Consider the following 57671-nt stretch of genomic DNA (forward strand, 5'->3'; position numbering starts at 1 on the left):
ACCGATTTCCCCTCTAACTTTTCACCTTTGACACAAAACTATTGACATACCCATTTAGGTAAAGGCAAATCTGACTTTATCAACCCTGTGTAATCACTTTTTCCTCTGACAAGGCCTTTGCTAAAACCGCTGCTGCTTCAAAGGAGTCATGTAAACCTTGGCTACCTGCTTTGCTTTGAGTGTCCAATGGGACTAAACTTGATTCCTTCAATAATTCAGTTACCAGGAAATGTAACAACAAGAGCTTATCAGAATGAGATAATTCCTTCAGCAGGGGCACAAGTTCGGGGAGAGACATAAGCTTTCCATTGATTTAGGTTGCATCTGTTGCATCTATCTTAGAGCGTTTGGTTTGCGTCGATCGCCTCATTGCTCAAGCAGAGTCAGCTATTGAAGATAATCGTATGAGAGATCTAGATGAAGTCCTTTGCAACGGCCGATTTCTAGAAAGCCCATACACGACAAATATCAGAATTTTTTGAACTAGGTTAAAGCGGGCTAGTACTTTATTGGGGTGGTGAAGAAAGTCGTTGGGCTTTGGTTCGATCGTGCTGTCGCTCAATTGTATTGTTGATCGCTTCATTCTCTAACAGAATCCATTTGCTTCAGTAGGCATTGTGCGATTCGTTTGGCGGCTCCCGGTTCTCCCATGCGGCGACGGCCGTTTTCGATCGTCAGTTGCAAACTATCTGGATTGTTCAACAGTGCTTTTAACCTGGCGGCGACTTGATTGGGCTGTTCGACCAGGGTAACGGAGGCTCCGAGGAGTCGAGTTTGAGCTTCTGCAAAGACGGGTGTAAACTGGGGCCCCTGTCCCGGAATGATGATTGCAGGTTTCCCCAGTCCGATGAATTGCTCGGTTGCGGTGCCTGCGAGTGCGATCGCCACATCCGATCGCTGCAAACATTCTGCAAATCGTTGGGGCATTAACTCTAGAGTTGCTTGTTTTTCACCAAAGCCGAGTGTGTAACGATTTAGATCTGAGGGTTGCCAGCGATATTCTAGAAGCATTTTGTGAAATCGTTCCAGTTCTAATCCAGGTGCGATCGCTGCTAACCCTAGTATTGGTCTTCCCATTTGCCCTAGCATTCCATTAATGGCTTGTAGAATAATCTCCCAATTGTTGTAAGCTTCGGGAATTCTGGAACCGGGGATGAGGGCGATCGTCAAAGGAAGCGCCGTTTGAATCTTAAATTTCGACGGTTGATGGGATGTATCTGACCACTCTAAGCCGTCCATCATCGGATTGCCCAAGTCAAAGGCGGGAACGTTGAACTGTTGCAAAATATTGGCGGTGATGCGATCGCGCGGAAAAACAGCTTTGCAGCGGGGATGACTCATTAGCCAACGTTCCCACGGGTGATAGACGCAGCCTGTCCACCGCTCTAGGCGATCGTCCCACCAGGATTTTCGAGGGAGCCAGCCGCTTTCGTCGCGCAGATAATACTCTGATTTTGCCGTTCCAACAAAGGCATAAGGAACACCACTCACCAGGGCAAACAGCAAGGGTACGATGTCGCCCACTGCGAGGATAAAGGAATTTTTGGGATCGGCTGCTGCCCAAGTGCGAATGGCTTTGATTTGAGCGATCGTTAACTGCACCAATCCCCCTTTCACGTCTCGCACCAGTTGCCGACTGTCCATGTGAATAAAGCCACCAGAAGGCATCGATTGAACAGTGCCGATCGTGGCGATTCCTAGCTTCTGGTAGGCGTGACCTTCCCCGACGATCGGGAGTGCTTGAATGTCAGGACAGCCCAACTGCTGTTGAAGTTCGGATAAAACGCGAGTGGCGATCGCATCTTCGCCGTGACCATTGCTGAGACAGAGAAGGCGCATGGCAACGAGGAGTAAGGGACTTGACTAGAATACTATGCTACTTGTTGGGCTGAAATGGGGAGCGATCGGGCAGGTGACTTTGGACGAAGCAGCATTGAAAGTTTAATGTCTACGTCTAATGGCTCTCTTTGCTGTTGTCACACTCATTTAGAGAACTGAGAACTACTCCACAAGCTCCACTACACACTTTAGTCGCAGGTTTGTTTCTTAAATGGTAACGGCAGGCTTGTTTTACTTTAAGGCGCAGCATAATGCAGCCATCCAACGAACTGCGGACACGCTGCCCCATGCTGTTGAACGATGCTCGAATCTATCAGATCTTTTTTCTGTCACTGTTTTTGCTAGTCGGACTGGCGACACGGGACTGGTCACTGCATCTAGAAATGGTGGGCATAACAATCGCCACCTGTTTGTTAACGCAATGGTTCATTATTCCAGGAGATGAGGACGATCCGCGTCTGACCTTTGGACTCAAGGTGTCAAAACTCAAAACATTGCCCAGTGCTTTAATTACAGCGTTGGGGTTGAGCCTATTGTTGCGGGCGGATCATTACAGCACGATCGTTCTGGCTAGTGTGGCAGCAATTTTGAGTAAGCGGCTGTTGCGAGTGGGTAAAAAGCACCTGTTTAATCCGGCTAACTTTGGAATCATTGTCGCGTTGTTGTTTACATCTGATGCGTGGGTGTCGCCGGGGCAGTGGGGCGAAGAAGGCTGGTATGCGCTGCTGTTTTTGGGGGCGGGCGGGCTGGTTCTCAGGCGAGTGGGCAGATGGGATACGACGATCGCGTTTCTCGCCACTTATCTGGGTTTAGAAGCTGTCCGTAATGCTTGGTTGGGCTGGACATGGGATGTTTGGGGTCATCGACTGATGAGTGGTTCGCTGCTGATGTTTGCGCTGTTTATGATCACCGATCCGCGCACCATTCCCAATTCTCGAACGGGTCGAATCATCTGGGCAATGGCGATCGCGTTTCTCACCTTTATTCTTCGCAATCAATTTTTTGTATCAACTGCCGTGTTTTGGGCGCTGTTTGCTTTAGCTCCTCTCAGCATTGTGTTAGACATGCTCTTTCCTGATGAGCGTTTTTCCTGGAATTCAGATGCATCTATTGCTAATCCACTCGATCGCTCAATCACTAATCCGTCACTTTGAGGAGGTTGCTATGAGATCTTTCCGAATTTCTTCAGCGTTTCTAATTGTCTGTCTAAGCTGCTTTATTTTTGTTCCCAAAGCCTGGGCATTTTGTGGATTTTATGTGGCTAAAGCTGATGCAAAACTTTATAATCAGGCATCTCAGGTGGCAATTGCTTGAAACGGCGATCGCACCATCTTAACAATGGCAAATGATTATCAGGGTGAGGTCAAAGACTTTGCGATCGTTGTTCCTGTTCCGGTTGTTTTACAAAAAGAGCAGGTGAAAATTAGCGATTCCAAAATCATCGAAAGATTGGATGCTTTTAGCGCTCCTCGACTGGTTGAATATTTTGATCCTGATCCTTGTACTCCACAGGAGTCGATGCTTGATCAAAGGCCGCTGTCTGCTCCGATGCCTTCAGCCGCTGTTTCCTCAAGGGCGCGAAATGAATCCCTCGGTGTGACTGTAGAAGCGAAGTTTACGGTAGGCGAATATGACATTCTAATTCTCAGCGCTAAAGAATCGGGCGGATTGGAAACTTGGCTCGTGCAAAATGGCTATCGAATGCCGCGTGGCGCAAAGCAATTATTGAAACCTTACATTCGGCAAAAGCTAAAATTCTTCGTCGCTAAAGTCAATTTAGAGGAGTACGACAAAGCGGGTTTTCAATCCTTGCGACCGCTGCAAATTAGCTACGATTCGCCTCGATTTATGTTGCCGATTCGATTGGGAATGATCAACGCTCAAAGCGCACAGGATTTAATCGTCTACATTCTGTCGCCCAAAGGACAAGCCGAAGTCACTAATTACCGAACAGTTAAAATTCCGTCTGACGCTGAAGTGCCACTCTTTGTGAAAGACGAATTTAGTCGCTTTTATAAGGCCATGTTTACTAAAACTTACGATCGCGAAGATCAAAAAGTCGCTTTTCTAGAATATGCCTGGAATATGAGCAACTGTGATCCTTGTTCGGCTGATCCGCTCAACCCAGAAGAACTTAAGCAGGCAGGGGTATTTTGGCTAGACGGGACAGATGAGAAGATGTCAATGCCGCGAGTGCGTCGTCCGGTGTTTAATTCTAATGTTTTCATGACTCGTCTGCACGTCCGCTACACCCGCGATAAATTTCCTGAAGATTTGATGTTTCAAGACACTAACAACCAAGAAACCTTTCAAGGCCGCTACATTTTGCGCCATCCATTTAAGGGTGAAACAAGCTGCTCAGAAGGCAGACGATATCAACGATCGCTCCGTCAACGCTTTGAAGAACAGTCCCAAACTCTAGCTCGTCTCACAGGCTGGAAGATTGATGACATTCGCAAAAAACAGCCGCAGCTACAAAGTCAGATCCCCTGGTGGAATGAGGTTTGGCTGTCTCTAATTGGACAGTGAGCGCGAGGGACGTTGGACATTGGACATTGGACTTTTTGAGGCTGAGAGAATGTTTGAGAAGTCGATCGCAACGTGACATTAGGTTCTGGCTTACCGCATTTATTTGCGATCGACTGATTCTCCAATATTCAATGTCTAATGTCTAATGTCTAACGTCCTGCTGTTCGACGTTTCACTAGCTGACGCGCTCCAAAACCTAATATAAATAGCACACTTGGAATGACCGTTTGTGGTTCGGGAACTGGTTCAGCCCGAAAGATGCCTGCACGACCGTCTGCTAGTTGGGAATAGAAAACAACTTGATCGAGATTATTTAACCCTCTTGTGGAAAACGACCCGATCGCACTCACCGTAGACCCAAACAACGGATCGCCCGTCGCAATGATCTTGTTGGCATCTGTATAATTTTCAAAAAACAAGCCTTGACTTGGGTAGACAGAACCAATAAACTCAGCCTGAAGAACAACTTTGCCCTGATCATTGATCGCAGGCTGACTAACCCTCACTGGAGAAGTGCCACTAAAACCAGACTGACCATAGATCACTCTTGCGGTGGAGCCGCCTTTGCTGTCCCCGATCAAAATTCCAGTGCCGCCACCTGCCCCTGCAAAAGCTGTTGCATAGGTTCCCTGGTTATTGAGAGAAACTGGGTAAACTCCGCCGTTTGCAAGCGTTGTCAGAGGAGCGTCACCCACTTGGGCAAACAGTCCCCCAAACCCCAGCGAACCGCCAAAACCTGATGAAAAGACAACCGTATTCGCATTATTAATCGCCACCGAATTTGGAACCGTTGGAATTGCGGAGGATTCATTACTTTTGAGTTCGATCGCGCTCAACTGACCGTTGCTGCTAATTAATACATTGGGAGTCGGTGCAAAATTTTGGTTGGGGTCAGACTCTGCATATTGGTAGGCAGCAAATGCAACCGTCCCGGCATCATTGATCGCAGGAGGAATTGGCGCATAGCTTCGATCAGATAGAGCGGCATTGTTTAAGGTGGCGATCGTCGTTAGCCCATTCCCCGAACCTGTGAAAACTCCTACATTTCTACGGCTGTCTGTAGTAGCTCCAAAGGCAACTGTCCCCGCATCGTTAATAGATGGATTACTCAATACAGACTGAAAATTGGAACGAGTCCCGCTAACCGCGATCGGCGTAATGGTGCCCCCGCTCCCCGTAAAAACGCCTGTGCTTCCGTTATTTAATGTGCCGCTAAAGGCGACGGTGCCGTTGTCATTGAGGGCTGGCGAATTCAAAAATCGACCAAACCCATCCGTCGTATCCGCAATCTTGGTAAAAGTAAAATTAGCCGCGATCGCCTTCTCCGCTAACAGGCTAAACGCGATCGCCGTGGAGCAGTTGATCAGGCGCAAGAATGGTTTCATAAACACCAATGTTTTAAGTTGGTACTTACGGTAAAAGTTACAGCGCCAGTTAACAACTTCTTAGGGAATAGATTCAGATTAGGGAATAGATTTAGGGGATGCCGTTTAACATGAATTCAATGAATTTCATTTGCTGCGTTATTTGCATCTTCTGCCCTCCAAGCTGTCAATTCTGAGGGACTTTAAGACAAGCAAATTGACCTTACAGCAAAGAGTCTCCTAACGTGACGCTCCCATCTTGAATGACCGTTGCCAAAACACCTGTGTCCCTATGATGGAAGGCTTGTTGAAGGAGAGAAAACAGAGGAAGATCACGCACTCCGGTATCAGGATCAACGTCAATGTTTAGACAGCGAGGTAGACGGGCTTCGATCGCAATTCGAGCCGTCCCGATGTTGAATTCTCGCCCGACCCAATTGAGTTCTTCCCAGGCTGAAACACCTTCTACAACAATGTTGGGACGAAATCGCCGCGAGTCAACAAACTGCCCCGTCAACTGACTCAAATTTTCTAAAGTCGCCGTACTAATTAGCGATAGATGAACGTGATTGCGATCGGGATAGCGAGTCGTCCCTTCTCCAGTCCCCACCAATCTCAAAGGACGCGGCTCAATCTTTTGGTCAGAAACCGTGGTGAGATAATGGCTAAAAAATTGGCTGATTTGAGTGCGCCCGATTGCCGTATTCGCCTCCGCCGTCAACAACTCAGCATCTTCTCGCCGCACGGTTAAAACGCCCGTAGAGGCCTCATATTCACAAGCCAAAGCCGCTAATTCGGGTCGATCACACTGCATCGCAAAGCTTTTCTTGTTTTTCCAGGGAACGATTGGATCAGTCGTTTCAGCATCGGCAGTATCGTACATCAAAGCAAAGGCGCGATCGCCCGGAATGCCATGTCCCGTCAGCAGATCGACATGAGTAGACAACTGAGGCGTAAGCCCTTTGATCGGATGAGTGAAGAGTTGTTTGACGCGAATAGTAGTCATATACACAAGTTTAATAACGAATTCGGGGATCGATGTAAGCGTTGATCACGTCGATCGCAATACTCGCGAGAGCTACGATCGCAGCAAAAAATACCACAATTCCTTGAACGGTTGGATAGTCACGCTGGTCGATCGCGAGTGCCAGTCGATTTCCCAGTCCTGGCCAGGAAAAGGTAATCTCGGTCAAAACGGCTCCCCCTAACAGAGAGGCTAACGTCAATCCCAAAATGGTGATCACGGGGATCATGGCATTCTTAAGCGCATGGCTAAAGAGAATTTTGGATTCTGAAATGCCTCTGGCTCTGGCGGCTTCGACGTAATCAGCTTGCAGGGTTTGTTTTAGATTAACTCGGACAATGCGTTCAAAAATACTGCTAATCGAAATTCCCAACGTCAGGCAGGGTAGAGCGAGGTAATAGAGGGCGATCAAAAATTGATTGAGGTTGCCCCGAAGGAGACTGTCGATCGTATAGATTCCTGTCACACTTTCAGGTGCAGGCACCGTCACCGGAAAGCGAGTTCCTAATGGAAAAATTCCTAACTGCACCGAGAAAACAAGCTGGAGCAACATTCCTAACCAGAATAGCGGAATCGAGTAAGTGACAATGCCAAACAGCCGTCCGCCCGTATCGAATGCAGTATTAGGACGAGAAGCCGACACCGTACCAACGAGAATGCCCACGATGAACGCGATCGCCAGACTAAAAAGCGCCAATTCCACCGTCGCCGGAAAAAACTCCTGAATGGTAGCCCAAACCGATTGCCCCTGCCCTACAAACGATTCACCCAGATTGAGGCGCAATAGCTGCCCCATGTATTTGAGGTATTGCATCCACAGCGGCTTGTCCAAGTCTAAGGCGGCTCTGCGTTCTGCTTTCACCGCTTCGGGCGCATGGGGGCCCAAAATGGCATCGATCGGATCTCCCGGTGTGGCTCTCAGCAGCAAAAACACAACCGACGTGATCAGCCACAGCATCAAAGGGGCCAGCAAAATCCGCGCAAAAATGTAGTAACGGAGAGAACTCGATCGAGACATAAGCGACGAGGTAAAGAAAGATCAAGGTTGCCATTCCTGTGAGTTACTTTACCGCAAGTTTGCTAACTGTTTGGTAGATGCTGTAAGCGATTTCACAAACTCGTCTTAGAGAATCGTCAGATAAGTTTGTGTTGGACTAATGGGCAACAGTTTCAGTTGTTGGTTTTGCAAATCGAGTTCGATTCCCAACGCTTCTAAAGGAATCACACCTAGCAAAGGGGACTGCCCGCCTGGAAGTTCTAAACACTCAAATGTGCCCTCACGACCCATGAGAGAAATTTTGGCATCCTGAAAAATTCGTGCCTTACCAATACCCGTAGCGGTCTCAACATCAACCTCTCTGAGAACGGGTAACCCCAATTGAGCGATCGTGCTTGCAGGTAAACAAAGCGTCGTTGCGCCAGTGTCCACCAAAACGTTTTTGAGAACAATAGAGCGCACTTGCTCAACTGGCAGAAGTTCTCTTTCTGAGAGGGCTTGATCAACGCGGTTGACGATCGTCAGGGTAGTTGTAATTTTGCCCATTTCTATGTTTATTTGCATAACTTTGATCTCAGCAATACCCCTTCAATATGGCAGATTTTTTGCTAAATAATTTTTGTTGTTGCTCAAGATTTACGCAGCATCCAAAGCGGAACTTTTTGCGTGGCTTGTAAGCTGGCTCCCTGGACGTTTTTTTGAGCAAATAAGAAGTCTTTGTTTTGCCAAAGAGGGACAAAGGGAACGTCTTTTGCCAGAATATCTTGAAGTTGACCAAAGAGCTTTTTACGAGATGTGAAATTGAGTTCTTGACGGCTACGATCGATTAGCTCATTCGCTTCTTGACTGTAATAAAACGACCCTTGAGAAAAGCTTTGTCCTTCTTCGCATCCCTTCTCAGCACTGCCTTTTGTGCATTCTAAAAACGGATAAATATAGTTGTCTGAGTCGAGAAAGTCGGGAGTCCAGTCTAATAAAAAAATTGGGTAAACGCCTTTGTCTAAATTCTTGTAGGCCATCGTTGATTCAATACTATTCAAATCAATTTGCATGATCTTTCCTAAGTACTTTTGAACAATCGCCCTCATCGTCATGGCAGCGAGTTGATCATTGGGCAAATTGGAGCGATACCAAAACTCAACCTTTAAGGGATTTGATTCTGAGTAGCCTGCTTTTTGCAACAGTTCACTTGCTTTTTGAACGTTGCGATCGCCGTACTGTTCAAATACGGGCTTCTGTTCTGCAAGCGTTGCCGGAATTAAGCTATAAAGCGGATCAATTTGTCCTTGAAAGACTCGACTTTGTAATAAAGGACGATCGACAATGGCAGCGATCGCTTGTCTGACTTCTAGTTTATCCAACGGAGGAGACTGCATATTCAACGACAGATAATCAATCCCGCTTCCGGCTTCTTCTACAATTTGCCAACCCTTGTCGGCCTTGCTTTCTCTGAGGTTGCGGATTTGTTCGAGGGCTAATCCTTGATAGGCAACATCAACGGCACCTGTGCGAAATGCATTAAACAAATTAGCAGGACTGGAGAAGAATTGAATATCAATCCCACGATTTTTTGGCTTGCCGCCCCAATAGCGATCGAACGCCTCAAGCTGCATTGAATCTGTTCCATATCTAACTAGTTTGTAAGCGCCCGTTCCTACAAATTCTTTGGGTTTGAACTTGTTTTCGCCAATCTCATACGCTTTGGGTGAAACAGCACACGCCCCCGAAAATGCCAGCAGCGAAGGGAATGCTGCAAATGGTTTTTTTAATTTAATCGTTAGCTCATACGTTCCTGTCGGCTGAATCGAATCAACTGTACCCGACAACAAAAACGCAGGCGATCCCCCATTTTTCATGAATCGCTCTAATGAAAACGTCATCGCTTTGGCATCAAATGCAGCGCCATCATGAAAGACCACGCCTTGCCTCAACGGAATTTTGTAAGTCAAGCCATCTTTGCTAACGGTGGGTAGGGCTGTAGCAAGCTGTAGCTCTAATTTTGTGGTGCCTAACTGATAGCTGTAGAGACGATCGCCCAGGTTATAAAGCAAGTTCCCAGAAAAAATATTGTAGGCATCTGCGGGGTCGATCGTGCTAACTTTCGCCGTCGTTCCTAATGTAATGCGTCCGGTGTCGGATCTGTTTTGGGGAGTCGATCGACTACAACTCACCGCCAAAACACAGCACAACCCAACCAGCATCAACCCTCTCAACCATTCACCCAGAGAGAAGCGCCACAACTTTTTCACCATAACTTTTTCACGATAAGACCTGCGATCGCAGAAGGTATGGCTAGTCTACATCAGTTGCGTGAAGCGCAGGATTGAGGAAGCGTCTCATTCTAAAAGTACAAAACAGTTCTTGAAAAATTTCTTGAGTCGTCAGTCGCAGCCCTTGAAGCATTTCAAGTTGGGATTGAACCACATCGCCGCCTCGGAATTGACCCATCTCGATGTATTGCTCACCTTGCAGCTTTAGTACTGTGATCACCTGATATTCGGGGTCGAGCAGCCAATATTCAGCAATGCCTCGTTTGGCATACTGGGCGCGTTTGCGGTTGCTATCTCGCTCTCGGTTGGTTCTGCCAGGGCTAACAACTTCAGCCACTAAGAGAGGCGGTGGCATGTCTATTTTGATTGTGAGTCGCTTTTGGGTCAAAGTCAGATGCACCTCATCTAAAATCACCAGATCTGGGTAACGATTTGCAGCATCTTGCTTGTGTAAGACGGGGACTTGAATCTCACATTTTCCGGGGCGAATCAGCCGAAACGGAATGCCCAAAGCAGCAAATTTGAGAAATAAGAAGTTGGCAATGCTGTCGTTTAGCTCTGATTCGGGAGGCAATTTGATCAACGCTCCATCGACTAATTCATAGCGGTTGTCGCTGCCGTCGTCATAGGCTAAGTATTCTTCAAATGTTGAAAACCGAGGCTTTGCTACTGTCATAGCGTAATCTCCTGACTGACCTAGATGAGTGCAACCCGTTTACTCTTCGCTCACGTCGTCTTTTTCAATATTATCGATCGTTCCATTCAAAATCTTCTCAAACAACTCATCTGAAGACATTCCACGCTTTTTGGCGACGTACTCTAGAATTTTCTCAATCTCAGTTTTCTTCTCGTTGATGCCGTTACTGACGAGCGATCCTGCTTGGGCCGATTTGCTTCGATTTGCCAGCCAAGCCCAAACGGTTAACCAGTCGTCATCATGTTCGCTGAGTGGGCCTACAGGAAAGCGTTTCGGCATGTTTGTTTCAGAGTGTCTCAGTTAGAGCTACAAAATCGAAAAAAATGTTTCAGTTTTGATGAACTTTCTTTTTTGAATCTGATATGATTTGACCAAAGCGAAAGGCCAGTGCGTCCCGTGGAAAGTTCTGCACTGGCCAAGCTCCAAACTCAATGGAGATATAAATATTATGCACGATCGAGACTTCTTGAATCGATGGTTTGTGGTGCGGCTATTGCCCAAAATGCAGCGCATCGTCGTGGCTCGATTTTGCACCCAATCTGAAGCAGAAGCGTCTGTGAAAATCGTGCGGCAACTTATTCCAGAAGGCGAGTTTTTGGTGCTGTTTGACGATTTTAGGAATTGAACGCCGGGAAAAAGTTGGCACCCACCGATCGCTTCAATCGTCGCAGCGCCCGATCTTTCATATTGGTAAACAACAGTTCTCCACACAAAAGCTGAGTCGCAATCCGAGTCGCCCGCTCATACTTCACGCCGTATTTGTAGCAAACGCCCGTCCATTGATAAAAGACCTTTGCCAGATTCAAAGCGGCATCAAAATTGGCAGCAAACTCATCGTGAATGCGATCGGTGTACTGATCCGCCGCGTCTTCTGACAAACACTGAGCCGCAATGATGCCACTCTTAACTGCGTGAAAAATGCCGTCGCCAAACAGGGGATTGATCAGCCCTGCTGCATCACCAACTAAGAGAATTCGCCCTTCGTGTAAGGTTTCTTTGCCGCTCCAGGTCGGTAACGGGTGAGCATGAAACTTGAGCGCGTCGCGATCGTACTTCACCCCCAGCGCATCCATATAATCAAAAATCGTCTTTTGCAACTGAAGGCGAATCTCTCGCCCGCCCCGCGCATCTTTTTGATCGGGCCGAAACAGTCCCGCCCCCACATTCAAATGATCGGCTTTGGGAAAAATCCAGCCGTAGCCTCGTTTTACCGCTCCATATTCCAGATGAGCAACATCAGGTCTAAGGTCAAGATGACCGTCGCCCCAGGTGTGTGGATGCTCAACTTCCATTGCGATGGCGATCGCGCGATCTTTTCTCAGATTTGTCGATTTGACGGTAATTCCATTCGCCCCATCCGCGCCGATCACATACCGAGCCTTCGCGAGAAACTCACTGCCTGTCTTCACGCCCTCCGCCCGAATTCTTACGCCATCTGGTTCCACGTCGAGCGATCGCACCGCCAATCCATCCCGCAACTCTGCCCCTGCTCGCATCGCCCTTTGAGCCAGAGCGTTGTCAAAAATCGATCGCTGCACCATCCACAGAGACAGTCGATCGCTCGACCCCGGCGGATTCATCGGCGCAAGGTAAGAATCTGCAAAATTCCAGGTATGCCGCATGTGGGTGACATCCGATTCGACAAATGCTTCGGGTGCCAGATCGTGTAAAACCGTCTGCATCACCATCGGCATTCCGCCCCCACAGGTCTTGTGCCGAGGCAAAAACTGCTTTTCGAGTAAGGCAACCTTTAGCCCCGATCGGGCCGCCTCTGCTGCCGCCATCGCCCCAGACGGCCCCGCCCCACACACTACCACATCGTAATTCTGCATATCTCGATCGTTTCCTAAACCGCACTCATTAGCCTAATCCACAGACTAGAAAAATAGGAACGTCTCTCCTTTCTTAAGGTGACTTCGACGAAAGTTTTTCGCTTCGTTGTTTGAATCTTCTGCCGCCCCAACTCCTACCGTGTACACACAAGTCGTTGTCGCTTCGTTTCAGGGGGCTTCAGCCCCCTAAATCCCCCAGTCTGGGGGACTTTGACCAAGGAAAGATTTCCAAAGTTCAAAGCCATGACGACGGCTCAAAGTCCCCCATTTTTGGGGGATTTAGGGGGCGAAGGATCTCAGCAATGACAGATCGATCGACTTGTGTGTACACGGTAGCAACTCTGGGGGACTTTAAGACAAGGTTTTCGGTTTAAAGTCCCTCACGCGGAAGAAATTTAGAGGACGCTCTCAGATTTGCAAACGAACTGACATTTTCATCTCTCCTCACGGAACAAAGTTATCCTTATTCCTCCTCGCGAAGCGGATTACCCCCAAAGGGGGAACAGATCATCGAAGTTCTCCCTCATCCCTCATCCCTCATCCCTCATCCCTCCCAACCTCCTTCATCTCCTCCAAAAGCTGCTCCATCGATCCCTCTCGCCACCAGTCGCCTCGCAGATTGACTCCCAAAACATACTGCTTTTTGGAACAAGAAATAATCACAGAAACGCCTCGTTCGAGCAGTTTAGACCCCAGTTCGTAAGCCTGATCTCGACGCTGGGCACTGAAGGTTTGAAACTGCAAAAACAGTTCGCCCTGGTAATTGATACCATCACAGATGCGATCGTTAAACCAAAACTTAAAAAAGCGACAATCAGCCTCATTGGACAGCAGCAACTTCATGTTGAATAATCTTTAGATTGCACAGCCATGCACGGATTTGCTTATTGTATTCAGTGAACTTGTGTTTGGGAGAATTGATCTGCGCGATCGTCTGACAGTGGGCGGCGCAAGTTGAGCCATTATGCAGATTACGGTGTAGGCCATATTGGAATCATTTGCTCGTCTTGAGTAGCTTTCAACCCACTTCGCACGGTTAGTCCAAACTTCTAGTTCAGGGCGAGAGGCAACCACAGCGAACAACCTGTCATCTCCAAGTTAATTCCACCTACCTACTTAGCGACAAAGTGATGGTGAGTTCTTCGGTTGTGTTTTTCCTAGAAATTGATGACTAAAAAGCTTCAAAGCCTTGTTCTGCAAATCTTTGAGGCAAAAAATGATTGTGATATTTATTTCTTCGCTCTACCGCTCAATGTAGAGTAGGATGATAACGATTATCATTCTTGTAATCACCTCAGATTTATGTCTATCATTTCTGCCCCGCTTCCCCCATCTCTAGAGCGAATCGTGCAGCGTTTCCAACAAATTTCTGAGCCAAAGCGTCGCTATGAGTATTTGCTCTGGTTTGCTAAACGGCTAAAAGCGTTTCCAGAGGCAGAAAAAGTGCCGGAAAACAAAGTATCAGGCTGTACCTCTCAAGTTTATATTACGGCTGAGTTGCAGGATAAAAGGGTCGTGTTTCAGGGTGATTCTGATTCTCAGATAACTAAAGGACTGGTGGGCCTTTTGATTGAAGGATTAGCAGGATTGACCCCAGAAGAAATTGTGCAACTAGCTCCTGATTTCATTCAAACGACTGGATTAACCGTCAGCCTAACGCCCTCTCGCGCTAACGGGTTCTACAATATTTTTCAAACCATCCAGAGAAAAGCGCTGCAATTAGAAATTGATTCAAAACATGCGATGAATTAGACAAATTGGCGTTGCTGATTGGAGGGATGAATGCGTGGGAAGTGTCCATCTTTTCGCCCCCTAAATCCCCCAAAATTGGAGGACTTTGAACCTTGGGTTTCCCTCCGCTTTGGGGCAATTCATCCCACGATTCAGCAATACCGACAAATTAATCGCTAAAGGTGTTGTTGCTTACCCGATCGCAGGAGAGTTTTTATGACCAATCTCACTCTACAAACCACTCATTCAGCGTTAGACATTCCCAAACGAGGAATGCCCATCACTATCATCACAGGCTTCTTAGGCAGTGGTAAAACGACTCTGCTCAATCAGATTCTCAAGAATCGTCAAGATCTGAAAGTTGCAGTGCTGGTTAATGAATTTGGCGATATCAATATTGATAGCCAGATGTTGGTAGCGATCGACCAGGACATGATGGAGTTGAGCAACGGCTGCATTTGTTGCACTATTAATGATGGTTTAGTTGATGCAGTCTATCGCGTGTTAGAGCGTGAGGAACCTGTCGATTATTTAGTGATCGAAACGACTGGCGTTGCTGATCCGTTACCAATCATTTTGACGTTTCTAGGAACAGAGCTTCGCGATCTGACTCGCGTTGATTCAATTATTACCGTGGTTGATTCTGAAGCGTTTACTCCAGACCATTTTGACAGTGATGCAGCATTCAATCAAATCGCTTACGCAGATATTACGCTACTCAACAAAACGGATCTGGTTTCACAAGCAAAGTTAGATGAGCTAGAGACTTATATCCAAACCATAAAAGTAGGCGCTCGATTGATTCATAGTCGCTACGGTGAAGTGCCATTGCCTCTGATTTTAGATGTCAATTTGACGCAAGGTGAAGACTACGATCGCCACCTCAACCCCAAACCCGATCATCATGATCATCCTGCTGAGTCTAGTCACGACCATCACAAACACAACCATTCTCATGAACACGATCATCACTCCGATCACCTGGCAATTGATGGGTTTATGTCGATTTCCTTTGAAAGCGATCGACCGTTTGACGTGAAGAAACTGGAAACCTTTCTCGTTGAGCAACTCCCCCAAAACGTCTTTCGAGCAAAAGGGATTCTCTGGTTTAGCAGCAGCGCCAACCGTCACGTGTTTCAACTCAGCGGCCCTCGATACGACATCAACGCTGACCAATGGCGCACTCCGCCTAAAAACCAACTCGTCTTCATCGGGCGCGATCTGGATGCGCTGCAACTTCGGCAGCAATTAACTAACTGCTTGAGCCGATGATCTCCGTTTAGTCGCCCCTTAGTTGTCTCTAATACCAAATTCACTAGTTACTGATACAGATCCTCGCTCCCTAAATCCCCCATTTTGGGGGACTTTGAAACGGCTTCCCTGATAGGTTCTTTTCAAATCTGAGAGATAGAAATCGGTCAATTAACTGATTTTTATGAGTATCATTTGTTGGTTGATTTGGTATGAGAACTGATCTCAAAAGGTTTGGATGCGGCTCTCAACGTCTTGCGCCAAATGCACGATCTAGCTGCTGTTATTCAATTGCCTGGCTAAGACTTGCCCTTTGAGAAAGAACCTCTATGATAGTGATAACGATTATCGTTTTAGAAAGATAGAGGAACCTACCTTATGGTCACTGACTTGCTAGTGGATTCCGTTCCTGTAACCGTCTTGACTGGCTATCTGGGCGCAGGCAAAACCACTCTACTCAATCGCATTCTCACACACGAACATGGTAAGAAGATCGCCGTTATCGTCAACGAATTTGGTGAGGTCGGTATTGACAACCAACTAATCATTGATGCTGACGAAGAGATCTTTGAAATGAACAACGGCTGCATCTGCTGTACTGTTCGCGGTGATTTAATTCGGATTATTGGCAACTTGATGCGGCGACGCGACAAATTCGATCATCTCGTGATTGAGACGACGGGATTGGCTGACCCGGCCCCGGTGATTCAGACTTTCTTTATGGATGAAGATGTCAAAGCGCAGGCCCAGCTTGATGCTGTTGTGACAGTCGTTGATGCAAAACACATCGGGCAACATTGGGATGCAGAGGAAGCACAGGAGCAAATCGCCTTTGCAGATGTCATTTTACTCAACAAATCAGATTTAGTTGAACCTCAGCAGTTAGACGAGCTAGAGCAGCAAATTCGAGGGATGAACGCACTTGCCAAAATTTATCGTACCCAAAACGCCGAACTAGAAATGGATGCCCTGCTGGGAGTTGGAGCGTTTGATCTGACCCGCGCTTTAGAAATTGACCCCGACTTTTTAGGCGAAGATACCCACCAGCATGATGAATCTGTCTACTCTGTGGCGCTGGTTGAGTCGGGCGCGTTAGACGGACAAAGATTGAATCAGTGGATTAGCGAATTGCTGCGCTTTCAAGGGCAAGACATTTTTCGCATGAAAGGTATCCTCAACATTGATGGAGAAGACCGTCGATTTGTGTTTCAAGGCGTGCATATGCTGTTTGATGGCAGCGCCGATCGCCTCTGGAGACCTGATGAAACTCGCAAAAATGAGTTAGTCTTCATCGGTCGCAATCTGGACGAAGCTGTTTTAAGAGAAGGATTCAAAGCGTGTTTCGTGTAAAGGCAAAAACTTCGGGGAGTGACTTTCAACCACACTGGCAGGGAGCGCTTTCTGACTATGTAACGGCGATCGCGTGGTCGCCCAATGGTCAACTCCTGGCTGCGAGTTCTGCGGCCGGTGAGGTGACGATATTGACGGTCAAAACATTACAAACAACCCTGCTCCAAACTGCAACGGGACGATCCGCAGACTGTCTGAGTTTTTCTCACGATGGGCAGTTTCTTGCAGTTGGCGGACAAAACGGACAAGTCAAAATTTGGCACCTTTCAGCCGAAACGCCACAACTGATCGCCACCCTGGGGAACGGACGCGATTGGATCGATCGCATGGCGTGGAGTCCAGAGCGCAATCAACTGGCATTCAGCCTGGGTCGTTATGTGCAAGTGTGGGACAGCGCAATGAACGACATTGCGACCACGTTAAATTTTGAGACTTCCTCTGTCTTGGATATGGGTTGGCATCCTGACGGGAAGCGTTTAACGATCGCAGGGTATCAAGGCATCAAGATTTGGACAGCAGACGATTGGGATGATGATCCCTATTTGCTGAGTCTGGATTCTGCAAGTGTGGCAGTTGCCTGGTCACCCGATGGTAAATATATTGCGTCTGGAAATCTCGATCGAACCATTACCGTTTTGGAGTGGGAAAATCCTCATCCGTGGGTGATGCGTGGCTTTCCGGGTAAAGTGCGTCAACTGGCTTGGTCAAATTACTTTACTAAGACAAGTGCGCCATTGTTAGCAGCGGCCAGTGCTGAGAGCATTGTGATTTGGGAGAAGCAGGCAGATGAGTTGGTCGGCTGGGAAGGGAGCGTGCTGGAGCATCATGAAGATATAGTGCAATCAATTCAGTTTCAACCTGACACTGTGCTGTTTGCTTCTGCTGCCGCAGACGGCTGTATTTGTTTGTGGCACAAGGCAAAGCAGTTAGCCCAGATTCTTGAGGGTGCGCCTGACGGATTTTCTTGCCTTTCCTGGCATTCTCAGGGTCAGTCTCTGGCTGCGGGTGGGCAGAATGGAGAGCTGATTATCTGGTCAAAAGAACAGCGCGGTCAAGGGTTTGGAAGGCGTTAGCGGCGGTTGTTAATCCAGGAGAGCAAGCTAAATCTCCCACGAGTGAGGGGTTTAGGGGGCGTTCCTGGATCTAAAAGCAAAGCTAATAGCAGTCGGAGGGTATCTATGATTCGTGAAGAAAGTCTAATCATGACACTTCCGATTCATTACCCTCCAAAGAACCATTGAGTTCCCGTAATCAAGTAGTACAAACCTGTCAAAATTAAGGCAACACTGCCAAAGTGAATAATTCCTTCTGAATGTTTCAACAATTGCTTACTTTGCTTTGCTAACCCTGTGAATAGGCTGGCTAGAAAAATGAGGCTAGTATAGCCCAGCGCATAGCTGACCATTGTTAGCGTCCCTAGAATCTGAGAGCCTGTTGCTGCTGCTGCCGCTAGAACTGCAAACAGAACTGGACTGGCGCAGGGAGAACTAACTAAGGCAAACGTCAACCCTACGCCATAGGGGCCAGCGTGAGGAAAATTAACTGCCAATTGCGGAAGTGGCAATTTAACAACGCCGAGCAACCACAGCCCCATGACTGCCATAATGAATCCGACAATCACATTGATATAGCCTCGATATTCGACCATCACGGCTCCTGCAAAGGAGGAGACTAAACCAAACGAACTCAAAATTGTGATGGCTCCCAAAACAAATAAGCCCGCCTTCACAAATGCATCCCAACGAGACTGAATCTCAAGCGTACCAATGTAGCTGAGATTAACAGGCAATAATGCTAAAATGCAAGGTGAGATACTTGCAAGAACGCCACCAGCAAATGCTAAGGGCAATAACAGGAAAGGATTGGCGGTATCTTGCTGGTCAAACCATTGTTGGTAGCGGTTTTCAACCATTGAAATCATCTGTTCGATCGGATGACTAATTGCAGATCCCAATGTTAAAACTAGAATTAGGCAAAGCAATCCCAATCCGCCGTAAATAAGCCACTTCTTTTGCATAAAACTTTCCTTGAAGCATCCAGAAGAAGCTCATCGTAAAACTTCTCCTGGCTAGGGTTATTAAATGGGAGCAGAATCCAGCACTTTCTTGTAGTCTGCTAGATTCGGATTATTGCGCTGTTGGCTCAAGATTTTGCCTGTTGCAGGATCAATAATGGCAATCATGCCTGTCTGTGATTTATTGACAGCCAGAAACTCACTCAGCCCAAGTTGTTTGGCTTTCGCCTCTGCTTCCGCAGTCGTCGCCTGATTGCTGACATCTAAAACAACAAAGGTGACTTTACCTTCATAGTCTTTCTTCAGTTGTGCCACAGTGGGTGCAATATTCTTACAAGCTGAACACCAAGTTGCAAAGACATCTACGACAACAGGTTTTCCCTGTAGTTCTTGTGCTAGAGGAGTCTCCACTGATTTAGCTTTGGCAGCACAGGGATTCGCTTTACTTGCACAGGGATTCGCTTTACTTGCACAGGGATTCGCTTGAACTTCAGTGCTTGTATTTGTAGGAGATTTTGTTTTTGCGGCACAAGGGTTTGAACAACCTGCTACTACTCCCAGACTCAGGAATGAAGCAACTGCAAGGGCAGAAAAATATTGGATCTTCACGGTGTGATTTCCTCAAAAAACGATCGACGGACGCTCAGTTAATCTTCTATTACCGACGGGAAAGCGCAGCATTCAGTACCGTGGTGTAATCAGACTTATTCGCGTTGTTACGATACTGTGTCAAAATGTTTCCGGTTTTAGGATCAATGATGGCAACCATGCCAGTTTGCGACTTGTTGGCTGAGAAAAACTGCCCCAGTCCCAGTGCTCTAGCTTGCTGTTCTGCTTGCCTTGCTTTTGTGCGATCGCTGACATCCAGCACCACAAAATGCACATTGTTACCATACTGTCGCTTGAGTTGAGAGAGCGTTGGCGCAATATTCTTACAGGCAGGACACCAGCTTGCATAGATATCGACCACAACGGGCTTCCCTTGTAGTTGTTTCGCTAAAGCTCCACCAACATTTCCAGACCGCTTTGCTTGTGCAAGAAGCTGGACAGGAGCGGCCGAGACTCGTGTAGACGTTGTATTGAGGAATGAGAGGGAGACGACTAAGCCACTCAAACTCAAACCTGCTAATAAAACTAGATGATGACGCATACAGAACCTATGATTGCGGTGGTGATTAGCATTAAATTCCAGAAAAATGAGGATGAGATGAGGATGAGATGGATCAATGCTAAAAATTTGCGCCTCTGTTTTTTCAGCAAAAATTCATCTTGATACTGAGGTTTGCTTGTACAGTAAAAACAAAACGATACGCTGTAGAGCAATCCGCGATTATGAGAGGACAAAACTGGTTTGTGACCAATGCGGGAGAGTGCCAAGATGGGGACGCGATCTGCTCCAGCACAGATCTCTCTAAGATCGCTCAAGCTGAGGAATTGTCTCAACCGTATCGGCTCTATCGGTTTTTAACCGAGTTAGAAGATGTGTTAAATCAAATCACGGATGATCGACTCCGACTTCAAGCGATTTGTCCGTTAGTCCGTAAACTTCTAAATCATGCTGATTGGCTGCAACTGCCCTTTCTTCAGCCCGACTCAGAAACAGGTTGGGCCGTGTCTATGTTGTATGATGAGCCATTTTTTCCATTAACTGTGCAACTCGTTGCCTGGGCACCCGGAGTCACTTCCCCCATTCACAATCATGCGAGTTGGGGACTTGTCGCATTGTTAAGTGGACAAGAGAACAATACATTTTGGCAGCGATCGCCCACGTCCGAACACCCTGACCAGATTGAATTAAGCAGCGATCGCTTACTTGATCCTGGCGACATTCTCTGTTTGATGCCTGATACCATTCATCAGATTCAAGCGATGGGAGATCAGCCAACTCTAAGCTTCAATCTCTATGGCGAAACAAACTATGATCAACGATTCGAGTTTGACCCCATTCAAGGCACCGCCAAGCCCTTCTGATTTTTACTGAGCATTCCTCTATGCCATTGAGCCGCCTGATTCGAGCCAGAATCAACTCTTTCACAAACAAGCGAATTTCGACTTCCTCGCTTCAGTTTCGCTTGACTCTAGAATTGGTCGCACTATCGATTCTAGGGTTGGGCAGTGTGGCAATTTGGGCAGGTTGGCAAATGGAGCAAAATCTAGTTGCAGCCCACAAACAGACGCTAGAATACATTGCGATGCGCTTTCCCGATCAAATCCAGCTTTATAGCGAGATGGGACAACTGGACACTGGATTAGAGAGAACCATCCGTAAAGTTTCAACCTCCAAATTAATCGTATGGGTCAAAAGTCCAGAGGGTAAACTGCTAGCACAATCGGTCGGAGTGGAGTCGGTTGCGTCCACAGTCCAGCAAGTTGATACTCTCGCCCAAGTTCCAAAAACGCCGCAGATTGTTCGGTTTGGGAATCGAGATATTGTGTTGTGTGGTAGCCCTCTCGCAATTGATGGGAAAGCCTTCGGGCAGCTATATCTGGCTCAAGATATTACAGAAGATCAGCACAAATTGAACACCGGACTCTGGCGATTGCTACTTGTTAGTTTGGTGGCGATCGCACTCTTGATCACAGCTATCTCAAAACGAATTCATAAAGCAATGCAGCCGCTAGAACAGATGAGCCACCTTGCCAGTGCTGTTTCTGCGGATGATTTATCAGATAACCTAAACAAAGCTAAGTTACAACTAAATCGAGCACCGGATGAAGTTCTAGGATTAGCTCAGGCGTTCAATGAAATGCTACTTCGATTGTCTGGGGCATGGGAACAGCAACGGCAATTTGTCGGTAATGTTTCCCATGAGTTACGCACGCCCTTAACAGTTGTACTCGGTTATTTGCAGAGCTTACTTCGACGAAGTACAAACTTAAATCCTTATCAACAACAAGCACTAGAAACGGCTGCGGCAGAGACAGAGCGCACCATTCGGATGTTGCAAGATTTGCTGGATCTGGCGCGAGCAGATAGCGGAAATTTGCACTTTCGACTGAATCCGATCATGCTCAATACGCTGGTTACAGAAGTTGCAGCGATGAGTCAAAAGGTTAGTAATCGACCCGTCAAGGTTCTCTTTCCTGATGAAGATGTGGTTATTTGTGCCGATCAAGACCGATTACAGCAAGTGTTGATTAATCTAGTCGATAATGCGATCAAATATTCTGCTGCGGATCAGCCTGTTGAGTTAGTGTTAGCACAAACGGAGCAGTATGCCATGATTCAGGTGCGCGATCGCGGCATCGGCATTCCCTTAGCGCATCAAAATCGAATTTTTGAACGATTCTACCGAGTCGATGAAGCGATGACTCGTTCTAGAGATGGCACGGGACTGGGATTAGCGATCGCAAAAAGTTTAACCGAAGGCATGAAAGGTCGAATTACAGTACGGTCTAGCCCAAACGAAGGCAGTACGTTTACAATAACTCTACCCCTTTGGAAACCTGACCGATGACTAATCACATCCTCTTAGTCGAAGATGACCCCAGATTAGCAGAGTTTGTCAAAACAGAACTGTGCTTGGAAGGATATCAAGTCACAGTTGCCATCGATGGCATCCAAGGGTTAGCGATCGCCCGTGAAGCACACCCTGATTTGCTCATTTTAGATTGGATGCTGCCAGGGATTTCTGGCTTAGATTTATGTTTGCGATTGCGGAAAACAGGTATTCAAACGCCGATTATTTTGTTGACTGCAAGAGATGAAATTCCCGATCGCGTGACCGGACTAAATGCGGGAGCCGATGACTATGTAACAAAGCCCTTTAGCATTGAAGAACTATTAGCAAGAGTCAAAGCACGCCTACGCTGTGTGAATCCGACTGAACCCGATACGCTAGAGTTTGAAGACATGAGCCTCAATCCTCTCACACGAGAAGTCTATCGAGGCAGTCAGTTAATTGAACTCACAACTAAAGAATTTGATCTACTGGAGCTGATGATGCGTCATCCGCGCCAAGTACTCACTCGCGATCAAATTCTAGAAAAGGTCTGGGGCTATGATTTTATGGGCGAGTCGAACATTATTGAAGTCTATATTCGAGCATTACGACTCAAGCTAGAAGCAAACCATCCCAAGCGTTTAGTGCATACTGTTCGCGGCGTGGGTTATGTTGTGCGTGAGCACTAATTTCTAGTTGCTGGATGCTCAATAGCTTCACTGGCTCGAACGAGAGATAGCTCCCAAAACTCAGGTTAAAATGTGAGGATTCATGCAGCATACCCGCAGATCTGATGAATGAGAGAGTGCAATATCGATTGTGGGAAGGTGCAACCTGATTCACCAATCGCAGTTTCTACAGCGCTTCTCCTATCAATGTGAAGGCTGCCCAATCTCGCGGCTGGGGATGGGTTTTCATCGTCGTTAACATTGCCTGCCGGAGTGCCTGTGCTTTATCTGGGTTCTTTTGCAAGTTCTGATAAAATGCTTGCATTAGATCCGCAGTAGGTGCATCAGGAATTGCCCAGAGCGAAACAATCACACTCGGCACCCCTGCTGCAATCAGCGATCGCGATAAGCCAATCATTCCATCTCCAGTTGTTCTGCCCTGTGCTGTATTACAAGCACTTAAAACAACCAGATCTGTTTGCAGTCTCATGTTCAAGATTTCTTCTGCGGTCAATAGTCCATTGTCGTTACCAGAAGGAGCTAGAGCGATCGCACTTCCCAATCCGCGAATATCATCCAACAATCCATGTGTGGCGAGGTGAATGATTGAGGCTTGGGGCATTTTTGCAACGATCGCTGCTTTAGTTCCTCGTGCGCCAATAATGGGTTGGATGTTGAGGAGGGGAGCGATCGCTTTGGCTTCGATTTCGGCTCCGGGTAGAGGTGATAATTGCTGCTTCGGTTCTCCGGGCGACAGAGAAACTTGGGGCATGGTGGGATTGCCCAATACGAGAGCTTTTCTGTTGTTAGATCGCTGAGTAACTAACTTTTGTCGTTGTTGTCGGGTGAGTGCCAAAACTTGAATCGAGGGAGCAGTGCGAATCGTATGTTTCTGGATTAGGTAAGTCCCGTTACTATCTTGGAGCGCGGGAAAGGGGACTTGAAAGAGTGAGCCTTGCGGAATGAAAATGACGTGGGCGTTGGGGTCTTTGGGGAGGAGAGTGGCGATCGGATCAATCAACAGTTGGTACAGTGTCGGTAAGTCAGGTTGAGGTTTGACAAATTCAGGACTACGACTGCGAACCGCGAGAAATTCTTGATTGCCAATGATTAAGTTAGTAAGAGAGATCTTATGCTGTTGCCAAAGAGGTTTAAGGTCAACCTGATGAAAAGTAATGTCGCCTGTGGGCTGAATCACCCAAATGTAGAGCGCTGATTCACGCGGTTCGCTTTTTCCTTGGATCTGGAAGTTGTCGTGGATGATGGAATACTGCACCAAAGTTGCGTTTTGCGCTCTGGCGATTTGGCGAATTTGTTCTTGATTGGGAGCAGTCGCGGCTGGACTAGCAGAACCAGATGATAAGCGCTCTATTAGAAGATCGACAAATGCCCTGGCACGTCCCCGTTCGGCAATTTCTAATGCGGCAATGGGGTTATTCTGCACCACTCGGACTTGTTGTAACGTTTGATAAGTACGAGCTTGTCCCTCAAAGATAGAGATCTTATTTGCATCGTTAGTGCCGAGCATTTGCCGCATTGATTCCCAAACTTGGATGCCATTGATGAGCATTTTTTCAGCTTTAGTAGGATTGCCAGCTTTTAAGAACGCTATGCCAAGATTGTTGAGGGATGCTCCTTCGCCCTGTCGGTCTTTGATCTCACGGGCAATGGCTAAACTCTGTTCGTAATAGTTGATCGCTTTTGCAGAGTTGCCGAGCAAATAGTAAGCACCTCCCAGACTACCGAGGGATTGTCCTTCGCCCAGTCGGTCTTTGATCTCACGGGCAATGGCTAAATGCTGCTCGTGATACTTGATCGCTTTTGCATAATTGCCGAGATCTTGGTAAGCATTTCCCAGACTGTTGAGGGATTGTCCTTCGCCCAGTCGGTCTTTGATCTCACGGGCAATGGCTAAATGCTGCTCGTGATACTTAATCGCTTTTGCATAATTGCCGAGATCTTGGTAAGCATTTCCCAGATTGCCGAGGGCTGCTCCTTCGCCCAGTCGGTCTTTGATCTCACGATACATCGCCAATGCTTGTTGCCAAGACTGAAGGGCGGCTTCAAATTGACTCACCCGGTATTGTCGAATGCCTTGCCGCATGAGCCGATCGGCTTCTGTTTTACGGGCATCGATCGTTTGCGCGATAGCGGGCAGTAAGAAATCAGATGTCTGGAATAGGGGAGCAACTAAAAACAAGGAAATGGACGCAAGGAAAGCAGAAGTAAGTCTAGCGTTTGATTTGAGTCGTCGATGTGGACAAAGCATAGGATTCTAAAGTTTGAATTGTACGATCGTCCTCTTGATCGCTCCGCTTTGCTTCCAGCGATCGCCCCTGATAAAAGCTTACTCTGCTTTCTTAAATATGCTGGACTAGACGAGTTGAGCGATCGCGCGATCGACTTGAACCAACCCATATCCACTCGCGTTATCAAACCCAACATCAAAGCCTGGAGTGATTGGATCATCCATATCCAGAGCCGTCTGTTCTAAGACTTGATTAATTTGTGCTGGACTTAAGGAGCGATTTGCTTGGAGCATCAAAGCTGCCACTGCTGCAAGATGAGGAGCCGCTGCCGACGTGCCTCGAAAGTTGGGAAAAAGGTCAGCATCCTCCACAATATCTGTGCCAAAAAATGTCGTATTGGTGTCGTCAGGCCCAACAAACCTCGGCTGTCGGCGAAACTCAGGTCTAGAGAGACGATCGCCCTTCTGATCAAACAAAATCGGAGTACCCCCCGCCGAAGAAAAGTTTTGTAATCTTGCAGGGTTTACACCGTAGGCAGGCGTGTTAAAGTAAGCGGCGGCTCCGACTGCTGCAACGCCTCTGGCATTTCCGTTACCATAGATCGTTGAACTGTTGGTGTTGTAGTCGTTGATTGTGAAGGTATTGGCGGCATCATTCACCACATACTTCATCAAACCAGGAGCAGCCCCCGATCGCTTGGCAATCAACAGATTGAACTGATCCGAGCCAAACGAGCCATCATTGCGGAATGTCAGCGCCTCGATCGGGTCTCCTCCCACATTTGATAGTCTGCTACTAGCTAGTACTTTTTGTTTTGCATTGTCAAGCAGGTAGATATCAAGGTCATTGGTAGAACGACCGAGTGGCGAATCCCATTGAAATGACAGATCAAAAGAATCGTTCTTCGCCAGCGTAATGCTCTGATAGAAATCGACCCCACTTCCTGGATCAAAGTCATGAACTTCTCCATAGCCTGCAAAGAACTCAGCCGACCTGAAAGCACTTTGATAGCTGTCACGAGCATTGTTCCTCGCAGCCGCAAAGTAAGGAATGCCCTGTTTGACAACCTCCTCGATCGCCTGAGCCACAATCCCATCCTGGAACATTGGTTCAGCCAAAGTTATGTCATCTACAATGATTTGCGCTCCCTGGGCTGCTAGTGCCCGAATGCCATCCGCGAAGACTTTTTGACTAGCCACCCCAGTGTGGAACATCAAACTTGCACCGGGAGCAACATCATGAATGAGTTGCATCATGGCTCTACCTTCGTCTGTCACACGCGAAATCTCACTGCTCAAATCATCTGCCAGCACAGTCACCCTTGTAGGCAAGTCACCACTCGCAATATCTCCGACTGCCCCACCTAGCCTGTTAAAATTGTTCGACAACACTCCAATTTTGATACCTGTGCCATCTACTCCAAAGCGACTTCTGGCAACATCGGCTTGCATGGCTCGATCGCCCTGACTAGTCACTAATCCAAAATTCCCCAAAGTAAGAAAAGCGGCATTGCTGAGGGTACTTGCAGAGATGTTGTTTAAGGTTGCTAGTAGTCCGCTTGTCTGAGTGCTGATCAGCGTATTGTTGGCATTGTTTCCTGTCCCCTGAGTGATGATTAACTGATCAAACGTTAAGCCTCCCGCTAATCCAATACGATCGCGCTCACTGAGTTTGAAGTCTATAATGGTGTCTTCCCCTTTGTTAGGCTCTAGCACAAAGATATCGCGACCACTGCCGCCCACTAGAGCGTCTCGCCCCAATCCTCCCCAGAGGGTATCGTTGCCCACATCGCCCCAGAGCAGGTCGTTGCCCGCGTCGCCGCGCAAAACGTCATCGCCACCTAGTCCATAAATAATGTCACTTCCGCCTTGACCATTGATGGTGTCATTGAAGCGATCGAACCCTGCGATACGGTTATCCAGATCATTGAGAAAAGTCACCCGGCTTGATTGCTGACCTTCGAGAATTTGGCTGCGCTGCCAGTTTGCATCAAAGAGATCAAAGCTATCCTGAATGGTACTATCACCCTCAAATAGAATGTTGCCCAAGAGCGCCGAGCCAACAGGTAGATTATCTAGATTTTCTAGCTGAAAGTTCTTTAGAGTCACCTGAGTATTTGAAACTCGCTCAAATGAAACTATCAGATCTTTACCCTGTTGAGTCAAAACCATGTTCTTTGCAGTCAGTCCCGCTCCCTCAAACTTCAGGGTATCCAGGTTAGCAATGATTGCGTCTGTCTGCTTGCCTCTCGCTCCAATCCCACCGAAGTTGTCGATCGTTGTGTTTCCATTGCCACGGGGAATTTTGAAAAGTTTCCGACCGCCAGACCCATCAAAATCAGCACTGTTAGTTGCTTGTGAACTGCTCTGAGAAGCGACCGCACGCTGTAAACTAGATTGAAGAGGAGATTGTTCAAGTAAAGAAAGGTTGCTATCTACAAGATCAGTAGATAAGGTGCTACTTGCAAAATTACGGTTCATAGATACTGCTCCAGAATTTATTTGCTGAAACTGGTTGCCACGGCTGCACTTCTAAATACTTGTGACGCGATCAGACCGTGAGTTCTTGAGTGGTTCTTACTTGAGATTGTAAGCAAACCAGGCTAGAGTTCCATGCGTTTGATCCACAGATTCAATGAGTCAAAAAGTGCAGGGTTGATTGCGGAAAAGTGCAAAAAGCTTTGTCGATCGCCCCTTCCAACAACCTAATTCGCTTCTCCGATCAGCGTAAATGCTGCCCAATTTTTGGGTTTGGGATGGGTTTTCATTGTCGTTAACATTGCTTGCCGAAGTGCTTGCGCTTTATCTGGGTTCTTCTCAAGGTTTTGATAAAATGCCTGCATCAATTCGGCGGTCGGTGCATCGGGAACTGCCCACAGGGAGACGATCACACTGGGTACACCTGCTGAAATGAGCGATCGCGACAAGCCAATCACGCCATCCCCCGTAATTCTGCCTTCTCCAGTGTTGCAGGCACTCAAAACAACTAGGTTAGCTTGCAGTCTCATGTCTAGGATTTCTTCTGCGGTTAGCCAGCCATTGTCTTTGCCAGAAGGAGCCAAGGCGATCGCACTACCCAACCCCCTTACATCATCCAGTAGTCCATGTGTCGCGAGGTGAATGATTGAGGCTTGGGGCATTTTTTGGACGATCGCTGCTTTGGTTGCTTGTGCGCCAATAATCGGTTGAGTGGTGAGGAGGGAAGCGATCGCTTTTGCTTCGATTTCGGCTCCGGGTAGGGGTGACAATCGTTGTTTGGGCGCTCCAGGATAGACAGACACACTCGGCATGGTGGGATTGCCCAATACGAGAGCTTTCCTGTTGTTAGATTGCTGAGTAACTAACCTTTGTTGTTGTTGTCGGGTTAGTGCTAGTACTTGAATCGAGGGGGCAGTGCGAATCGTGTGTTTTCGGATTAAGTAAGTCCCGTTACTATCTTGGAGGGCGGGAAAGGGGACTTGAAAGAGTAAGCCTTGCGGAATGAAAATGACGTGGGCGTTGGGGTCTTTGGGGAGGAGAGTGGCGATCGGCTCTATCAGCAATTGATGTAGTGTAGGTAAATTGGGTTGGGAATGGGTAGAGAAAGCGCTGCGACTCCGAACCGCAAAAAATTCTTGATTGCCAACGATCAGGTCAGCTAGAGAAATTTTGTGTTGTTGCCAGAGAGGTTTTAGATCAACTTGACGGAAGGTGATTTCACCCGTGGGTTGAATCACCCAAATATAAAGCGCTGATTCTCGCCATGCGTCTTTGCTCTCAATTTGAAAATTATCATAGATAATCGAGTACTGAACTAAGGCAGCGTTTTGTGCTTTCGCGATTTGACGAATTTGGGATTGGTTGGGAGCAGTCGCGATCGCTCTGTTGCCAGAACTAGGAGATAATCGCTGGGTCAGAAGATCGACAAAAGCACGGGCACGCCCCCGCTCGGCAATTTCTAACGCGGCGCTCGGTTGATTCTGTGCGACTCGGACTTGTTGTAGAGTTCGATAAGTGCGGGCTTGTCCTTCAAAAAGCAGGACTTTATTAGTATCGTTAGCGTCGAATGTCTGCCGCATTGATTCCCAAACTTGAATGCCATTCAGGAGCATTTTTTCAGCTTCGGGTAAATTGTCAACTTCTAGCAAAGCCGCTCCGAGGTTGTTGAGCGCCATACCCTCTCCTTGACGATCGTGAATTTCCCGTGCAAGCGCTAAACTTTGTTGCATATACTCGATTGTCTTGGTGTAGTTGCCTGAGGAAAAGTAAGCATCTCCCAGACTCCTCAGTGCTATCGCTTCACCTTGACGATCTTGAATTTCGCGGGCGATCGCTAACCACTGCTGTGTATACTGAATCACCTGAGCGTATTTGCCTAAACCTTTATAAGCAACTCCTAAATTGCCCAATGCTCTGCTTTCAGTTCGACGGTTTTTAAGTTCGCGGGCGATCGCTAAGCTTTGCTGTAGGTATTCAATTGCTTGGCTATATCTACCTGCAAACGAGTAAAGGACTCCCACATGACTCAATGCTGCCCCTTCACCTTCGCGGTCTTGAAGTTTCTGTGCGATCTTCAATCCTTGCTGTGCATACTCAAATGCTCGGTCATAGTCGCCAATATACGTATAAGCAATGCTCAAATTACCCAATACGACACCTTCTTTGTGACGGTCTTTCCTTTCCCGCACAATTGCCAAACCCTGCTGTGTATACTCAATCGCTTTAGCATAGTTGCCTAGCAGGCGGTATGTGATACCTAGATGAAGCAGTGCGTTGGCTTCATTTTCTGGGTCTTGTGTTTCCCGTGCGATCGCTAACGCCTGCTGTGTGTACTCAATTGATTGGTCATAGTTGCTTAATTCAAGATGAACCAGTCCCAAATAACCCAGTGTGGCGAGTTCATCTCGACGGCTCCTGATAGCGCGATAGATTGCTAGTGCCTGATTGTAAGACTGAATTGCTGCTTGATACTGATGGGATTGCTGCTGCTGTCTGCCTCGATCGTACAGTTGATTGGCTTCTACCCTTTGAGAATCGATCGTTTGAGCGATCGCTAAACGTGGGGCGTGGGGAGGAATGTAAAAGGCAGCAGACAACAGGCAAAAGGCGAGGGGAAAGAGGAAGCGCAGGTGCTTCGCAGTTGCCAAGGGCAATCGCACCTGACGATCGTTGGATTTGAGCAGCTTTAATAAGGGATTCATCAAATTTTAGAGTTTGGGGCGAAGGAATCAGCGAGGTTGTGGTTTTTGATCGCGCTGCTCCACAGATACTGCAAGGGTTGCTTCAATTTGTTTGAGGCGATCGCTCTCCTCTCACTCGCAGCTCACCGTTGATTTGATTGGTATAGCAGCCTGACAGAATCTCTTAGGAGGATATTAATCGTTACGATTCCCAAGATGGTTCCCAAGGGAATGGAAATGCATTGAAGACAAGCGATCGTAAAGCTAAATCCATAGCCTTTTCGTCTTGCCAAACATCGTCCTGAAGCAATCGTCAACAAAGAATAGGTGAGTCCAACAAACAGAAGAGTAAGTCCGTAACTCAAAAGAAGACCTCCGGACAAAAAAGGTACAGCGTGGCGAACCTGTGAATCATACAGGGAGATAAAGCGCCAAGTCTGGAAAAAGAATGAAAGCGACACAATTGTTAGAGATAGATGAATGCCTCCCAATACATAGTTAAAAAGCGATAGCAAAGACAAGTATTGGCGATCGGTGTTATTCATTAATTTTATTTCTTGCAACGCTGTAAAGGTGTTGTTCTGTTATCTAAAGAATGGAGCAGCTAGGAACTATAGTAGATGACCATTGATCAAATTAATGACGCTTGCGATCTCGTTTATTCTCTTCATCATAAGTTCGACGACATTCTGCATCTTTATCGCCAGACGAAGAAGCCATCGTTTCGTCGCGCGTGATTGCTTTGGTTTGGCGCTGAATCGTCGCCGTGAATGAACCCGATTCAATCACGCTGTTAGCACGTTTGATTTCATAGGAGAAATCGTTTTTACCTTCTCAAACAGCGAGATATCTGCCACTATGAGCAACTCCAACATTGACTTTGAATCCTTCAGATGTGGGTGCTTTGTCATACTCTCGATCGGTATAGGGAGATGGATTCTGGTCGATGCCCGGTGTGATATTTCGGATGACAACACGCAAACCTGGAGCAGGCATCGTTTTTGAGATAAAGACAGCGCGACTTGCTGGTTCGTCGGTGTAGTTGCGGGTGTAGGTCTGAGGCTTAGATAAGTAGACTGGCCCGTGACACTGGCCCGAATCAACTTGGTAAGTTGCTGTAACCCTTAGAGAATAGAGTACCCCCACGTTTAATCCTGGAGAGTCTCTAAATTTAAGTCCGGTTTGAGTGGGCTGTGCATTAATAGAATTAGCAGTGAAAGTGTTTAACAGTAGCAATCCAATAATCTGAAACCCCCAAGCTTTGGCTTTGTAGAATTGCATTGATTTCGTCCCTTGCAGGTTAGCGATCGTTTCACTTGTTGATGAACCTTTTAAGTCTATGTTGAGCGTTTTGTAAATTAGACTTCTGCATGTCCGGCAATTGATGTTAGCTTCGCAAGTGCTTTTGGTCACGTGGTTATCAGAACAAAGCACAGGGAGGTGAACTAACCGACAAAATTGCTTCTTTACCTTTAAGTAAGTGGAGATAAGTAAGTGGAGAAACGGGAGTGGCTCTTAATGGCTCTTAATCAAGATGGTAAGCAAATTATGTTGAGTATTCACGCAGCACACCCGCAAATCTGATGAATGAGAGAGTGCAATATCGATTGCGGGAAGATGCAACTTGATTCACCAATCGCAGTTTCTACAACGCTACTCCGCTTCTCCTATCAATGTGAAGGCTGCCCAATCTCGCGGCTGGGGATGGGTTTTCATCGTCGTTAACATTGCCTGCCGGAGTGCCTGGGCTTTATCTGGGTTCTTTTGCAAGTTTTGGTAAAACGACTGCATTAGTTCCGCAGTGGGGGCATCGGGAACTGACCACAAGGAAACAATCACACTGGGCACCCCGGCTGAGATAAAGGCACGCGATAGCCCAATGATGCCGTCCCCTGTGGTTCTTCCTTGTGCAGTGTTGCAGGCACTCAAAACAACCAGGTTCGCTTTTAGTCTCATGTCCAAGATTTCTTCTGCGCTCAATAAGCCATTATCTTTGCCAGAGGGAGCTAGAGCGATTGCACTTTCTAATCCCCTTACATCATCCAGTAGCCCATGTGTCGCGAAGTGAATGATTGAGGCTTGAGGCATTTTTGCAACGATCGCTGCTTTTGTGCCTTGAGCACCGAGGATGGCTTGGGTGTTGAGGAGGGGAGCGATCGCTTTCGCTTCAATTTCGGCTCCGGGTAAGGGAGATAATGATCGCTCAGGTGCTCCGGGCGCAGGAGAAACACTGGGCATGGTCGGATTGCCCAACACTATGGCTCTACCTGGTTTTTGATTGCTTAATTTCTGTCGCTGTTGTCGGGTGAGTGCCAGCACTTGAATGGAAGGAGCCGTGAGAATCGTATGTTTTTGAATCAGGTAGTTTCCTTGATCATCTTGCAGGGCGGGGAAGGGTACTTGAAACAGCGCACCCTGGGGAATGAAGATGACGTGATCGGTCGGGTTTTTGGGGAGGAGCGGAGCGATCGGCTCAATGAGTAATTGATGTAGCGTGGGTAGATTAGCTTGAGGTCTAGTAGAGTTAGAACCACGACTGCGGACAGCGAGAAACTCTTGCTTCTCAATGGTTAGTTTAGCTAAAGAGTTGTTGTGCCGTTGCCATAAGGGTTTAAGGTCAACTTGTCGGAAAGTGATATCGCCTGTCGGTTGAATCACCCAGATATAGAGCGCAGATTCTCGTGTTGATGGCTTTCCTTGAATCTTGATGGTCTCATAGATGATGGAGTACTGCACTAGAGTCGCGTTCTGCATTTTGGCGATCTGCCTGATTTGGCTTTGGGTAGGAGCCGCGGCAAGGGTCAAGCCACCAGAGGACACATTGCTAGAACCTGTCGATAAGCGCTGTGCTAGGAGTTCGACAAAGGCGCGTCCCCGCCCACGTTCAGCAATTTCTAGCGCAGGAGTGATTTTGTTTTGCCGAATCAACACTTCTTGGAGCGCGCGATAACTCGTAGCCTGTTGCTCAAAAATAGAGATCTTGTTGTTATCGTTGTTGCCCAGATCGCCCCGGATCGATTCCCTCACTTGGATAGCAGAGAGCAACGCCTTCTCAGCAGAGGGCAGATTCCCAAGTTTCAAGAAAGAGTCGCCGAGGCTGTTGAGAACATAGCCCTCAAGTCGCCGATCTTTTATTTTGTGGGCGATCGCTAAACTTTGCTGATGGTATTCAATCGCTTTTGCATAGTCACCCAGAAAGTAGTAAACAGTTCCCAGAGCGGTTAGTGTGGTACTCTCACTCCGCCGGTTTTTGACTTTGCGGGCGATCACTAAACCTTGCTGAAGGTACTCAATGCTTCTAGAATAGTTGCCCAGCATAGAGTAAGCATTTCCCAGACTGCCCAGCGCGATGCCCTCATCTCGTCGGTTTTTAATTTCGCGGGTGATCGCTAACCATTGCTGACGGTATTCAATCGCTTTGGTATAGTTGCCTAGCATAGAGTAAGTACTTCCCAGATTGCCCAGCGCGATGCCCTCACTTCGACGGTTTTTGACTTCGCGTGTGATTACTAACCATTGCTGATAATGCTCAATCGCTTTGGAATAGTCGCCTAGTAAACTGTAAGTATTTGCCAGAATGCCTAATGCGTCGCCCTCACCTCGACGGTCTTTAATTTCCCTTGCGATCGCTAACCTTTTTTGAGCGTATTCAATCGCTTTGGAGTAGTTAGCTAGAGAATTGTAAGCAACTCCCAAATTGCTTAGTGCATTGCCCTCACTTTCACGATCGTTGAATTCGCGGGCGATTGCTAAACTTTGTTGAGCATACTCAATCACTTTGTCAGGGTTGTCTAGAGAACGGTAAGCAGTGCCCAACCTGTCCAAGTTAAAGCCCTGACCTTGCCGACTTCTGAGTTTACGTGTGATCGCTAACCATTGCCGATAGGTCTCAACGGCTTTGAAATAGTTGTTTGAAGGACGGTAATGAGTTCTCAAATCTTCCAGTATCTTGCCCGCAACTTGCTGGTCTTTGAGTTCGTCCGCAATCGCTAACCGTTGCTGAGAATACTCAATAGCGTTGGTATGATCGCCTAGAGATCTGTAAGCATTTCTCAAATTGCCCAGTGCTCTACCCTCACCTTGTCGGTCTTTGATTTCCCGTGCGATCGCTAACCGTTGCTGAGAATACTCAATCGCTTTGGCATAATTGCCTATTAGATTGTAAGCAGTTCCCAAATTGTCCAGTGCTCTCCCCTCACCTTGGCGGTCTTTGATTTCGCGTGCGATCGCTAAACTTTGCTGATAGTACTCGATGGCTTTGGTATAGTTACCTAAAGAATAGTAAGCAGATCCCAGATTGACTAGTGCTTTGCCCTCACCTTGCTGATTTTTAATTGCACGATACATCTGAAGGGCCTGTTGCCAAGAGATGATTGCTGCCTCAAATTGACTAGTCTGATACTGTTGAACTCCCTGATTGAGCAGTCGATCGGTCTCGGTTTTGCGGACATCAGTGATTTGGGCAACCGCAGGAAGAGGGGCGTAGGAAGAAATGAAAAATGAAGCATGAGAAATGAAGAACGCGAGGGGAAGGAGAAATTTCACCTTACGATTGCTAAATTTAGGTTGTTTTAGAGAGGAAAGCTTCATTGGCTTTTAGCGGTTGGAGTGAGAGAGGTTAGCGTCGTCGTTCACAATTCTGAATTTGGGTTAAGCGTTTAACGCGCGGCGAAACTCTGAAGGAACCGCGAGTACAAACATAGCACTGCTGCCCCCCCAGCGCGTTGCGTGAATCATCACGGATGGAAATCACTGCATAAGCTCCCAATCTCAATCCTATAAATCATTAGACAACGAAGCAACACCACTTCACATCAAGGCATTAGGAGACTGAATCATGTTGCACCTTACTCCCAAACCATTCATCGCTTCCCTTCTTCAACCCATTGCTCAAAAACTCGACGTAATCGAAATCCGCAGCGCTAAGACAGCTCATTTTTTCTGTCGCCTTATTCCTTCCCAATGTCCGTTTGAGCGCGATATTCACTGCTTTGGTCGGCTGCTAATTCACATTCCCCCAATGTGCAAATTGAATCCGTTTTATGAGCAACTGGTTGGGTTACGGTTCAGAGCGCTCTGCTACTTGGCGGATGTGTGCGGTGAGGATATTGCAGCATATTGTTAATTCATCTCGATCGCTCACCCAAAGAATTGAGGAACCAATCTACATCGGCAGGTGCTTAGTCATCATCAGCACTTACCCACCTGGATACTATTTCAGCACCCTCTTATCTAATCGTCCATCCTGATCGCTGCTATGACACCCACCGCCTGGATTCAAGATTGTTCTACATTAGGAGTTGGCTTGCTAGTCGATGGTCGTTCAATCTCTCCCTCGCTGTAGCCTAGATCATAAAAACTAGCAGCTTGAGGATCATGCTCTGGAGGCTGTTTTGATTTACCAGCCCAAGCATCCTCTTTCCCACGATCGAACCACTCCTGATCAGATTGTGAGGAATCATTGCTACTCATCATTCGTGTGCCCTCTAAACGTTCTGACGACACTCTAAGTCCTTGTGGAAGTTTAATGTATCGCTCTAATGGCTCAAACCTCTAACGATCAATAATTAAGGCTGCCTCAACCCTATAGAAACTGCCAACCAGCAATACTTTCCACGCGCTTACTCCCACAGACACAAACCTCTGGTTTAGAAGCGAGGTCGATAGCAGGTGAGAGCGATCGACAATCGAGTATGGCGATCGCACTGACCAACCAAACTCAAGAGAGGAGAAAGCTTTTCGCAATTTTCCCAATTACTTAAAAATGTGAAGAAAGATGCAATGAGAGAGTAATGAAAACAGTCTGAACTATTGAACAAAGCGATACCTCTTATATATTACATTTCTACAATGTATATGTCAGATTTGCGTAGTAGTGTGATATGGTAAACAAATCTGTGTGATAAGAGCGGTTCTGATAATTTTCTCTTGTCCCAATTTTTGCATCAGTGGTGAATTAGACCGACAGTGCATCGCTAGAAAATATAAGTAAGATGCCTTCTAATGATCTGACAGAGATTACGTCTACTTCATCCCATAAGGCAGATAAGTCTACATAAAGCTGTCGCAAAGCTTATTTCCCGTATTTACTTTACAGGGTGTGAACTACAAGATATTTTATTTACAAATTTTTCGTTTTTGAAATTCAAATGACTCAGGGTGTGACCAAAAGCGGGTGTAATTTTTAAGGAAAACTACCCTACTTAACGTCAGGTCGATGAACTCTTCGCTTTTAGATCCAGAAACGCCCCCTAAATCCCCCACGAGTGAGAGACTTTGAACCAGAATTCTTCTCTTAAAGTCCCCCAAAATTGGCAGCTTGGGGGGCAGCCGTGAACAATGAAGCAAAAAAACTCTCATCAAATTCACGTCTACTTGACTTGATCTGCGCGATTTGTGCGATTAAGACAAAGCAATAGAGCCATCATTCTTCCTACCTTATCCAGAGATCAGGAACTTATTCTCTTAAACATTGCAGTTCTTGTAAATCTCAGGCGTGTCGCTCAACATAAAATTTTGACCATATTTAATGGATCTGTACTGATTCCGTAGCCTTTCTAAAGAGGTTTTAGCAGAACTGCTAGGTCTTCTACAGCTTGCTAACAAATTATTTACGCAGAGAAATATGTTACTTGACGTTAGTTGCGAAAGTGAGTTTTCCCGATCCGATGGAGGTTTACCGCTTTGAAAAATACTCAAACTCTCAAAAATCTTCACCTGTCTCAGTTCAGTGGGCAACTTGTGCAGATGGATGCCAGTGGACAACAATGGATTTTTTATTTATCTCAAGGGGCAATTATCTATGCAACGGGTGGGAATCACTTAGTAAGACGGTGGAATAGAAACGTAGTCACTTACTTTCCCAAGGTGCCTAATTACAGACTAGCGTGGCACTCTGATTTGGCTAGTATTAACGCGCTAACTTTTCCAGTTGGTTGGGAGTATGCGCTGGTACAGCTATGGCTAACTCAAAAGAAAATCACCGAGCAGCAAGCCGCAAAAATGATTGACTGTACTACTGCTGAAGTGATGTTTGATGTCGCTCAAGCAGTAGATGTGGTGGATCAAGTTATACAGGACGATGCATTGTCTCAACAACGCTCTTGGACTGAGGTAGAAAGCGCGATCGCGGACGCTGAAGCACTCTGGATAGCTTGGCAAGATGCTAAACTTGTGGACTATTCTCCCAACTGGGCCCCTATCCTTAAGCAACCCAAGCAACTTCGCAAAAATAGTTCAGAACAGTTTTACCAAACCCTGGTTGTCCTCTTAAATGGACAGAACACATTGCGTGATCTCGCTGTAAAAACGCAACGTAGTGTTGTGGAGGTTACTTCTTCGCTCTTGCTTTGTTTTCAACTGGAATGGGTGGTACTCATGACGGTTGCTGACTTGCCAGGGCCATTTTTTCGACAAGGAGAGGCTGGAATACTGCCGATGTCAGTGGCTCCTGTCACAGCGATCGGGCAAGCTAAGTCAGAACCGAAAAGCAGGTCTGGTCTACGATCGCTGTCTGTGACCTCTCGAAAACCGCTGATTGCTTGTGTGGATGACAGTTTTTTAGTCCTCCAGACTTTAGAAAAGCTGCTTACCTCCGCAAACTATCAGTTTGTCGGGGTAGATAATCCCCTTAGAGCGATCGGGGTTCTATTAATTCGCAAGCCAGATTTAATCTTTTTGGACTTGGTAATGCCCCAAATCAACGGATATGAAATTTGTGAACAATTACGCAAGACTTCCGGTTTTTGCGATACACCTATTGTAATTTTGACTAGCAGCAGCAGTGCTGTTAACCGTCTTCAGTCAAATTTTGCTGGAGCATCAGACTTTCTCAGTAAACCACTGGATACCTTTGCAGTGCTAAGTATAGTTCGCAAGTACTTGTAATAGAGCACAACGAGCTTCACCCACTCCATTAGGGTTTTATCGATCAGTCCTTTATCGCTTGCACGAGTGAAACTATGAGTACTGTCCTAGTTGTTGAAGATTCTTTGACGGATATGCAGATTTTCATCCATTGCTTACAGCAGGGTGGGATCAATGTCCTGGTTGCCCAAAGTGGGGAAGAAGCGATCGCTGCCGTCAATCGGCAAAGGCCTGACGTGGTTGTTCTTGATGTGGTATTACCAGGGTGCAGTGGATTTGAAGTCTGTCGTGAACTCAAATCAAAAGCTGATACCAGCAATATTCCCATTGTTATCTGCTCTACTAAAGGAGGAGAGATGGATAGATTTTGGGGGATGAAGCAAGGAGCAGATGCCTATTTGGCGAAGCCGATTGATCAAGAAGAGTTTGTACGTACCGTTAAACAGATGATTAAAAGTTCAGTCTAAAAGCAAATCAATGTCTGACGCTTTATCTATTTTTGATTCGATGTCACCCTCTGCATTGATGCAGGATTCTACACTTGCGGACTCCTCAGAACGTAAGGAACAATTTTTGCGGCTTGATATTGTGCCTGAGACAACAGCCCTTTTGCCTATTCAGCAGATCGCTGAGGTGTTGAGCATTCCGATCGCCCAGATTATTCCGATTCCTCATATGCCTGCTTGGGTGATGGGGGTTCACAATTGGCGGGGCGAGATTCTCTGGATGGTTGACTTAGGGCACCTGTGCGGACTCACACCCTGGTATCAGCAAGCAACTTATCCCTCAGTCTATGAAGTGGTTGTGTTACAGATTCACACGGGTAAAGGAACCTTTCCTCATCCTAAAGGGCAGACTCTAGGGCTAGTGGTCGATCGAATAGACGACAGTGAATGGTGTACCCCAGGGGTCATTCAGTCTTTGCCAAAATCCACTGTCAATTCTGAGTTTGAGCGATTTTTGCACGGGTTTTGGTGGAAGTCCAATGATGATATGTTAGCCGTTCTTAATGGAGAAGCGATTATGAGAGCAATGCCCAAACAGCAGGTGTAGTAGCAATTAGAGCCAGAAATATAGCTATCCCATTTGAGTGGTGAGGATTCGGTGGTTAGTAAGCCACCACTCAGATAGGATTGCTATCTAACAATTACAAGTTGGAAGGGCAAAATGTTGCGTTGAGAGCAGCAGCAACTTGCATGAACACCTGGCTTACCGGAGACTCAGGGGACGCGATCGTAATCGGTTGACCCTGATCACCCCCCGCGCAGATCTGCGAATCAATGGGAACTTGACCCAGCAACGTTGCGTTGAGTTCTGCTGCTAACTGCTGCCCTCCGCCGCTACCAAAGATGGAAGTAGGCTTGCCGCAATGCTCACAGATCAGATAGCTCATATTCTCGACAATGCCAAGAACTGGTATTCCTACTTGTCGAAACAGATGAATACTTCGCCGCACATCTGATACGGCAACCTGCTGAGGGGTCGTCACGAGAATCACGCCGCAAATTGGGCTTTCTTGTACGATCGTAATCTGGGCATCTCCAGTTCCGGGAGGCAGGTCAATTAGCAAATAATCTAAGTCTCCCCAGACGACTTCGTGAATGAATTGAGTCACGATTTTATGAAGGACAGGGCCGCGCCAAGCAAGCGGATGGTCAGGTTCAGCGAGTAAGCCCACTGAGATGACTTTGATGCCGTGAGCTTCTAATGGCAAAAATCTCTGACCCTCTGGCGTGTCTACGATCGCAACGTCTGTCTGTCCCAAGCCGAGCATCTGAGGCACATTCGGGCCGTAGACATCCGCATCTAGTAATCCGACCCTGGCACCCTGTAAGCTGAGAGCAGCCGCTAAGTTAACCGCAGTGGTTGATTTTCCTACGCCACCTTTTCCACTAGAAATTGCCAGCGTGGTTCTTACGCCAGGAATTGTACAGAGTTGGATGTAGGTTTTCTTACACCACAGTAAAGCAGATAAACTCGACTGTACCTGGTCTTTTAAGGAATGCTGATGCTTTCCAATGTAGAGGCGCAGATAGATGTAGTCGTCTACAACCCTCAGATTTCGCACCATTCCTAAGCTGACGACATCGCTGTTTAGAATGGGTTCAAGAACTTGCTTGAGACATCGAACAACTTCTTGTTGACGAGCTTCAGTCAAGGGATCAGGGTCGCTCGGCTCAGAGGATGCGTTGGACTGTTGGAAAGGTGACGAATGACTAGGCATTGGAAGCCTCTTGCCTCGATTCCTGGATTTTCTGGATAGCTCGTTGTGAGTAGATACACACATCTCTATCCGGGTCATCCAAGGCTTGCTGGAGCGCATTTAAGGCAGCCTTGTTGTTCAAAACGCCCAGCGCGATCGCGGCATCCCGCCGAACATCGGAAGACTCATCGGCTAAGGCTTTGATCAAGGCAGGCAAGGTGCGATCGTCGGGTATTTTTTGCAAAGCTTGCAGCGTGAATTTTCTGACTTGCCAATGTTCATCCGACAATGCCGACTCTAAAGCAGGCACCGCTGCTGCATCCGCATGGAGTGCCAGTGATTTTGCAGCATTCCGTCGCACTTGCCAGTCTGAGTCAGATGTTAAGGCTTGACAGAGGGTTGGAACCACTTCAGAATCTGCCAGGTGTCCTAATGTGAGTGCAGCAGCACAGCGAACTGCATTGATTGGATCAGACATTAAAGCGATCGCAGGTTGACAGCGGGCTACCTGGTTGAGGTATCGGAGCGTCGTAACAGCGGCCTCTCGCAGTTCAGCATTTTCAGATTCAAAGAAAGGCAGAACAGACGGCAACGATTGAGCATCATGAATCTTTCTCAACAGAATTAGAAGACTCAATTGCAGGGTTGCATTGTCCCGGTGCAAGGCATCTAGCAACAGCATTAAGTGATCCGTTGAAATAAGTTCACCGAGTGCTGATAAGGCTTCTTCGCGGATTTCTGCATCACTAGAAACAAGGCACTCTACCAGGGCTGGAACCGCTTTGGGATTTGCAAGCTCCCACAAAGCAGTCACGGCTAACTTTTGCACCCCAAAGTTTTCATCCTGAAGTGCAGTAATCAGCGGCTCTAAGGCCTCTTCATCGCCCAAATGCTGAAGCGTTTTGACCGCCACTAACCGATCGCTGACTTCTGGCGATCGCAGCATTTCTAACCACGGGTCAAGTTCAGAATTCATCAATGCTTGCACTCCTCTACCGCAACAAGAATGGGATTTTTACCGTGATGGCGTTTGTCGGACATTCTTTCTCGCAGGGCAAACAGAACCAGCATTCGTCGTATTTCATGTAGGCTTTGCCCGTTTCGGGGTTTTTTACCAACACGTCTAAGGGACAGACTTCAATGCAGGCAGTGCATTTTTCTAAGCATTTGGATTCATCAACAATCACCGGAACATCCACACGCTGCATTGCTAAAGCCATAATTCTTTGATCCTTTTGATTCACTATTCACTAATTGATCACTAATTAACCGTTGCGACTTGTCTGTTTAGCTTAGCGAACTGCGACATCGTACACTTCGGTCTCTACGTCTACATCCACAATGTAGGGTTCGATCGATCGCTTAAACAGCGTCATTTCACCGTCGGCTTTTTTGAGATTGACGTGACAGAACCACTCCTCGTTGTTTTTCTCTGGATAGTCCAGCCGATAGTGATACAGTCCCCAACGGCTCTCTCGACGATATAAAGAGGAACGGGCTGCCATCTCTGCACAGTCGCGAATAAAGTGAACTTCCATACAGCGCATCAACTCGTGGGGATCACGCGCCCCCATCAGATCCAGGGTATCGTGATAGCGCACAAAGTTACTTAAGCCAAGCTCCATTTTGTTGGCTGATTTGGGCGGTTGTAAGTAATCATTCACCAAGCGGCGCAGTTTGTATTCGACCTGAGTATGGGGGACTCCGTTGGGGCGATCGAGCGGGGCATAGATTCTGGCTTTTTCAGCTTCTAGAAACTCGGAATCAGGCTGAACTTGATCTAAATTCTGGCTATATTCCACCGCATTTTGACCCGCCAACCGTCCAAACACAAATGCACCAATCATGTAATTGTGCGGCACACTTGCCATATCGCCAGCCGCATACAGTCCGGGTACAGTGGTTTCTGCCTTTTCGTTAACCCACACTCCAGATGCACTGTGACCACTACACAATCCAATTTCTGAAATGTTCATCTCAACGCCGTGAGTTCGGTAATTTTCGCCCCGCCCTTCGTGAAAGCGACCTCGGCTCGGACGCTCGTTTGACCAGAGGATAGACTCAATCTCAGAGATAGTGGTTTCGTCTAGATGGGTCATCTTGAGTTGAACGGGCCCTTTACCAGAGTTTAGCTCTTTCCAGACTTCCAACATCATTTGACCGCTCCAGTAGTCGCAGCTAATAAAGCGATGTCCTTCTGCGTTGGCGGTATAGGCCCCAAACGGACTGGCAACATAGGCACAAGCTGGCCCGTTGTAATCCTTCATCAGGGGATTAATTTGAAAACACTCAATGTTACTTAGTTCCGCGCCAGCGTGGTAGGCCATTGAGTAGCCATCTCCCGCATTGGTTGGGTTTTCGTAAGTCCCATACAGGTATCCAGAAGCGGGTAAGCCAAGTCGCCCACAAGCACCTGTGCAAAGAATCACAGCCTTCGCTTGAATCACAACAAAGTCGCCACTTCGCACATCAAAGCCGACTGCCCCGATCGCTCGTCCGTCTTGCACCAAAACACGAGTTGCCATGACTCGATTTGTAACGTTGACTTTGTGCCGTTTGACCTGACGCGCCAAAATCGTCTTGAGATCTTTCCCTTCTGGCATCGGCAGCACGTATTTACCCACCCGATGCACTTGCTTTAGGTCATAATTTCCCTGGGTGTCTTTCTGAAACTTCACACCCCAGCTTTCAAGCTCTTGAATCACCTCAAACCCAAGCTTGCCTGTCTGATAAACCGCTTTCTGATTCACAATGCCATCATTGGCGATCGTCACCTCCCGAACGTACTGCTCAGGAGTCGAATTGCCCGGAATCACAGCCGTATTTACGCCATCCATGCCCATTGCGATCGCGCCACTGCGACGAATGTTGGCTTTCTCCAAAATTAGAACGTTTCCTTCTGGGTTTGCCTGTTTGGCCTTAATTCCTGCCATTGTTCCGGCAGTGCCGCCTCCGATCACAAGAACGTCGGTTTGCACCCATTGTGTATTGACTTGAGTATCCACTCAGATCTCCTTTTATCAGTGATCAAACTATCAGTGATCAAAACCGCGATCAAAACGTTGCAGAGTCTCTAATTCTAGCTAATCCAGTTCCATACTCTTGAGCGTTTCTTCTCGAATTAGCTCAAATACTTGACGGTTCAGATTAATAAACTCTGGGGATACGATACTGTCAATGTGACGAGGACGCTCTAGAGACACGGTAATCTCAGCTTTGATTCTGCCCGGATTCACGCCCATGACCAGGATTCGATCGCTTAAAAATAAAGCTTCCTCAATATCGTGCGTCACAAACACAACGGTTGGCTTGAGATCGCTCCAAATATTTAGTAATAGCTCCTGCATCATTTGCCGGGTCTGTGCATCCAGTGCAGCAAATGGCTCATCCATCAACAGCACCGAGGGAGAGTTGACCAACGCTCTGATAATACTCGCACGCTGCTGCATTCCTCCCGAAAGTTGGTAGGGGTAAGAATTGCGATGTTTATAAAGCCCGACTCGATTCAGAAACTCGTCCACCAACGCTTTCCGCTTTGATTTCGGCACTCCCTGGATTTTGAGACCAAATTCCACATTTTGAAACGTCGTTTTCCACGGAAGTAAAGAGTACTGTTGAAAGACAAAGCCTCGATCGGAACTCGGAGACTCAACGCGCTGTTGATCCACGATTACGCTGCCCTCGGTGGGCTGAATAAACCCAGCAATCACATTCAGAATTGTTGACTTGCCACAGCCCGATGGCCCCAATAAACAAACAAATTCACCCGGATTGATGCTGAAATTGATGGAATCAAGCACATGAGTAGACTGGCCCTTACGCTTGAAACAAACCGACAAATCTTCAATCTCAACAGATCCCCTCGCCGATCGAACAAAGTGCTTCTCTGCCAGTGTTGCCATGATCACCGATTCCCTGAGTGCAAATGATACCAAAACGGAAGCGTACGGCAGCTATCCTATTTGAGTGGTGAGAATTGGGTGATTAGTCCTGAGTGATTCAGTCATCATGAATGGCTAAGAACAAATCACTCAAAACCCGCTATTTCAAAGTTCTCACAACTGATTTAGAACTGCTATTTGTGTACAGCGTGTATACAGCTATGTATTTTGCTTCTTTGTGACCCGCCAAGGCATCAGTAGTCGAGTTAGCTGATCGACTAAATAAGCACTCAGCGCACCCATCAAACCGATCAGAAGCATTCCCATGACGATCGGTGGATAGTTGGAGGTGACATAAGACTCCCAGGTGAAATAGCCCACTCCATATCGACCTGCTAAAATCTCAGCCGTAACCAGGCAAAACCAACAGCTACCCATGCCGATCACGAGTCCGCTAGAGATACTTGGCATTGCCCCTGGCACCACAATATCCTTAAACAGGTGCCACTGCTTTGCGCCCAAACATTGCCCCACCCTCAGCAACAACAAATCCGTGCTTTCAACGCCCCGAATCGTGCTGATCAAAATCGGGAAGAATGCACCAATAAAGGTGATGTAAATCATTCCCGCTTCTGAATTAGGAAACATCAGGATCGCCAGGGGAATCCAAGCAACCGCTGGGATCGGTCTCAACAACTCCAAGGGTAAGAAGATTAAGTCTTCAACATTCTGAAACCAACCAATCAAAATACCCAGGCTAATTCCTAGAGCGGCGGCGATCGTGAACCCAGCCAACACGCGAACAACACTTGCCTGGATATGCACCATCGGATCGCCCGAAAAGAACTTTAGCGTCGATTCCAGAACCTCCACAGGAGAAGGCAAAAACTCGAAGTTGATGAAAAATTTGAACCTGAGAGCACAGAGAAGTTGCCAAATTCCGAAAAATAGAATTAGAGAAAGCAGTCGCCTCAGCAGCTTGGCATTGACTGGTGAATAAGCAGACGATCGTCCGTTTCGGCGTACGGCAAAACGCTGAGTTTTAACAGCAGATAAGCTTGTCTTAGCGAATAAAGGCTCAGAAGACGGGACAGGCATTGTACACCTCTTAATGATAGAAACCCCGAAAAGCACTTGCTGGAGGTAACCCTCAATCCTGAATCGGCTCACAGCCAGGCTTATTTAGCACTGACCAAGATGCCTAACTGAGCAGTTTGAGAATAGGCTTGCTGCAACGCTTTAAAGTCAGCAACCTTAGCGCCCGTCTTACTTGCAAAGACTTGAGCATCTTTTTCAGTCAGAAATGCGGAAACCTCCTCGCCATTACGGACATAGAAAGAATTATCCGCCAGTAGTTTCTCACCAGTGTTGCGATCGTGAACGAAGGTCGCCCCGATCGTCCGCTTATCTACCTTCTGTTTTTGCAGCATTGCCATCATATTTTTAATAGAAGCAAAGCTCATCACCTTGTTTTCACCTTTGATCCAAATCTGAGCCGCCAACTTGGGATCTTTGATTGGCTCTTTGGTTTGAGCATCCTCACCTGTAATCACAGAGCTACTATTCGCGACTTCATCGTAATTCAGCCCCATCTCTTTCATCGCTTGCCGCAAGTAGCTATCATCCGCCCACTTGGGCACGTCGTCTGGGTTGACGGTGGCATCCAACCGACCCAGTTGTTTCAGGGTCATCACGCTATTCTTGAGGGCATCAAAGTTAACTTGGCGGATCGTTGGATTAATCTGCTGAACCCCAGAGGGCCCTAGAAACATGTAAACCACTTCTCGCTCAATCCCTGACCATTTCTCGACCTTGGTGGCTAATTCCTCTGGTTTCTCACGAAACATTTTGTTTGCTTCGAGTAGCGCTTTGAGATAGCCCACAACGATTTCTGGGTTTTCTTTTACAAAGTCTGAACGAACCAGGACTCCATGAAAGGTTGGAATTCCTGTTTGTGCTCCGTCAAAAATCTTTCTGGCAAAACCTCGATAAGGAAACAATTCACCAAAGGGAACAAAGTTGGCGTGGGCAGCAATCTGACTGGTTCTTAAACTGCTTCCTCCCACCTCTGGCGTTTGGCTCACGAGGCGTAGATCTTTTTGGGGATCAATTCCCACATCTTTCAAAGCTTTGAGCAACATGCCGTGAGCAGCAGACCCAAAAGGAACAGAAACGTCTTTGCCTCTCAAATCTTCCAACGTTTGAATGGGGCTGTCTTTAGGAACCATGACAGCATTACCCGCGCCAGTCACACCATAGGCAAGGCTTGCGACATATATGGACTTGACTCCGTTTCCTTTCTGCTGAAACGTTGTCATGTTGATTGTCGATGGAAAATCACCCATCATCCCAATATCGAGCTGATTTGCCAGCATTTTGTTGGTTACGGGTGGCCCTGATGTATGGCTTGACCACTCAATTTTGTACTCTACATTTTCATACTTGCCCGTTCTCGGTAAATGCTTCTCCAAAAGCTTCTCTTCACGAATGATCGATCCGCCCGTAACCATATTGATGGTTGGGTCTTGGGTGCCGATCGCAATGCGAATCACTTTTGCAGAATTTTTGCTTGAGGCGTTGCTTACAGCAGGTGCACCAGTGTTTGAGTTACTAGTAGAAGTCTGACTAGAGCAGGCGCTTGTAAAAACCAAAGAAACAGTTAATAGACAAAACGCAAGCTTTTCTGGCAAAAAAATCGGGGACATACGCATGGTAGAGATAGATCTTTAGTTGAAATGGACTATCAGTTTGACGAGGAGAAGGTGAGGGCAACCGTAACCGATCGGGTTAGAACTTATAAAAATCACTTTGCGCTAGTAACTTTAGACCAACAAAGTTAGAATCTTCAAACTGCGGACAGGGGTGAGCACTTGAGCGTACCGCAACACAATTACTCGTCATCACTTCGCCTAGACTCCTTTGCGAGAACAACTTAATCTAATCGTTTCTGTAAATTTCTTTAGAACTCTATTTTTAGAATTCTTAGGCAACATTCATGTGACAGGTTAGCACAGCCTTTAGCATAAATAGTAAGCACCATAAAAATTTTGTGTTTAGTATGCAGTCATGACAATTTCTTAACGTGAACATGCATAGAGAAAAACTTAAGTCTGTATCGGTCACATCAATTCAGGCAGTTTGCACAACTTAATTAGTTTATTTGAATTTGAGTGAACTTGAAACTCCATTAAACAGGCTTTTTAATTAACCGCTCTGTAAAAAACGATACAGCCCCGGTTACCGTAAAAGCAATTACTAAATTCGATACTTTGTTAGTTCTAATACTTTATTAACACCATCACATTATTAAACATGACACTGAGGATTGATCCTAAAAGACAGTATCTGTCTAAGTATTAATCCGACTAGAAAAATTTGAAAGCTACGAGTAGTGAAGCGATCGAGACATCGCTCGTCCTCTATTCTATGGTTTTGGCTGTACTTTCTAGGGAAACAAGTTTTGGTTTGGTTAGAAAGAATGCTTGCTGAAAATTAGACGATGCGATCGACCAGGAATATAACTTTCTACGATAGTAAAACAATGATTACACAGAGGTCGTATTAAATACTTGTATCATTTAATTTCCAAACTCTGAGCTGCGATCGCTTTCTACTTAGATCAACAACGCTGGATGTGATTTATTTTACTGTCACTTATAAACCTAACATTAAGTTTTGCTTGACTTTGGCAATACCTGTTGACAAGAATGGATGAGGCAAAAGATCATGTGCTTGCGACTTAGATCCTTAATTGAGTGTCAGCTTGAATAAAATGCATCTATCCGGATAACGTCGCTGAAACTCAGTTGCTAGAACTTAGTCGCTTAAATTTACTGGAACCTAAATGTTTTAGATGTTTCACGGAACGGGGTTGCAGATACAGTAGTGTTACGAATACAGTAGTGTCACGACTTCTTTTGCCACTTGTCAGAAAATACGATTCCAGGGGCTTCACCAAGTAAAGGTTTCAAAAGTAAAGGTTTCAAAAAAAGCCTGATGACTCTTCAAGCGGTGGCAAAGAACAAACACACTAACTAGATACGGTTCTCCATAGCTCGTCGGAATTCTAGTATTGTAAGCAGAGCTTAGTCATCTATGTTGTTGATTCACAATTGTTGACTCACAGGTTGACTCACAGGTTGACTCACAGGCTCATCTCAACAAGCCATTATTCCGATCGCTAAAAGTGATTAATTCTGAGAGGCGCTGAAGTCGTCGGTGCATCGCTGTTGCGCTCACGTCATGCCACTCCCTTACCTTGTCGTACTTACATTTACTCTCGTAACGAGTAGATAGGTTTGCCATAGTAAGGGACTAGCGCGGAAATGAAGTACCCGCTAGAAATGGATTTTGGTAGGGACATGGTATTGCCATACTTCTACACGAGTACATCATTCATCCGCAAGTCGCCAAGTGGTGGTCAATAGCTCGGTTGTGTAACGGAATGAAACAGCCATCAAATCTTATTGGTCGGATTTGTCTGTATTGTGAGCGGCTCTTTAATTTTATTTACATACTTAAGTTTTCTCCCACTGCCTACTTGACTAGACTTTCGATTTTATAGGGGTGCTTCTTGTAAGCTGCAATGTCTTTCCAGGGTGGGTTTCAGCTTACGGCCTGAAATTTAGTTAAAACGCCACTACTTAAGACATGAAATTCGTTTCTAGAGTATTGACGGAAGCTCGATTCGTTTTGAGGTGCAATTTTCTATGCTGTTAGCCATCAAGCAACGGTTTCCTCTTTTACAGCATGGGTGCATCCGCTATAGCAGTCCTCAATCAGTTGTAAGAATCTTGAAATAGCACGTTCTTAGTTCTTGACCGTTAATTGACGGCTAACCACTAAGGACTAACCACAGAATTTTTACCACTCAAATGGCATAGCTATAGTTTGACCATTCGTTCGATAAGCATTAATTTCTGCTCTTCTGGTGTCTCCTTCTTGGAGCGACTGACCGCCAATTCCCTACTGTTGAAAAGGTTTGTAACATGGCTAAAACACCCGCTAAGACCACTCCCCGGAACACAACTCAGAATCAAACTGCGGTAGACAGCATTCACGATATGGATGCAATAGCAATTCAGCTTAATCCTGTCCATGCAGCCCTTCAATCATCTCGATCGACGATAGCGGATCTAAGCAGAGACAGTTTACAAATACCTCCACAGGTGGGACTCGTTGGTTGGTGGCAGCGACTCAGCGTTAGGGTAAAAGCAACTGCTCTCGCGATCGTGATTGGCACAACGCCAGTATTGATCATTGGAGGAGTCGCCTACTACTTCGCCAATCAATCGATTACGACTCAAACTGAGGAATTTGGGAAGTCAAAAGCCGCAGACTTACAGAATAAAGCAAGTTTATTCATGCGCGATCGACTTGAAGATATTAAGGGGATCGCAAACCTGGATGCTTTTACAGATCCCGAATTACGCTCAAAGATGAGTGCACAAGACAAGGCAGAAGTTCTCACTCAGCTTCTTGAGAGTTACAGAAACTACGACAGCATTGCTATTTTTGCTCTCGACGGGAATGTGATTGCTCAAACCCCAGGTTCACCCCTGGATAACCAACTTAATCAGGACTATTTTCAGGCTGCACTCAAGACCAACGGCGCAATCTTAAGCCAGCCAGTTGTTTCAAAAAGCTCAGGCATCTTCAGCGTTGAAATCGCTTCCACGGTCAAAGACAAAGTAACGGGTCAACCGATCGCAGTCGTCCGCGGCCGGATGCCTGTAGAGTTCTTAGAAGATGTGATTCGCAACTTTGGCACTCAAGGAATTCAATACTATCTCCTTGATGCCTCTGAAGAAATTTTCATTGGCCCGACAGGAACAACCGAAGGAACGAGGGTGAGAGCAATCCCTTCTTCAGGGGTACAAGCTACAGACTTTAAAGAAGTGTACAGCCCAGTGTTGCCTGGCGATATTTATCCTGACTTTAAAGACTTAAAAGCAGCAGAGCAAGCGGATGTTGCCCTGTCTACCAACACAAGAACAAAGACTGAGCAACTGCTCGCTTATAGCCCTCCTGTTACAGTGCAAGGACTGCCAGACCTTAATTGGCGAGCAATCATCTCGATGGATACCGCAGTCGCGTTCGCACCACAGCAACAGCTACTTTCTACTTTGACCATTGGAACTGGAATTACGGCCTTGCTCGTCGCGATATTAGCCACACTCATTGCAAACCGAGCGACCCGTCCAATCCTTGCGGCGGCGGCAGCAGTTGAGAAAATTGGTCAAGGTGATTTGAAAACTCGTTTACGCATTCGAGGTGAAGACGAAGTTTCCTCGCTAGGAGACAACATTAATTACATGGTTACTCAGCTACAACTTTCATCAGAGGCGCAAACCTTTGAAGCTAGCCAAGAACGTCAACTGACCGCAGCAAAAGGATCAGGTGTGGTACGGGAAAAGGATCTTCAATTGATCTTTGATCAGGCAGTCGAAGATTCTCGTCGGCTTCTCAAGCTCGATCGCATCGTTATTTATCGCTTTGATACTGGTTCCAGCGGAGTGATTTCTGAATCAGTTGAGGCAGGCTGGTCTAGTGCTCTGGATGGAAACATTAGTGATTCCTGCATACCAGAAGCGCTACGCGAAACTTATCGAGAGGGGCGGATTGTTGCGGTGAGTGACGTAACTCAGGCAAACTTCCATCCAGAGCATTTAAAGTTGCTGGAGGGTCTAGAAGTCAAAGCTAGTCTTATCGTTCCGATCGCGAGCGCCAACCAACCTTTTGGCTTGCTGATAGCTCATTCCTGCTCGACAACTCACGATTGGCAAGAGTTTGAGATCAACTTTCTCAAGCGGCTCGGTTATGAGCTTGGACTAACCATTTACCGGGTTGAACTACTGGAACAAACCACTCGCCTCGCAGAGGAGCAACGTCAACTCAAAGAAGGACTACAAAAGCGTGCTTTAGAGCTGCTTCTAGAAGTCGATCCGATTAGTAAAGGGGATCTGACGACTCGCGCAAAAGTAACCGTGGATGAAATCGGCACGATCGCTGACTCTTATAATGCCACCGTAGATAGCTTGCGGAAAATCGTGCTGCAAGTGCAGGAATCCACCGACCAAGTGGTAGAAACAACTAGTACGAGTGAAACGTCAGTGCAATTGCTCTCAGGGGAAGCGCTTCGCCAAGCAGAGGAAATTGGTGTTGCCCTGGATCTGGTGAAAGAAATGGCGATTGCAGTTCGAGAGGTTGCAGCCAACGCAGAACAAGCTGAAGTGGCAGTGCGACTGGCAGCCGAGACGGTTAAGGAAGGAGATGAAGCGATGAACCGAACCGTTGATGGAATTCAAGCGATTCGGGTAACGGTTGCTGAGACAGCAAAAAAAGTGAAATATCTGGGAGAGTCTTCTCAGAAAATTTCTACGGTTGTAGACCTGATTAGCGCTTTCGCGGCTCAAACCAATATGCTGGCGTTGAATGCTTCGATCGCAGCCTCGCGCGCTGGAGAAGACGGGAGAAGCTTTGCAGTCGTTGCCGAAGAGGTACGGGCACTAGCGCGACAATCGGCGGATGCGACGGGAGACATTAAAAAGCTAGTTGTCAACATTCAAACAGAGACAAGAGAGGTGGTTGCCGCGATGGAATCAGGAACTGAGCAGGTGGTGATGGGAACAAAGCTTGTAGATGAAACTCGACAAAGCCTGAATAAAATTACAGCCGTGAGTACTCAAATTGGTCACTTAGTTGAAGCGATCGCTCAAGCAACTGTGGTACAGTCCAAAACCTCTGAGACGGTTGCTGAAACTATTCAAGATGTGGCAGCGATCGCAAATAAGACCTCCAATGAAGCCAATCAAGTTTCTTTCTCTTTTGCACAACTCCGAAAAGTGGCTCAAACGCTTCAAGAAAGTGTAGGTAAATTCAAAGTGAGCTAATGTTCTTCTACTCTCTACTTCTTACCGCTTGTCAGGCTAAGACAATGATAACCCAGCAACAAGCCTGATCACTAACCACTGAATTACTGGGCTACTATAGCCATCCTAAATCAGTTGTAAGCATCTTCAAATCGCGAGTTGTTAGTGATTAGTTCTTAGCCATTGATTGCGGCTAGTCACTAACTACTGAATTCTCACAAATCAAATAGGATAGCCATATGGCACTTGACCCTGATATTCGTGACCAAGCTTACCAGTTTTTCGTCGAAGAGGCTCCTGAGTTACTACAGATTCTCGAAGTAGGGTTACTGACGTTGAGACAAGAACGCAGTACTGCCAAAGTTCATAACTTGATGCGGGCTGCTCATTCCCTGAAAGGAGGCGCTGCGAGTGTGGGCTTGGATGCGATCGCGACCCTGGCTCACCGACTTGAAAATGTTTTTAAGGCGCTCTACAGTGAAGCCTTGGAGATTGATGCTGACCTAGAAAGCCAATTGCTGCAATCTTATGATTGTCTTCGATTGCCTCTGATGGAGCAGATCACTACGGGAACTTTCGACCCAGAAGCCGCTTTAGCGATCGCAGATTCCATTTTTAGCCAACTTGAGGAACGATGCGGCGATACCCTGCTCCAGGCAGATAGCTACCTTCCTAGCTCAACTGATCTGGGAGTCGATATGATTTCCGCCATTTTTGAAGTAGATGTTGCTCAAGGCTTAGAGCGTTTGGCGAGGGTGATCTCTCATCCTCAAGAGTATGAGGTTGCTGGAGAAGTCAGGGCACAGGTTGAAGTCTTTGAAGGGTTTGCTGAGTTTTTGAACTTGCCAGGGTTTGGGGCAATCGCTAAAACAGTACAGCAGGCCCTGAATGCTCATCCCGATCGCGCTTTAGAAATTACCCAACTAGCACTCGCTGATTTTGAATGTAATAAACAGGCGGTGCTAACAGGCGATCGCTCTCAAGAATTTGGCCCTTCTGCTACATTAGCAGCCTTGGCAGGCATTGATGCAAGCGTCTTAAATTCAACGACTCCTCACGAAATACAGCCTGCTGAGACAGAAGAAACGATCGCAGATCTCGAAATCTCGCTTTCTCTGTTACAAAGTACTTTTGGTGGCACGAATGTTGAGTTTGACTCTACAGAGATACTAGAAATAGAAGCATCCACACCGTCGATCGAGCCAATAATCGAACCAATAATCGTTGAGCCTTCGCTGCAAAACAACACGGCACCTACCTTTCCAACAGATCTAGCAATTAACCCTGCCGATCTCAATCAACACGCTCAGACGGGACAATTAGCGCGACTCGACCACCAGGCTGATGGACTGCTCCAGGTTAGTCAATCTCTTGAGCTATCTCCACTCAATCAAGCGAGTCAGACTATCTACAATCAGCAACTTGAAGCACCCTCTCCTCCTAGTTTGACTGTTCGAGTTGATGCAGAGCGACTGGAACGAATCAATAATTTAGTCGGCGAACTAGCCATTAATCGCGATGGTCTTTCCCTTCAAAATGATCAGCTACAAGGCTCACTACGAGAGCTACTCGATCGTTTCGCACAATTTCAAAAGATGGTGCATCGCATTGGGAAGCTATCTGATCAAATGCTAATTGCACCGGAGCGGCAACACCCAGGTAATAAGCCAGTCTCAGAACGGGGAGGAGAACCTGATAAAACGTCTGCTAATGTCCATCATCTCGTTTTTCCTAGTTTTGCATCGACTGAATTTGACCCGCTCGAAATGGATAACTATGGAGCTTTACAGTCTCAGGTTCAAGAGATCCTTGAGAGCATGATGCAAATGGAAGAAACGGTTGAGGACATTGCGTTATTCAGCAAACAACCGCATCAAATGCTAATTCAGCAACGTCGGATGGTGACTCATCTGAGAGACGAGATCATGCAGGCACGAATGATGCCGCTACATGAAGTTTTGAATCGGTTTCATCGAGTCCTGCGAGACCTATCGACGACTCACCACAAGCCTGTTAGCTTGACGCTGATCGGCGCTGAGATCTTAGTTGAAAAATCAATCCTGGAAAAACTCTACGACCCATTGCTGCATTTACTCCATAACGCTTTCGATCATGGTATTGAGCCTTTAGAAGTCAGGCAACAACGTGACAAACCAGAACAGGGGCAGATTATAATTCGGGCGTATCACAAAGGAAATCAAACGATTATTGAAGTCAAAGACGATGGGCAAGGGCTAGATCTCGATCGGATTCAGAAGCGAGCACTTGATCTGGGATGGCTTTCTTCTGAACAACTTGCTGTCACATCCCCTAATCAGCTTTGCGAATTAATTTTTGCACCAGGATTTTCAACTGCCCAGCAGGTTAGCAGACTTTCTGGGCGAGGAGTGGGGCTAGATGTGGTGCGATCGCAGTTGCGCTCAATCAAAGGGACTGTCACAGTAGCTTCTACTACCGAGCGGGGAACGACCTTTACTTTACAGTTACCACTAACCCTGACCATTGCGAATTTAGCTGTTTGCTTGACTGGCACTACTGCACTAGCTTTGCCGATCGACAGCATTGAGGAAATTGTCACTCCAAAAATTGAAGAAGTTCGACAATCAGGCACACAGCGCTTTTTATACTGGCAAGAGAAGATTATCCCAATTGATCGGCTTGCTAGTCTTTTAGACTATCGTTGTCCACTGCCAGATGCTCCTCTCAGCAAAACGTTAGTCGTTGTGCCTTCTCCTGAGACCTGGGCACTGCCAGTGCTAATTTTGCGTCAAGAGCAGCAGATTTTTGCTTTGGAGGTTGATAGTTTGGTCACCGAGCAAGAGTTAGTCATTAAGCCTTTCAGTGCTATACTCGCACCTCCTACATACGTTTACGGCTGTACTGTTTTGGCAGATGGTAGCTTAGTCCCAGTCATTGATGGCGCGGCTCTATTGAGTCTAAACCAAGCACAAAGCAGAAGTAGGATTGCACCCACAAAGGAATCCGAACTACTTGCTGTTTCTAACAGTCAAACATTGTCAGTTAGCGAACGCTCAACCTTTATCAAAACAACTCAAACTCCCACAGTTCTTGTGGTCGATGATGCTGCGTCCTTACGGCGACCTCTAGCCCTAACTTTAGAAAGAGCAGGGTTTCGAGTTTTACAAGCACAGGATGGTTGGGAAGCGATCGATCAGTTGCGTCAAAATTCACCTATAGAACTTGTGATCTGTGATATTGAAATGCCTAATATGAATGGGTTTGAGTTTCTTAACTACCGCCGTCAAGATGCTCAACTCTCACTTACTCCTACGGTGATGCTTACGTCTCGCAGCAATGAAAAACATCGCCGACTAGCAATGCAATTGGGTGCTACCGCCTACTTTACTAAGCCCTATCTAGAACAAGAGTTTTTAGCAGCACTCAAAAACATCCTCGATTCCTGCAAAATTGCATAAGCGTTGAAAAAGCTTTGTTGGGCAATCTAAAATGCTTTGATGCGGCTGGTTATGCGGTAGAACGACGATTCCCTGTTATTACAGCTCTCTACTGACCTCCTCTAGGCTATCCGAGATTTTGCACAATTGGGCTGCTCCCAGATTTTAATGTTTTTCAAATGGTTTCCCATTCAGGAAAGAAGTTGCCAAAAGAGAATGTTAATTTTGGTTCTCTCCCTGGCGATGTCCCTGAGCTACTCAGCCTGCCGTGCTGACAACAGTATGCCTCTGCTTTCAAAACTGCTGACTCCTCCTATTTTTTGAATTTGGAATTGCTGCCCTAAACCCTCCCTCCTCTCTCCTCCCTCCTCCCTCCTCTCTCCTCCCTCCTACTCAATCAGCCCCCGTCCCTTAATTTCTGCTAACTTTTCTTCGGTCAACACTTCGCCCTGAGTGTAGTAGCCAGCCGCTTTTTTGGCCTCAATCTCGACCATCGCATCAGCGGGAATCAGTTCGTCAGGAATGGGAACCCGTTCGATAATTTGAATGCCCGATTGGGTAATCGCGTTGTACTTCATATCGCTCATTGAAACGAAGCGATCGATGAGCGTAATTCCCAACCAGTGCAATACATCAGGCATCAGTTCTTGAAAGCGCATATCTTGAACGCCCGCTACACACTCAGTTCTGGCAAAGTAGGCATCCGCACGATCGCCCCCCTCTTGACGTTTGCGAGCGTTGTAGACGAGAAACTTGGTGACTTCTCCCAGCGCCCGACCTTCTTTTCTCAAATAGACAATCACACCCGCGCCGCCTTCTTGAGCCGTTTGGATGCAGGCCTCAATGCCATGAACGAGATAAGGGCGACAAGTGCAAATGTCTGATCCAAACACATCCGATCCATTACACTCATCATGCACCCGAACGGCGAGCGGCTTGTTGGGATCAGTAATGGCAGCCGGATCGCCCACGATGTAAACCGTCAGACCCCCGATCGGAGGCAAAAACACCTTGAGATCTTGACGAGTAATCAGATCGGTAAACATGCCGCCTGTGTGTTCATACAACGTGCGACGCAGCAAACTTTCTTCAACGCCCAGCCGCTTGGCAATGCCGGGAAGATACCAGACAGGCTCGATCGCCGCCTTAGTTACAACCAAATTGCCCCCGGGTTTCATGATCAAACCATCTTCTTGCAATCGACCTTTGGCGACGGCTTCTTGCAGTTCTGGCATGTTGATGTGGGCTTGCGTGATGGCGATCGACGGTCGAATATCATAGCCCTGTTCATACAAATCAGAATAAACTTCGCCCACCAAAGCGCCAAACGGATCGAGTGAAACAATGCGATCGGGGTCAGCCCAGGCAGGATGTGGCCCAAGGTGCGCCGCCGGGGAGGTATTTGTCAAGTCTGCGCGATGGTTGGCTTGTAGACTGCCACTGGCCACCGCTAGAGCGCGATAGACGGCGTAAGAGCCTGAGTGAGTGCCAATCACATTGCGATGAGCGGGATTGAGAACTGTGCCAATAATTGGGCCACGTTTGAGCGGATCGGCGGCTCCCCAATGAAGGGCGATCGGCTTGGGGCCAAATTGAGCCGGGTGAGACGACAGAACAATATGCTTTTGTTGTGGATTGACAGATTTACCAATCATGAGTAGACACTCCCTTTCACCGTTATCAGGACGCGATCACTTGGGCAACCAAAGCGAGAAATTCATCACATTCACTTTGGGTTAGAATCCATGATTTTAGCAGCAGAATTTTACATCTCGAAGTATTCTAAAAGGCAGAAATCTTTACCTTTCCAAAGGCTTAACCCTTGAGTTAGATAAGCTTCAGGCTTTGTTGTCTCGCAGCGCTTGAATGATCTGCAAGTTTGCTTTGGGAAAGGGGTACTGATCCAAGTCTGACAACTCAACCCAGCGCACTTCATCACAGGCGATCGCTTGCGGTTCTCCACTCACATATTGGCAATGATGTACATTCAGCCTGACTTTAAAGTGAGTATAAGTGTG

General features: G+C 47.0%; 47 protein-coding genes (1 of these 47 running past the window's edge). 17 read left to right on the forward strand and 30 right to left on the reverse strand.

The features are described from left to right. Positions 1 to 79 precede the first annotated feature (79 nt). Together ACKFKH_RS19035 and ACKFKH_RS19040 are read right to left on the reverse strand one after the other, a co-directional pair. Complete coding sequence (locus tag ACKFKH_RS19035) at positions 80 to 298, reverse strand: hypothetical protein (RefSeq protein ID WP_446859910.1); 219 nt, start codon at positions 296 to 298, stop codon at positions 80 to 82. Positions 299 to 579: 281 nt separating this feature from the next. Then, positions 580 to 1839 (reverse strand): lipid-A-disaccharide synthase-related protein, encoded by a 1260-nt coding sequence (locus ACKFKH_RS19040; RefSeq protein ID WP_446859911.1) that lies wholly within the window; start codon positions 1837 to 1839, stop codon positions 580 to 582. A gap of 251 nt (positions 1840 to 2090) precedes the next feature. On the opposite strand from ACKFKH_RS19040, the gene ACKFKH_RS19045 reads away from it, so the two are divergent. From ACKFKH_RS19045 to ACKFKH_RS19055, 3 genes are read left to right on the forward strand one after another with little or no spacing between them, the layout of a single operon-like run. Further along, positions 2091 to 2993 (forward strand): RnfABCDGE type electron transport complex subunit D, encoded by a 903-nt coding sequence (locus ACKFKH_RS19045; protein WP_446859912.1) that lies wholly within the window; start codon positions 2091 to 2093, stop codon positions 2991 to 2993. Between the two features lie 10 nt (positions 2994 to 3003). Then, positions 3004 to 3153, forward strand: a complete 150-nt coding sequence (locus tag ACKFKH_RS19050) for a hypothetical protein (RefSeq protein WP_446859913.1) — start codon at positions 3004 to 3006, stop codon at positions 3151 to 3153. 15 nt (positions 3154 to 3168) lie between these two features. Beyond that, complete coding sequence (locus ACKFKH_RS19055; protein WP_446859977.1) at positions 3169 to 4368, forward strand: DUF2330 domain-containing protein; 1200 nt, start codon at positions 3169 to 3171, stop codon at positions 4366 to 4368. A 149-nt stretch (positions 4369 to 4517) separates the two neighbouring features. Here ACKFKH_RS19055 and ACKFKH_RS19060 read toward each other — a convergent pair whose 3' ends face one another. The 7 genes from ACKFKH_RS19060 to ACKFKH_RS19090 form a co-directional block, all read right to left on the reverse strand. Beyond that, positions 4518 to 5753 carry a DUF7453 family protein gene (locus ACKFKH_RS19060; protein ID WP_446859914.1) on the reverse strand — a complete coding sequence of 412 codons (1236 nt, stop codon included), beginning with the start codon at positions 5751 to 5753 and terminating at the stop codon, positions 4518 to 4520. Positions 5754 to 5955: 202 nt separating this feature from the next. Beyond that, positions 5956 to 6738 carry an MOSC domain-containing protein gene (locus ACKFKH_RS19065; RefSeq protein WP_446859915.1) on the reverse strand — a complete coding sequence of 261 codons (783 nt, stop codon included), beginning with the start codon at positions 6736 to 6738 and terminating at the stop codon, positions 5956 to 5958. A gap of 10 nt (positions 6739 to 6748) precedes the next feature. Next, positions 6749 to 7774: an ABC transporter permease gene (locus ACKFKH_RS19070; protein WP_446859916.1), complete on the reverse strand. Its 1026-nt coding sequence runs from the start codon at positions 7772 to 7774 to the stop codon at positions 6749 to 6751. 105 nt (positions 7775 to 7879) lie between these two features. Beyond that, positions 7880 to 8317: a retroviral-like aspartic protease family protein gene (locus tag ACKFKH_RS19075; RefSeq protein ID WP_446859917.1), complete on the reverse strand. Its 438-nt coding sequence runs from the start codon at positions 8315 to 8317 to the stop codon at positions 7880 to 7882. A 65-nt stretch (positions 8318 to 8382) separates the two neighbouring features. Continuing rightward, a complete protein-coding gene (locus tag ACKFKH_RS19080; protein WP_446859918.1) occupies positions 8383 to 10005 on the reverse strand; it encodes an ABC transporter substrate-binding protein in 1623 nt (540 codons plus the stop codon). Positions 10006 to 10045: 40 nt separating this feature from the next. Next, complete coding sequence (locus tag ACKFKH_RS19085; RefSeq protein ID WP_446859919.1) at positions 10046 to 10699, reverse strand: Uma2 family endonuclease; 654 nt, start codon at positions 10697 to 10699, stop codon at positions 10046 to 10048. 39 nt (positions 10700 to 10738) lie between these two features. Then, entirely contained in the window at positions 10739 to 10999 is a 261-nt protein-coding gene (locus ACKFKH_RS19090; RefSeq protein ID WP_446859920.1) for a hypothetical protein, read from the reverse strand. Between the two features lie 169 nt (positions 11000 to 11168). Between ACKFKH_RS19090 and ACKFKH_RS19095 the strand changes: the two genes are divergently transcribed. After that, positions 11169 to 11345, forward strand: coding sequence for a hypothetical protein (locus ACKFKH_RS19095; protein WP_446859921.1), 177 nt, complete (start codon positions 11169 to 11171; stop codon positions 11343 to 11345). Here ACKFKH_RS19095 and ACKFKH_RS19100 read toward each other — a convergent pair. Both ACKFKH_RS19100 and ACKFKH_RS19105 read right to left on the reverse strand, forming a co-directional pair. After that, a complete protein-coding gene (locus tag ACKFKH_RS19100; RefSeq protein WP_446859922.1) occupies positions 11335 to 12552 on the reverse strand; it encodes a geranylgeranyl reductase family protein in 1218 nt (405 codons plus the stop codon). The genes ACKFKH_RS19095 and ACKFKH_RS19100 overlap by 11 nt on opposite strands. A 537-nt stretch (positions 12553 to 13089) precedes the next feature. Continuing rightward, positions 13090 to 13395 (reverse strand): hypothetical protein, encoded by a 306-nt coding sequence (locus tag ACKFKH_RS19105; protein ID WP_446859923.1) that lies wholly within the window; start codon positions 13393 to 13395, stop codon positions 13090 to 13092. Positions 13396 to 13854: 459 nt separating this feature from the next. On the opposite strand from ACKFKH_RS19105, the gene ACKFKH_RS19110 reads away from it, so the two are divergent. The 4 genes from ACKFKH_RS19110 (at position 13855) to ACKFKH_RS19125 (ending at position 17957) form a co-directional block, all read left to right on the forward strand. Continuing rightward, on the forward strand, positions 13855 to 14304 hold the full coding sequence (locus ACKFKH_RS19110; RefSeq protein ID WP_446859924.1) for a SufE family protein: 450 nt from the start codon (positions 13855 to 13857) through the stop codon (positions 14302 to 14304). A gap of 195 nt (positions 14305 to 14499) precedes the next feature. Further along, positions 14500 to 15555 (forward strand): CobW family GTP-binding protein, encoded by a 1056-nt coding sequence (locus ACKFKH_RS19115; RefSeq protein WP_446859925.1) that lies wholly within the window; start codon positions 14500 to 14502, stop codon positions 15553 to 15555. 357 nt (positions 15556 to 15912) lie between these two features. After that, a complete protein-coding gene (locus ACKFKH_RS19120; protein ID WP_446859926.1) occupies positions 15913 to 16884 on the forward strand; it encodes a CobW family GTP-binding protein in 972 nt (323 codons plus the stop codon). After that, positions 16872 to 17957, forward strand: coding sequence for a WD40 repeat domain-containing protein (locus ACKFKH_RS19125; protein ID WP_446859927.1), 1086 nt, complete (start codon positions 16872 to 16874; stop codon positions 17955 to 17957). Before ACKFKH_RS19120 ends, ACKFKH_RS19125 begins: the two co-directional genes overlap by 13 nt. Positions 17958 to 18103: 146 nt before the next feature. Here ACKFKH_RS19125 and ACKFKH_RS19130 read toward each other — a convergent pair whose 3' ends face one another. The 3 genes from ACKFKH_RS19130 to ACKFKH_RS19140 all read right to left on the reverse strand — a co-directional run bounded on the left by ACKFKH_RS19130 (position 18104) and on the right by ACKFKH_RS19140 (position 20048). After that, positions 18104 to 18901 carry a cytochrome c biogenesis protein CcdA gene (locus ACKFKH_RS19130; protein WP_446859928.1) on the reverse strand — a complete coding sequence of 266 codons (798 nt, stop codon included), beginning with the start codon at positions 18899 to 18901 and terminating at the stop codon, positions 18104 to 18106. A gap of 60 nt (positions 18902 to 18961) precedes the next feature. Continuing rightward, complete coding sequence (locus ACKFKH_RS19135; RefSeq protein WP_446859929.1) at positions 18962 to 19309, reverse strand: thioredoxin family protein; 348 nt, start codon at positions 19307 to 19309, stop codon at positions 18962 to 18964. Between the two features lie 247 nt (positions 19310 to 19556). Then, positions 19557 to 20048: a TlpA family protein disulfide reductase gene (locus ACKFKH_RS19140; RefSeq protein ID WP_446859930.1), complete on the reverse strand. Its 492-nt coding sequence runs from the start codon at positions 20046 to 20048 to the stop codon at positions 19557 to 19559. Positions 20049 to 20230: 182 nt separating this feature from the next. Between ACKFKH_RS19140 and ACKFKH_RS19145 the strand changes: the two genes are divergently transcribed. The 3 genes from ACKFKH_RS19145 to ACKFKH_RS19155 are packed head-to-tail and all read left to right on the forward strand — an operon-like array spanning position 20231 to position 23030. Then, positions 20231 to 20869, forward strand: coding sequence for a cupin (locus ACKFKH_RS19145; protein ID WP_446859931.1), 639 nt, complete (start codon positions 20231 to 20233; stop codon positions 20867 to 20869). Positions 20870 to 20889: 20 nt separating this feature from the next. Continuing rightward, entirely contained in the window at positions 20890 to 22356 is a 1467-nt protein-coding gene (locus ACKFKH_RS19150) for an ATP-binding protein (RefSeq protein WP_446859932.1), read from the forward strand. After that, positions 22353 to 23030 (forward strand): response regulator transcription factor, encoded by a 678-nt coding sequence (locus ACKFKH_RS19155; protein ID WP_446859933.1) that lies wholly within the window; start codon positions 22353 to 22355, stop codon positions 23028 to 23030. The genes ACKFKH_RS19150 and ACKFKH_RS19155 overlap by 4 nt, the downstream gene beginning before the upstream one ends. A gap of 166 nt (positions 23031 to 23196) precedes the next feature. Here the strand turns inward: ACKFKH_RS19155 and ACKFKH_RS19160 are convergent, their stop codons facing one another. The 6 genes from ACKFKH_RS19160 to ACKFKH_RS19185 form a co-directional block, all read right to left on the reverse strand. Further along, positions 23197 to 25209 (reverse strand): CHAT domain-containing protein, encoded by a 2013-nt coding sequence (locus ACKFKH_RS19160; protein WP_446859934.1) that lies wholly within the window; start codon positions 25207 to 25209, stop codon positions 23197 to 23199. A 174-nt stretch (positions 25210 to 25383) separates the two neighbouring features. Further along, complete coding sequence (locus tag ACKFKH_RS19165; RefSeq protein WP_446859935.1) at positions 25384 to 27738, reverse strand: S8 family serine peptidase; 2355 nt, start codon at positions 27736 to 27738, stop codon at positions 25384 to 25386. 224 nt (positions 27739 to 27962) lie between these two features. After that, positions 27963 to 30437, reverse strand: coding sequence for a CHAT domain-containing protein (locus ACKFKH_RS19170; protein WP_446859936.1), 2475 nt, complete (start codon positions 30435 to 30437; stop codon positions 27963 to 27965). Between the two features lie 615 nt (positions 30438 to 31052). After that, complete coding sequence (locus ACKFKH_RS19175) at positions 31053 to 31205, reverse strand: hypothetical protein (RefSeq protein WP_446859937.1); 153 nt, start codon at positions 31203 to 31205, stop codon at positions 31053 to 31055. A gap of 45 nt (positions 31206 to 31250) precedes the next feature. After that, positions 31251 to 31697: a hypothetical protein gene (locus ACKFKH_RS19180; protein ID WP_446859938.1), complete on the reverse strand. Its 447-nt coding sequence runs from the start codon at positions 31695 to 31697 to the stop codon at positions 31251 to 31253. A 372-nt stretch (positions 31698 to 32069) separates the two neighbouring features. Then, complete coding sequence (locus ACKFKH_RS19185; RefSeq protein WP_446859939.1) at positions 32070 to 35006, reverse strand: CHAT domain-containing tetratricopeptide repeat protein; 2937 nt, start codon at positions 35004 to 35006, stop codon at positions 32070 to 32072. 247 nt (positions 35007 to 35253) lie between these two features. Here ACKFKH_RS19185 and ACKFKH_RS19190 point away from each other — a divergent pair, with 247 nt between their 5' ends. Continuing rightward, positions 35254 to 35541 (forward strand): Mo-dependent nitrogenase C-terminal domain-containing protein, encoded by a 288-nt coding sequence (locus tag ACKFKH_RS19190; protein WP_446859940.1) that lies wholly within the window; start codon positions 35254 to 35256, stop codon positions 35539 to 35541. A 152-nt stretch (positions 35542 to 35693) separates the two neighbouring features. Here the strand turns inward: ACKFKH_RS19190 and ACKFKH_RS19195 are convergent, their stop codons facing one another. Beyond that, a complete protein-coding gene (locus tag ACKFKH_RS19195) occupies positions 35694 to 35891 on the reverse strand; it encodes a hypothetical protein (protein WP_446859941.1) in 198 nt (65 codons plus the stop codon). A gap of 1209 nt (positions 35892 to 37100) precedes the next feature. On the opposite strand from ACKFKH_RS19195, the gene ACKFKH_RS19200 reads away from it, so the two are divergent. The 3 genes from ACKFKH_RS19200 (at position 37101) to ACKFKH_RS19210 (ending at position 39335) form a co-directional block, all read left to right on the forward strand. Further along, the gene (locus ACKFKH_RS19200; protein WP_446859942.1) at positions 37101 to 38303 is read left to right on the forward strand and encodes a response regulator; all 1203 of its coding nucleotides are present in this window, start codon (positions 37101 to 37103) and stop codon (positions 38301 to 38303) included. A 74-nt stretch (positions 38304 to 38377) separates the two neighbouring features. Beyond that, on the forward strand, positions 38378 to 38749 hold the full coding sequence (locus ACKFKH_RS19205; protein WP_446859943.1) for a response regulator transcription factor: 372 nt from the start codon (positions 38378 to 38380) through the stop codon (positions 38747 to 38749). Between the two features lie 10 nt (positions 38750 to 38759). Then, positions 38760 to 39335 (forward strand): chemotaxis protein CheW, encoded by a 576-nt coding sequence (locus tag ACKFKH_RS19210; RefSeq protein ID WP_446859944.1) that lies wholly within the window; start codon positions 38760 to 38762, stop codon positions 39333 to 39335. 94 nt (positions 39336 to 39429) lie between these two features. On the opposite strand, the gene ACKFKH_RS19215 is transcribed toward ACKFKH_RS19210, so the two are convergent. The 7 genes from ACKFKH_RS19215 to ACKFKH_RS19245 all read right to left on the reverse strand — a co-directional run bounded on the left by ACKFKH_RS19215 (position 39430) and on the right by ACKFKH_RS19245 (position 47071). After that, positions 39430 to 40506: an Mrp/NBP35 family ATP-binding protein gene (locus ACKFKH_RS19215; protein ID WP_446859945.1), complete on the reverse strand. Its 1077-nt coding sequence runs from the start codon at positions 40504 to 40506 to the stop codon at positions 39430 to 39432. Continuing rightward, a complete protein-coding gene (locus ACKFKH_RS19220; protein WP_446859946.1) occupies positions 40499 to 41461 on the reverse strand; it encodes a HEAT repeat domain-containing protein in 963 nt (320 codons plus the stop codon). The genes ACKFKH_RS19215 and ACKFKH_RS19220 overlap by 8 nt, the downstream gene beginning before the upstream one ends. 16 nt (positions 41462 to 41477) lie before the next feature. After that, positions 41478 to 41705, reverse strand: coding sequence for a 4Fe-4S dicluster domain-containing protein (locus tag ACKFKH_RS19225; RefSeq protein WP_446859947.1), 228 nt, complete (start codon positions 41703 to 41705; stop codon positions 41478 to 41480). Positions 41706 to 41777: 72 nt separating this feature from the next. Then, the gene (locus tag ACKFKH_RS19230) at positions 41778 to 43490 is read right to left on the reverse strand and encodes a fumarate reductase/succinate dehydrogenase flavoprotein subunit (protein WP_446859948.1); all 1713 of its coding nucleotides are present in this window, start codon (positions 43488 to 43490) and stop codon (positions 41778 to 41780) included. Positions 43491 to 43568: 78 nt separating this feature from the next. Next, positions 43569 to 44387 (reverse strand): ABC transporter ATP-binding protein, encoded by an 819-nt coding sequence (locus ACKFKH_RS19235; protein ID WP_446859949.1) that lies wholly within the window; start codon positions 44385 to 44387, stop codon positions 43569 to 43571. Positions 44388 to 44585: 198 nt separating this feature from the next. Further along, a complete protein-coding gene (locus ACKFKH_RS19240; protein WP_446859950.1) occupies positions 44586 to 45464 on the reverse strand; it encodes an ABC transporter permease in 879 nt (292 codons plus the stop codon). A gap of 80 nt (positions 45465 to 45544) precedes the next feature. Beyond that, positions 45545 to 47071, reverse strand: coding sequence for an ABC transporter substrate-binding protein (locus ACKFKH_RS19245; RefSeq protein ID WP_446859951.1), 1527 nt, complete (start codon positions 47069 to 47071; stop codon positions 45545 to 45547). Between the two features lie 2283 nt (positions 47072 to 49354). On the opposite strand from ACKFKH_RS19245, the gene ACKFKH_RS19250 reads away from it, so the two are divergent. Together ACKFKH_RS19250 and ACKFKH_RS19255 are read left to right on the forward strand one after the other, a co-directional pair. Next, positions 49355 to 52258 carry a methyl-accepting chemotaxis protein gene (locus tag ACKFKH_RS19250; RefSeq protein ID WP_446859952.1) on the forward strand — a complete coding sequence of 968 codons (2904 nt, stop codon included), beginning with the start codon at positions 49355 to 49357 and terminating at the stop codon, positions 52256 to 52258. Between the two features lie 218 nt (positions 52259 to 52476). Then, positions 52477 to 55674 (forward strand): hybrid sensor histidine kinase/response regulator, encoded by a 3198-nt coding sequence (locus tag ACKFKH_RS19255; RefSeq protein WP_446859953.1) that lies wholly within the window; start codon positions 52477 to 52479, stop codon positions 55672 to 55674. 368 nt (positions 55675 to 56042) lie between these two features. On the opposite strand, the gene ACKFKH_RS19260 is transcribed toward ACKFKH_RS19255, so the two are convergent. Beyond that, positions 56043 to 57308 (reverse strand): GTP cyclohydrolase II, encoded by a 1266-nt coding sequence (locus tag ACKFKH_RS19260; RefSeq protein ID WP_446859954.1) that lies wholly within the window; start codon positions 57306 to 57308, stop codon positions 56043 to 56045. Positions 57309 to 57491: 183 nt separating this feature from the next. Continuing rightward, positions 57492 to 57671 carry the final stretch of an A/G-specific adenine glycosylase gene (gene mutY / locus ACKFKH_RS19265; RefSeq protein ID WP_446859955.1) on the reverse strand. The gene runs 969 nt beyond the window's last position, so the window shows 180 of its 1149 coding nt (coding positions 970-1149); the start codon falls outside the window, past its right edge; its stop codon occupies positions 57492 to 57494.

Source organism: Phormidesmis sp. 146-20 (assembly GCF_052939475.1).

Bases quoted from the DNA above. Each gene is read 5' to 3' on its own strand.
- ACKFKH_RS19040 (WP_446859911.1), bottom strand. From the start codon at position 1,839: ATGCGCCTTCTCTGTCTCAGCAATGGTCACGGCGAAGATGCGATCGCC.
- ACKFKH_RS19045 (WP_446859912.1), top strand. From the start codon at position 2,091: ATGCAGCCATCCAACGAACTGCGGACACGCTGCCCCATGCTGTTGAAC.
- ACKFKH_RS19185 (WP_446859939.1), bottom strand. From the start codon at position 35,006: ATGAAGCTTTCCTCTCTAAAACAACCTAAATTTAGCAATCGTAAGGTG.
- ACKFKH_RS19240 (WP_446859950.1), bottom strand. From the start codon at position 45,464: ATGCCTGTCCCGTCTTCTGAGCCTTTATTCGCTAAGACAAGCTTATCT.
- ACKFKH_RS19090 (WP_446859920.1), bottom strand. From the start codon at position 10,999: ATGCCGAAACGCTTTCCTGTAGGCCCACTCAGCGAACATGATGACGAC.
- ACKFKH_RS19110 (WP_446859924.1), top strand. From the start codon at position 13,855: ATGTCTATCATTTCTGCCCCGCTTCCCCCATCTCTAGAGCGAATCGTG.
- ACKFKH_RS19060 (WP_446859914.1), bottom strand. From the start codon at position 5,753: ATGAAACCATTCTTGCGCCTGATCAACTGCTCCACGGCGATCGCGTTT.
- ACKFKH_RS19140 (WP_446859930.1), bottom strand. From the start codon at position 20,048: ATGCGTCATCATCTAGTTTTATTAGCAGGTTTGAGTTTGAGTGGCTTA.
- ACKFKH_RS19100 (WP_446859922.1), bottom strand. From the start codon at position 12,552: ATGCAGAATTACGATGTGGTAGTGTGTGGGGCGGGGCCGTCTGGGGCG.
- ACKFKH_RS19210 (WP_446859944.1), top strand. From the start codon at position 38,760: ATGTCTGACGCTTTATCTATTTTTGATTCGATGTCACCCTCTGCATTG.
- ACKFKH_RS19070 (WP_446859916.1), bottom strand. From the start codon at position 7,774: ATGTCTCGATCGAGTTCTCTCCGTTACTACATTTTTGCGCGGATTTTG.
- ACKFKH_RS19170 (WP_446859936.1), bottom strand. From the start codon at position 30,437: ATGAATCCCTTATTAAAGCTGCTCAAATCCAACGATCGTCAGGTGCGA.
- ACKFKH_RS19150 (WP_446859932.1), top strand. From the start codon at position 20,890: ATGCCATTGAGCCGCCTGATTCGAGCCAGAATCAACTCTTTCACAAAC.
- ACKFKH_RS19105 (WP_446859923.1), bottom strand. From the start codon at position 13,395: ATGAAGTTGCTGCTGTCCAATGAGGCTGATTGTCGCTTTTTTAAGTTT.
- ACKFKH_RS19225 (WP_446859947.1), bottom strand. From the start codon at position 41,705: ATGGCTTTAGCAATGCAGCGTGTGGATGTTCCGGTGATTGTTGATGAA.
- ACKFKH_RS19235 (WP_446859949.1), bottom strand. From the start codon at position 44,387: ATGGCAACACTGGCAGAGAAGCACTTTGTTCGATCGGCGAGGGGATCT.
- ACKFKH_RS19095 (WP_446859921.1), top strand. From the start codon at position 11,169: ATGCACGATCGAGACTTCTTGAATCGATGGTTTGTGGTGCGGCTATTG.
- ACKFKH_RS19165 (WP_446859935.1), bottom strand. From the start codon at position 27,738: ATGAACCGTAATTTTGCAAGTAGCACCTTATCTACTGATCTTGTAGAT.
- ACKFKH_RS19215 (WP_446859945.1), bottom strand. From the start codon at position 40,506: ATGCCTAGTCATTCGTCACCTTTCCAACAGTCCAACGCATCCTCTGAG.
- ACKFKH_RS19065 (WP_446859915.1), bottom strand. From the start codon at position 6,738: ATGACTACTATTCGCGTCAAACAACTCTTCACTCATCCGATCAAAGGG.
- ACKFKH_RS19205 (WP_446859943.1), top strand. From the start codon at position 38,378: ATGAGTACTGTCCTAGTTGTTGAAGATTCTTTGACGGATATGCAGATT.
- ACKFKH_RS19085 (WP_446859919.1), bottom strand. From the start codon at position 10,699: ATGACAGTAGCAAAGCCTCGGTTTTCAACATTTGAAGAATACTTAGCC.
- ACKFKH_RS19245 (WP_446859951.1), bottom strand. From the start codon at position 47,071: ATGTCCCCGATTTTTTTGCCAGAAAAGCTTGCGTTTTGTCTATTAACT.
- ACKFKH_RS19145 (WP_446859931.1), top strand. From the start codon at position 20,231: ATGAGAGGACAAAACTGGTTTGTGACCAATGCGGGAGAGTGCCAAGAT.
- ACKFKH_RS19115 (WP_446859925.1), top strand. From the start codon at position 14,500: ATGACCAATCTCACTCTACAAACCACTCATTCAGCGTTAGACATTCCC.
- ACKFKH_RS19035 (WP_446859910.1), bottom strand. From the start codon at position 298: ATGTCTCTCCCCGAACTTGTGCCCCTGCTGAAGGAATTATCTCATTCT.
- ACKFKH_RS19180 (WP_446859938.1), bottom strand. From the start codon at position 31,697: ATGCAATTCTACAAAGCCAAAGCTTGGGGGTTTCAGATTATTGGATTG.
- ACKFKH_RS19155 (WP_446859933.1), top strand. From the start codon at position 22,353: ATGACTAATCACATCCTCTTAGTCGAAGATGACCCCAGATTAGCAGAG.
- ACKFKH_RS19250 (WP_446859952.1), top strand. From the start codon at position 49,355: ATGGCTAAAACACCCGCTAAGACCACTCCCCGGAACACAACTCAGAAT.
- ACKFKH_RS19130 (WP_446859928.1), bottom strand. From the start codon at position 18,901: ATGCAAAAGAAGTGGCTTATTTACGGCGGATTGGGATTGCTTTGCCTA.
- ACKFKH_RS19220 (WP_446859946.1), bottom strand. From the start codon at position 41,461: ATGAATTCTGAACTTGACCCGTGGTTAGAAATGCTGCGATCGCCAGAA.
- ACKFKH_RS19260 (WP_446859954.1), bottom strand. From the start codon at position 57,308: ATGATTGGTAAATCTGTCAATCCACAACAAAAGCATATTGTTCTGTCG.
- ACKFKH_RS19255 (WP_446859953.1), top strand. From the start codon at position 52,477: ATGGCACTTGACCCTGATATTCGTGACCAAGCTTACCAGTTTTTCGTC.
- ACKFKH_RS19075 (WP_446859917.1), bottom strand. From the start codon at position 8,317: ATGCAAATAAACATAGAAATGGGCAAAATTACAACTACCCTGACGATC.
- ACKFKH_RS19050 (WP_446859913.1), top strand. From the start codon at position 3,004: ATGAGATCTTTCCGAATTTCTTCAGCGTTTCTAATTGTCTGTCTAAGC.
- ACKFKH_RS19120 (WP_446859926.1), top strand. From the start codon at position 15,913: ATGGTCACTGACTTGCTAGTGGATTCCGTTCCTGTAACCGTCTTGACT.
- ACKFKH_RS19190 (WP_446859940.1), top strand. From the start codon at position 35,254: ATGTTGCACCTTACTCCCAAACCATTCATCGCTTCCCTTCTTCAACCC.
- ACKFKH_RS19080 (WP_446859918.1), bottom strand. From the start codon at position 10,005: ATGGTGAAAAAGTTGTGGCGCTTCTCTCTGGGTGAATGGTTGAGAGGG.
- ACKFKH_RS19195 (WP_446859941.1), bottom strand. From the start codon at position 35,891: ATGATGAGTAGCAATGATTCCTCACAATCTGATCAGGAGTGGTTCGAT.